General features: G+C 70.4%; 58 protein-coding genes and 1 tRNA gene (2 of these 59 only partly in view). 34 read left to right on the top strand and 25 right to left on the bottom strand.

What is annotated here, in order from left to right; genetic code table 11:
• A protein-coding gene (locus BLS25_RS14980; protein ID WP_074696732.1) for a hypothetical protein crosses the window boundary here: on the bottom strand, positions 1–805 show its 5' portion. 26 nt of this gene lie to the left of the window's left edge; the window shows 805 of its 831 coding nt (coding positions 1–805); it begins with the start codon at positions 803–805; its stop codon lies off the left edge, out of view.
• Positions 806–908: 103 nt separating this feature from the next.
• On the opposite strand from BLS25_RS14980, the gene BLS25_RS14975 reads away from it, so the two are divergent.
• The 4 genes from BLS25_RS14975 to BLS25_RS14965 all read left to right on the top strand — a co-directional run bounded on the left by BLS25_RS14975 (position 909) and on the right by BLS25_RS14965 (position 3701).
• Positions 909–1724: an EI24 domain-containing protein gene (locus BLS25_RS14975; RefSeq protein WP_074696730.1), complete on the top strand. Its 816-nt coding sequence runs from the start codon at positions 909–911 to the stop codon at positions 1722–1724.
• Positions 1725–1748: 24 nt separating this feature from the next.
• Positions 1749–1898 (top strand): hypothetical protein, encoded by a 150-nt coding sequence (locus BLS25_RS17000; protein WP_164481596.1) that lies wholly within the window; start codon positions 1749–1751, stop codon positions 1896–1898.
• 53 nt (positions 1899–1951) lie between these two features.
• Positions 1952–3055, top strand: a complete 1104-nt coding sequence (locus BLS25_RS14970; RefSeq protein WP_074696728.1) for a class I SAM-dependent methyltransferase — start codon at positions 1952–1954, stop codon at positions 3053–3055.
• A 76-nt stretch (positions 3056–3131) separates the two neighbouring features.
• Complete coding sequence (locus BLS25_RS14965; protein WP_056228795.1) at positions 3132–3701, top strand: hypothetical protein; 570 nt, start codon at positions 3132–3134, stop codon at positions 3699–3701.
• A 16-nt stretch (positions 3702–3717) separates the two neighbouring features.
• Here the strand turns inward: BLS25_RS14965 and BLS25_RS14960 are convergent, their stop codons facing one another.
• Complete coding sequence (locus tag BLS25_RS14960) at positions 3718–4182, bottom strand: DUF3817 domain-containing protein (RefSeq protein WP_074696726.1); 465 nt, start codon at positions 4180–4182, stop codon at positions 3718–3720.
• 132 nt (positions 4183–4314) lie between these two features.
• Between BLS25_RS14960 and BLS25_RS14955 the strand changes: the two genes are divergently transcribed.
• From BLS25_RS14955 to BLS25_RS14935, 5 genes are read left to right on the top strand one after another with little or no spacing between them, the layout of a single operon-like run.
• Positions 4315–5340, top strand: coding sequence for an FUSC family protein (locus BLS25_RS14955; RefSeq protein ID WP_074696724.1), 1026 nt, complete (start codon positions 4315–4317; stop codon positions 5338–5340).
• A 7-nt stretch (positions 5341–5347) separates the two neighbouring features.
• Positions 5348–5590, top strand: a complete 243-nt coding sequence (locus tag BLS25_RS14950) for a hypothetical protein (RefSeq protein WP_074696722.1) — start codon at positions 5348–5350, stop codon at positions 5588–5590.
• A 17-nt stretch (positions 5591–5607) separates the two neighbouring features.
• Positions 5608–5832, top strand: coding sequence for a hypothetical protein (locus BLS25_RS14945; RefSeq protein WP_143017971.1), 225 nt, complete (start codon positions 5608–5610; stop codon positions 5830–5832).
• Between the two features lie 15 nt (positions 5833–5847).
• On the top strand, positions 5848–6681 hold the full coding sequence (locus tag BLS25_RS14940) for a ribokinase (RefSeq protein WP_074696718.1): 834 nt from the start codon (positions 5848–5850) through the stop codon (positions 6679–6681).
• A complete protein-coding gene (locus BLS25_RS14935) occupies positions 6678–7601 on the top strand; it encodes a nucleoside hydrolase (RefSeq protein WP_056228815.1) in 924 nt (307 codons plus the stop codon). The genes BLS25_RS14940 and BLS25_RS14935 overlap by 4 nt, the downstream gene beginning before the upstream one ends.
• A gap of 9 nt (positions 7602–7610) precedes the next feature.
• Here BLS25_RS14935 and BLS25_RS16995 read toward each other — a convergent pair whose 3' ends face one another.
• The 5 genes from BLS25_RS16995 to nrdH form a co-directional block, all read right to left on the bottom strand.
• Positions 7611–7775 (bottom strand): hypothetical protein, encoded by a 165-nt coding sequence (locus BLS25_RS16995; RefSeq protein ID WP_176786390.1) that lies wholly within the window; start codon positions 7773–7775, stop codon positions 7611–7613.
• Between the two features lie 109 nt (positions 7776–7884).
• Positions 7885–8859: a class 1b ribonucleoside-diphosphate reductase subunit beta gene (gene nrdF, locus BLS25_RS14930; RefSeq protein ID WP_074696716.1), complete on the bottom strand. Its 975-nt coding sequence runs from the start codon at positions 8857–8859 to the stop codon at positions 7885–7887.
• A gap of 38 nt (positions 8860–8897) precedes the next feature.
• Positions 8898–11054 (bottom strand): class 1b ribonucleoside-diphosphate reductase subunit alpha, encoded by a 2157-nt coding sequence (gene nrdE / locus BLS25_RS14925; RefSeq protein WP_056228978.1) that lies wholly within the window; start codon positions 11052–11054, stop codon positions 8898–8900.
• On the bottom strand, positions 11036–11476 hold the full coding sequence (gene nrdI, locus BLS25_RS14920) for a class Ib ribonucleoside-diphosphate reductase assembly flavoprotein NrdI (protein WP_056228982.1): 441 nt from the start codon (positions 11474–11476) through the stop codon (positions 11036–11038). Before nrdI ends, nrdE begins: the two co-directional genes overlap by 19 nt.
• A 28-nt stretch (positions 11477–11504) precedes the next feature.
• Positions 11505–11738, bottom strand: coding sequence for a glutaredoxin-like protein NrdH (gene nrdH, locus BLS25_RS14915; RefSeq protein ID WP_056228987.1), 234 nt, complete (start codon positions 11736–11738; stop codon positions 11505–11507).
• A 386-nt stretch (positions 11739–12124) separates the two neighbouring features.
• Between nrdH and BLS25_RS14910 the strand changes: the two genes are divergently transcribed.
• Positions 12125–13330 carry an MFS transporter gene (locus BLS25_RS14910; RefSeq protein ID WP_056228990.1) on the top strand — a complete coding sequence of 402 codons (1206 nt, stop codon included), beginning with the start codon at positions 12125–12127 and terminating at the stop codon, positions 13328–13330.
• Positions 13331–13379: 49 nt separating this feature from the next.
• Here the strand turns inward: BLS25_RS14910 and BLS25_RS14905 are convergent, their stop codons facing one another.
• Positions 13380–13784, bottom strand: coding sequence for a pilus assembly protein CpaE (locus BLS25_RS14905; protein ID WP_074696714.1), 405 nt, complete (start codon positions 13782–13784; stop codon positions 13380–13382).
• Positions 13785–13856: 72 nt separating this feature from the next.
• Between BLS25_RS14905 and BLS25_RS14900 the strand changes: the two genes are divergently transcribed.
• The 6 genes from BLS25_RS14900 (at position 13857) to BLS25_RS14870 (ending at position 19010) form a co-directional block, all read left to right on the top strand.
• Entirely contained in the window at positions 13857–14609 is a 753-nt protein-coding gene (locus BLS25_RS14900) for an alpha/beta fold hydrolase (RefSeq protein ID WP_074696845.1), read from the top strand.
• A 73-nt stretch (positions 14610–14682) separates the two neighbouring features.
• Positions 14683–15843 (top strand): acyl-CoA dehydrogenase family protein, encoded by a 1161-nt coding sequence (locus tag BLS25_RS14895; RefSeq protein ID WP_056229001.1) that lies wholly within the window; start codon positions 14683–14685, stop codon positions 15841–15843.
• Entirely contained in the window at positions 15843–17117 is a 1275-nt protein-coding gene (locus BLS25_RS14890; protein WP_056229005.1) for a DUF445 domain-containing protein, read from the top strand. The genes BLS25_RS14895 and BLS25_RS14890 overlap by 1 nt, the downstream gene beginning before the upstream one ends.
• A gap of 77 nt (positions 17118–17194) precedes the next feature.
• A complete protein-coding gene (locus BLS25_RS14885; protein ID WP_056229800.1) occupies positions 17195–17545 on the top strand; it encodes a gamma-glutamylcyclotransferase family protein in 351 nt (116 codons plus the stop codon).
• Complete coding sequence (locus BLS25_RS16505) at positions 17542–18549, top strand: arginase family protein (protein WP_081349878.1); 1008 nt, start codon at positions 17542–17544, stop codon at positions 18547–18549. The genes BLS25_RS14885 and BLS25_RS16505 overlap by 4 nt, the downstream gene beginning before the upstream one ends.
• Positions 18546–19010, top strand: coding sequence for a SixA phosphatase family protein (locus BLS25_RS14870; RefSeq protein ID WP_074696712.1), 465 nt, complete (start codon positions 18546–18548; stop codon positions 19008–19010). The genes BLS25_RS16505 and BLS25_RS14870 overlap by 4 nt, the downstream gene beginning before the upstream one ends.
• A 31-nt stretch (positions 19011–19041) precedes the next feature.
• On the opposite strand, the gene hutI is transcribed toward BLS25_RS14870, so the two are convergent.
• The 3 genes from hutI to hutH all read right to left on the bottom strand — a co-directional run bounded on the left by hutI (position 19042) and on the right by hutH (position 23722).
• A complete protein-coding gene (gene hutI / locus BLS25_RS14865) occupies positions 19042–20217 on the bottom strand; it encodes an imidazolonepropionase (protein ID WP_074696843.1) in 1176 nt (391 codons plus the stop codon).
• A 122-nt stretch (positions 20218–20339) separates the two neighbouring features.
• Entirely contained in the window at positions 20340–22124 is a 1785-nt protein-coding gene (locus tag BLS25_RS14860; protein WP_081349877.1) for a urocanate hydratase, read from the bottom strand.
• Positions 22125–22153: 29 nt separating this feature from the next.
• A complete protein-coding gene (hutH, locus tag BLS25_RS14855) occupies positions 22154–23722 on the bottom strand; it encodes a histidine ammonia-lyase (protein ID WP_074696710.1) in 1569 nt (522 codons plus the stop codon).
• A gap of 61 nt (positions 23723–23783) precedes the next feature.
• Between hutH and BLS25_RS14850 the strand changes: the two genes are divergently transcribed.
• Complete coding sequence (locus tag BLS25_RS14850; protein ID WP_074696708.1) at positions 23784–24557, top strand: IclR family transcriptional regulator; 774 nt, start codon at positions 23784–23786, stop codon at positions 24555–24557.
• A gap of 324 nt (positions 24558–24881) precedes the next feature.
• Here the strand turns inward: BLS25_RS14850 and BLS25_RS14845 are convergent, their stop codons facing one another.
• On the bottom strand, positions 24882–25880 hold the full coding sequence (locus BLS25_RS14845) for a LacI family DNA-binding transcriptional regulator (RefSeq protein ID WP_056229021.1): 999 nt from the start codon (positions 25878–25880) through the stop codon (positions 24882–24884).
• A gap of 250 nt (positions 25881–26130) precedes the next feature.
• On the opposite strand from BLS25_RS14845, the gene BLS25_RS14840 reads away from it, so the two are divergent.
• From BLS25_RS14840 to BLS25_RS14825, 4 genes are read left to right on the top strand one after another with little or no spacing between them, the layout of a single operon-like run.
• The gene (locus tag BLS25_RS14840) at positions 26131–27369 is read left to right on the top strand and encodes a sugar ABC transporter substrate-binding protein (RefSeq protein WP_074696706.1); all 1239 of its coding nucleotides are present in this window, start codon (positions 26131–26133) and stop codon (positions 27367–27369) included.
• A 2-nt stretch (positions 27370–27371) separates the two neighbouring features.
• On the top strand, positions 27372–28481 hold the full coding sequence (locus tag BLS25_RS14835) for a carbohydrate ABC transporter permease (protein WP_074696704.1): 1110 nt from the start codon (positions 27372–27374) through the stop codon (positions 28479–28481).
• Positions 28478–29392: a carbohydrate ABC transporter permease gene (locus BLS25_RS14830; protein WP_074696702.1), complete on the top strand. Its 915-nt coding sequence runs from the start codon at positions 28478–28480 to the stop codon at positions 29390–29392. Before BLS25_RS14835 ends, BLS25_RS14830 begins: the two co-directional genes overlap by 4 nt.
• Positions 29389–31341, top strand: coding sequence for a glycogen debranching N-terminal domain-containing protein (locus BLS25_RS14825; RefSeq protein ID WP_074696700.1), 1953 nt, complete (start codon positions 29389–29391; stop codon positions 31339–31341). Before BLS25_RS14830 ends, BLS25_RS14825 begins: the two co-directional genes overlap by 4 nt.
• A 128-nt stretch (positions 31342–31469) precedes the next feature.
• Here the strand turns inward: BLS25_RS14825 and BLS25_RS14820 are convergent, their stop codons facing one another.
• Positions 31470–31946 carry a YbaK/EbsC family protein gene (locus BLS25_RS14820; RefSeq protein ID WP_074696698.1) on the bottom strand — a complete coding sequence of 159 codons (477 nt, stop codon included), beginning with the start codon at positions 31944–31946 and terminating at the stop codon, positions 31470–31472.
• A 207-nt stretch (positions 31947–32153) separates the two neighbouring features.
• Here BLS25_RS14820 and BLS25_RS14810 point away from each other — a divergent pair, with 207 nt between their 5' ends.
• The gene (locus BLS25_RS14810; RefSeq protein WP_074696696.1) at positions 32154–33227 is read left to right on the top strand and encodes a Glu/Leu/Phe/Val dehydrogenase family protein; all 1074 of its coding nucleotides are present in this window, start codon (positions 32154–32156) and stop codon (positions 33225–33227) included.
• 63 nt (positions 33228–33290) lie between these two features.
• On the opposite strand, the gene BLS25_RS14805 is transcribed toward BLS25_RS14810, so the two are convergent.
• The gene (locus BLS25_RS14805; protein ID WP_074696694.1) at positions 33291–33629 is read right to left on the bottom strand and encodes a histone-like nucleoid-structuring protein Lsr2; all 339 of its coding nucleotides are present in this window, start codon (positions 33627–33629) and stop codon (positions 33291–33293) included.
• 209 nt (positions 33630–33838) lie between these two features.
• Complete coding sequence (locus tag BLS25_RS14800) at positions 33839–34186, bottom strand: histone-like nucleoid-structuring protein Lsr2 (RefSeq protein WP_056229047.1); 348 nt, start codon at positions 34184–34186, stop codon at positions 33839–33841.
• A gap of 170 nt (positions 34187–34356) precedes the next feature.
• Between BLS25_RS14800 and BLS25_RS14795 the strand changes: the two genes are divergently transcribed.
• The 3 genes from BLS25_RS14795 to BLS25_RS14785 all read left to right on the top strand — a co-directional run bounded on the left by BLS25_RS14795 (position 34357) and on the right by BLS25_RS14785 (position 38442).
• Complete coding sequence (locus BLS25_RS14795; RefSeq protein WP_074696840.1) at positions 34357–35856, top strand: amino acid permease; 1500 nt, start codon at positions 34357–34359, stop codon at positions 35854–35856.
• Between the two features lie 274 nt (positions 35857–36130).
• Positions 36131–36874, top strand: coding sequence for an ABC transporter ATP-binding protein (locus BLS25_RS14790; protein ID WP_074696838.1), 744 nt, complete (start codon positions 36131–36133; stop codon positions 36872–36874).
• Positions 36856–38442, top strand: a complete 1587-nt coding sequence (locus BLS25_RS14785) for a hypothetical protein (RefSeq protein WP_074696692.1) — start codon at positions 36856–36858, stop codon at positions 38440–38442. Before BLS25_RS14790 ends, BLS25_RS14785 begins: the two co-directional genes overlap by 19 nt.
• Positions 38443–38476: 34 nt before the next feature.
• Here BLS25_RS14785 and BLS25_RS14780 read toward each other — a convergent pair whose 3' ends face one another.
• The gene (locus BLS25_RS14780; protein WP_176786388.1) at positions 38477–39064 is read right to left on the bottom strand and encodes a LysM peptidoglycan-binding domain-containing protein; all 588 of its coding nucleotides are present in this window, start codon (positions 39062–39064) and stop codon (positions 38477–38479) included.
• A gap of 88 nt (positions 39065–39152) precedes the next feature.
• On the opposite strand from BLS25_RS14780, the gene BLS25_RS14775 reads away from it, so the two are divergent.
• The 3 genes from BLS25_RS14775 (at position 39153) to BLS25_RS14765 (ending at position 40825) form a co-directional block, all read left to right on the top strand.
• Positions 39153–39593 carry a VOC family protein gene (locus tag BLS25_RS14775; RefSeq protein WP_074696688.1) on the top strand — a complete coding sequence of 147 codons (441 nt, stop codon included), beginning with the start codon at positions 39153–39155 and terminating at the stop codon, positions 39591–39593.
• 2 nt (positions 39594–39595) lie between these two features.
• Entirely contained in the window at positions 39596–39979 is a 384-nt protein-coding gene (locus BLS25_RS14770) for a VOC family protein (protein ID WP_371129346.1), read from the top strand.
• A gap of 210 nt (positions 39980–40189) precedes the next feature.
• The gene (locus tag BLS25_RS14765) at positions 40190–40825 is read left to right on the top strand and encodes a DedA family protein (RefSeq protein WP_074696836.1); all 636 of its coding nucleotides are present in this window, start codon (positions 40190–40192) and stop codon (positions 40823–40825) included.
• A gap of 173 nt (positions 40826–40998) precedes the next feature.
• Here the strand turns inward: BLS25_RS14765 and BLS25_RS14760 are convergent.
• The 4 genes from BLS25_RS14760 to galU form a co-directional block, all read right to left on the bottom strand.
• Positions 40999–41074, bottom strand: a tRNA-Ala gene (locus BLS25_RS14760).
• 149 nt (positions 41075–41223) lie between these two features.
• Positions 41224–42285 (bottom strand): hypothetical protein, encoded by a 1062-nt coding sequence (locus tag BLS25_RS14755; RefSeq protein ID WP_074696684.1) that lies wholly within the window; start codon positions 42283–42285, stop codon positions 41224–41226.
• A 100-nt stretch (positions 42286–42385) separates the two neighbouring features.
• Entirely contained in the window at positions 42386–43009 is a 624-nt protein-coding gene (locus BLS25_RS14750) for a GNAT family N-acetyltransferase (protein WP_056229062.1), read from the bottom strand.
• 15 nt (positions 43010–43024) lie between these two features.
• Positions 43025–43918: a UTP--glucose-1-phosphate uridylyltransferase GalU gene (gene galU, locus BLS25_RS14745; RefSeq protein ID WP_056229819.1), complete on the bottom strand. Its 894-nt coding sequence runs from the start codon at positions 43916–43918 to the stop codon at positions 43025–43027.
• Between the two features lie 62 nt (positions 43919–43980).
• On the opposite strand from galU, the gene BLS25_RS14740 reads away from it, so the two are divergent.
• Genes BLS25_RS14740 through mscL form a run of 3 tightly spaced genes read left to right on the top strand, consistent with a single transcriptional unit; the run spans position 43981 to position 45318 of the window.
• Positions 43981–44577, top strand: a complete 597-nt coding sequence (locus BLS25_RS14740; RefSeq protein WP_056229066.1) for a 5-formyltetrahydrofolate cyclo-ligase — start codon at positions 43981–43983, stop codon at positions 44575–44577.
• Positions 44578–44594: 17 nt separating this feature from the next.
• Positions 44595–44864, top strand: coding sequence for an FmdB family zinc ribbon protein (locus BLS25_RS14735; protein ID WP_056229069.1), 270 nt, complete (start codon positions 44595–44597; stop codon positions 44862–44864).
• A 34-nt stretch (positions 44865–44898) separates the two neighbouring features.
• Positions 44899–45318 (top strand): large conductance mechanosensitive channel protein MscL, encoded by a 420-nt coding sequence (gene mscL / locus BLS25_RS14730; protein ID WP_056229073.1) that lies wholly within the window; start codon positions 44899–44901, stop codon positions 45316–45318.
• A 75-nt stretch (positions 45319–45393) separates the two neighbouring features.
• On the opposite strand, the gene BLS25_RS14725 is transcribed toward mscL, so the two are convergent.
• Together BLS25_RS14725 and BLS25_RS14720 are read right to left on the bottom strand one after the other, a co-directional pair.
• The gene (locus BLS25_RS14725) at positions 45394–45630 is read right to left on the bottom strand and encodes a hypothetical protein (RefSeq protein ID WP_056229076.1); all 237 of its coding nucleotides are present in this window, start codon (positions 45628–45630) and stop codon (positions 45394–45396) included.
• Positions 45631–45637: 7 nt separating this feature from the next.
• Positions 45638–49345: an AAA family ATPase gene (locus tag BLS25_RS14720; RefSeq protein ID WP_176786387.1), complete on the bottom strand. Its 3708-nt coding sequence runs from the start codon at positions 49343–49345 to the stop codon at positions 45638–45640.
• Between the two features lie 199 nt (positions 49346–49544).
• Between BLS25_RS14720 and BLS25_RS14715 the strand changes: the two genes are divergently transcribed.
• Positions 49545–50078 carry a methylated-DNA--[protein]-cysteine S-methyltransferase gene (locus tag BLS25_RS14715; protein WP_056229080.1) on the top strand — a complete coding sequence of 178 codons (534 nt, stop codon included), beginning with the start codon at positions 49545–49547 and terminating at the stop codon, positions 50076–50078.
• 62 nt (positions 50079–50140) lie between these two features.
• On the opposite strand, the gene BLS25_RS14710 is transcribed toward BLS25_RS14715, so the two are convergent.
• Both BLS25_RS14710 and BLS25_RS14705 read right to left on the bottom strand, forming a co-directional pair.
• Positions 50141–51757 (bottom strand): solute symporter family protein, encoded by a 1617-nt coding sequence (locus BLS25_RS14710; RefSeq protein WP_056229084.1) that lies wholly within the window; start codon positions 51755–51757, stop codon positions 50141–50143.
• Positions 51754–52107: a DUF485 domain-containing protein gene (locus BLS25_RS14705; RefSeq protein ID WP_056229087.1), complete on the bottom strand. Its 354-nt coding sequence runs from the start codon at positions 52105–52107 to the stop codon at positions 51754–51756. The genes BLS25_RS14710 and BLS25_RS14705 overlap by 4 nt, the downstream gene beginning before the upstream one ends.
• A gap of 140 nt (positions 52108–52247) precedes the next feature.
• On the opposite strand from BLS25_RS14705, the gene BLS25_RS14700 reads away from it, so the two are divergent.
• Both BLS25_RS14700 and BLS25_RS14695 read left to right on the top strand, forming a co-directional pair.
• Complete coding sequence (locus BLS25_RS14700; RefSeq protein WP_056229091.1) at positions 52248–53099, top strand: helix-turn-helix transcriptional regulator; 852 nt, start codon at positions 52248–52250, stop codon at positions 53097–53099.
• Positions 53100–53214: 115 nt separating this feature from the next.
• A complete protein-coding gene (locus BLS25_RS14695; protein ID WP_056229095.1) occupies positions 53215–53502 on the top strand; it encodes a Fe-S cluster assembly protein HesB in 288 nt (95 codons plus the stop codon).
• 93 nt (positions 53503–53595) lie between these two features.
• Here the strand turns inward: BLS25_RS14695 and BLS25_RS14690 are convergent, their stop codons facing one another.
• Positions 53596–53652, bottom strand: partial view of a hypothetical protein gene (locus tag BLS25_RS14690; RefSeq protein ID WP_074696682.1) — the end only. It continues 690 nt past the right edge of the window; 57 of the gene's 747 nt are visible here — the last part of the coding sequence; its start codon lies beyond the right edge, outside the window — the gene reads right to left on this strand; the stop codon is at positions 53596–53598.

Below are 53652 nucleotides of genomic sequence, written 5' to 3'. Positions count from 1 at the left end.
CGTTCCACAGCTCCACCGTCTGCACGAGCCAGAACACCGCGAAGAGCGCCAGGGCCACCGACTCCCCCACGAGCACCACCGGGACACCCGCGCGCTCGAGCCCCGAGATCACGCCGACCAGGAGCAGAACGAGGGTCACCACGATCCCGACGGCCACGGTCGCATACGCGATGCGCACCCCGCGGCGAAGGCGCCCGGTCCGCCGCGGTCGCCAGGCCGCCACCGCCGCCGCCGCTGCGATCAGCACGAAGAAGGCGACCGCCGCGATCTGGTGCGCCCCCGCCAAGAACGCCTCGGGCGCGATCAGCGCCCACGTCGCCCCTCCGGCGACGATCACGACGACCACCCCGATCGTCGCCGCCACCCCGGCACTCGCGGTGCTCTGCACCCGGGCGAGGATCGCCGCCGCGATCACCCCGAGCAGGACCACGGATGCCACCGCCACGGCGTTGTTCGCCACGGTCGGCCGCACCGCGGGCGGCACGCACCGCGCCGCGTCGAGACAGGCACCCGACGAGACGGTCGTCGGCACGTAGGCGATCGCGAGGGCCAGTACCGCGGCGATGTCGAGCAGGCCCTGCTCGAGGCTCCGACCCGACAGGGCGAGCAGCGCGAGGGCGATCGCGGTCAACGAGCCGACGAAGATCGGACCCGCGGGGGTGTAGTAGGCCGCGCTGACGGACGGCAATCCCTCGCCGCTCGGCAGTTCCAGCCCCACCCCGATTGCCAGAAGGGCCGTCGCGCCGATCAGGCCCAATCGCACGTACCGGTAGGTGCGCTGCGTCGAGGTGGTGCGGATGCGCATAGCGGCATCCTGGCATCCCTCTCCGACATCGCGACAGGACGGGGCCGGCGAACCGGACGCAACCGCCTCCGCCGATGTCGGAAGCGTCTGCCAGAATCCCGGCATGCGCGAATTCCTCGCCGGAGCGGCCCTGCTGGCACGCGGCCTCGGTCAATGGCGCCGGACGCCCGGCGCGATGGCGCTCGGGCTCATTCCGGGAACCCTGGTCGGTCTGGTCTTCGGCGCCGCCCTCGTGACGTGGGGTCTCGTCCTCCCGGGCCTCGTCGACGACTGGACGCCGTTCGCCGACGCCTGGATGCCGTTCTGGGCCGGCGCCCTGCGCACCGCGATCGGCGTGGCCTCGTTCGGCGCCGCGGTCCTCGTGGTGATCGTGTCGTTCACGGCCGTCACCCTCGCCGTGGGCGAGCCCTTCTACGACCGCATCTGGCGGGCGACCGAGAGGAGCGCGACCGGCACGGTCCCCGACGCGGAGTACGGGTTCTGGAGGGCCGTCGGCGACAGCGTCCGGCTCATCCTCCGCGGCATCCTGGCGGCCGCCCTCGCGTGGCTCATCGGACTCATCCCCTTCGTCGGGGGCGTCCTGGGTTTCGTCACCGGCGTGGTCCTGACCGGTTGGCTGCTGGCCGACGAGCTCACCTCGCGTGCGCTCTCGGCGCGTGGCCTCGACAGACAGGCGCGCCGCCAACTGCTGCGCACCCATCGCGCGCGTGCCCTCGGGTTCGGGGTGGCGACGCAGTTGTGCTTCCTCGTGCCGCTGGGGGCGGTCGCGGTCATGCCCGCGGCCGTCGCCGGCAGCACGCTGTGGGCGCACGCCGCCCTGGGAGTCACGCCACGGCCGCATCCCGCCGTTCGCGACGCCGTTCCCGCGACGGCGCAACCCACCCCGCCGGCGAACCGGCGCGCGGACTCGGCACGATAGCCTGGAGCGACCGAAGGGATCCTCATGTTCATCGTCTCGCTCATCCTGTTCGTCGGCGGCATGCTGCTGACCGGCATCTCGTTCTCGCTTGCCGCCCCCGCGCTGTTCTTCGCGCTCGGCATCATCCTCGTCTCGGCCTCCCTGGCGTTGCCGTTCCACTTCGGCACCCGCTGAGCCCGCAACTCGGATCGGCACCGCCCCACGTCACCCCCGGGTAGCGTGGACCGGTGCCTTTCTCGTTCGACGCCCTGCGTCGCCGCCCCGATCTCGAGGGCCCCGATCTCCTGGCGGTCGACGCCGCCGACCGCCTGATCCTCGACGAGTCAGCGGACGCCCGAGCCCAGGTCGGCGATGACGAGCTCGTCGTGATCGGCGACTCCTACGGGGCGCTCACGCTGGCGTCAGCGGATGCCGGAGGTCGCGGCATCCGGGTCCATCAAGACGAACTGCTGGGCGAGGAAGCCCTCGCGCTCAACGCCCGCGACACCGGGCTCGAGGAGTCCTTCGTCTCGCACCCGCTCGATACCGCGCTTCTCACCGGGGCGCGGGTCGTCCTCCTGCGGCTCCCCCGGTCGCTCCACGCTCTCTCGGACATCGCCGGGCTGATCGCCGTTCATGCGCACCCCGAGGTCATCGTGTACGCCGGCGGTCGCCTGAAGCACATGACTCCGTCGATGAACGACGTGCTGCGACGGTTCTTCACCCGGCTCGACGTCACGCATGCGCGGCAGAAGTCGCGGGTCCTCGTCGCGCGCGGGCCCCACGACGGCGCCGAGCCCGTCCCCGAGAGCGCCGAGGTCGACGGCATCGCGGTCCGCGCTTTCGGCGGCGCCTTCGCGGGCGCATCGATCGACATCGGCACGCGGCTGCTGCTCGCCCACCTCCCGTCGCCGCGCGGCGGTGAGGCGATCGACCTGGCGTGCGGGACGGGAGTGGTCGCCGCGGCCCTGGCGACGCGGCATCCCTCCCTCCGGGTCATCGCGTGCGATCAATCGGCGATCGCGGTCGCGTCCGCCCGGGCCACCGCCGAGGCCAACGGGGTGTCCGATCGCGTGAGCGTCGTCCGCGACGACGTCTTGAGGGGGCAGCCGGATGCCACGGCGTCGTTCATCGCGCTGAATCCGCCGTTCCACGCGGGATCCGCCATCAACGAGGGTCTCGCTCCCCGGATGTTCGCCGACGCGGCTCGGGTGCTCGCCCCCGGCGGTGAGCTCTGGACCGTGTGGAACTCGTCGCTGCAGTACCGCCCCGCTCTCGAGCGACTCGTGGGCCCGACCCGTCAGGTCGCTCGCGACCGCAAGTTCACGGTCACGGTGTCGACCAAACGCTGACCCGCCCGCCGTCGACCCGTGGCGAGCGCGCTGTTCCCGGCGTAGATTCCGTCTGACGTCGACAAGGAGGTGCGCCGTGCGGATCCGAACCGCTGCTCCGCTGCTCGCCCTCGTCGCTGCCCTCGCGGCGGTGCTCGCGACGGGAGCGTCGGCGGCCGGAGCCCCCGCGTCGCCGACCGTGCGCGCCGATCCCCTGTCCGACGCCCTCACGGCGCCCCTGCTCGCGGACTGCTCGAGCATCACGGACAACGGTCGCGGCTACGCCCGACTGCACGGCATCGGTCTGTGCGGCGCCGACTCGACGCCCGCGTCGCAGCCCCTGCGCACCGAGCTCGTCGGCGGCGAGGAATGCGGCTCGGCGACGCTGACGATGACGAGTCGCGGCGGCGGGCTGGCCGCGATCGACTGGCGGGTGAGTTCCGAGACGGGACCGATCGTCGCCGTCGAACTCGACCTCGCGTTCGCAAGCCACGCGGGCGGAGAGATGCGCCACTTCTCCGACCGCTCGCCCAGCGTGCATGCGCACGACGGGACGGTCGCTTTCCTCGGGGTGGGCCGCGCCACGGCCACCCTCTCCGGGTCGGTCGAGACCTTTACCGCCACGTGCCGCATCGTTCCGGCGAGCGTGCGCATCCTCGTGCGCTGAGGCTCATCGTGCGGTGTCAGCCCTTGCCGCCGGGAGGACCCACGACCAAAAGCACGACGAACACGACCACCACCACCGTGACGAGCACCAGCGCGAGCGCCCAGGGCCGGCGGAGGAAGACCCGCAGCAACCGGTCGAGCGGCCGTCGATCGCGCGGGTCGCCGCTGTCGTCTAGCCGCCACGCCCCGCGGAGGCGTCCGGTGCGGTGCAGCCAGATCTCGGTGGGGATCGTGGCGTAGGGGATGACGGCGCTCACCACCGCGAGCGCGGTCGGCCCGAGGCCCCAGCGCTGGTTCAGCGCCACGAGGACGGCGGTGGCCCCGTAGGCGAGGAACACGAAGCCGTGGATGCCACCCCCGATCGACACCGCGATGGGAAGGTCGGCGACGGCGCGAAGAATCAACCCGCCGATCAGAAGCGTCCACGAGATCGCCTCGGCGATCGCGAGGGTGCGAAACAGGGTCAGGGGCGTGCGGAACACGTCTCTCCTCGTTCGGGTCGGGGGCTTCCCACCCTACGGAAGACGCGGCGACCACCCGGGCTTCTCGGTTCGACGTCGAGACGACACCCGATCGGCAGATCGGCCGCGTCGAGCGACGCTTAGGCTGGAGGGATGGCGGAATCCCGGGGGCGCGTATGGACCGGGGTCATCCGCGTCGGCCCCCGCGCGGGCGATCACCGCGTGGCCCTGCGCGCCGTGCTCAGCGTCGGGGTGCCCCTCGTCGCCCTGCTGCTGGTCGGCCGCCTCGACCTCAGCGTCTACGCCAGCTTCGGAGCCTTCGCGGCGCTCTACGGCCGAATGGACGCGCCGCGTCCCCGCGTCATCATGCAGGCGACCGCGGGCGCGATCCTCGTCTCGGCCATGCTCATCGGCACGATCGTCTCGGCACTCGGCAGCCCCGCCGTCGTGGGCGTCATCGTTGTCGCCGCGATCGCCGCCGCCGTCACCCTCTTCGCCTACCGGGCTCAGTGGCATCCGCCCGGAGCGCTCTTCGCGGTCTTCGCCGGAGGCGCGACCGCGAGCCTTCCCGCGACAAGGTCATCGCTGCCGCTCGTCCTCGTCGTCGGCGGCGCGAGCGTGGCGTGGAGCCTTCTCGTCACCGTCACCTTCGTGATCGTCCGCCGCGGATCGTGGGCGCGCCCGACGCGTTCACGGCCCGCGATCGGCCCCGTCGCGTGGGAGATGACGGCGACGGTCGGCACGGCCGCCCTGCTCGCGGGCATCGCGGGGGCACTCCTGGTCGGTACGCACTGGTACTGGGCGATGGTCGGAGCCGTCGCCGCGGTCGGCGGCGCGCACGTCACGGCCCGCCTCATCCGAGGCGTGCAGCGGCTCGTCGGGACGCTCCTCGGCGTGCTGATCGCGGCGGGTCTGCTCGCCCTGCACCTTCCGCCCTGGCTCGTCCTGATCATCGCCGTGGCGCTGCAGGCGGCCTCGGAGTTGTACGTCGGCCGCAACTACGGCATCGCGATGATCTTCATCACCCCGCTCGCTCTGCTGATGATCTCGCTCGCCTCACCGGCGACGCCCGAGATGCTGCTGCGCGACCGCGTGATCGAGACGGTCATCGGTGTCGCCGTCGGAACGATCGTCGCCATCGTGTCTGCGGGGCTGCGACGCCGATCCGCGAGAAGCTGAGCCCGACATGGACACCGATCGACAGCGCCGTCTCTCCACCGACACCGCCGAACGCATCAGCGCGGGCTGCTACGGCGCCCTCGTCTCGGCATCCACCCTCATTGGTCTCGGCGAAGCCGACCTGAGCGACGTGATCCTCGTGGTCGCACTGACGAACGTCGTGTATTCGCCACCCACGTCTTCGCGTACACGCTCGGCGACACCTCGGCCGACCGGCCGTCGAAGATCTTCCGCCACCACATGCGGGTGAGCGCGCCCATGGTGTCGGTGACTTTCCTGCCCCTGCTGGTGGTGGTTCTGCTCGTCGCCTCCGGAGTGGGCCTCGCCACCGCCCTGCTGTGGGGCGTGGGCGTGGCCATGACCTACCTCGTGGTCGTCGCCACCGCCGGCGCGCGCCTGCGCGGCTACTCTCCCCTCGTCGTCGTGATCATCGCCGTGGGGGCGGCTCTCGTCTCGGCGCTGCTCATCGTCGCGAAGCTCCTGCTTCACTGACCGGAAGGCTTCCTCATCACTGCTCAGCTCACCGTCGTCGGCGCGATCAACGTCGACCTCACCGCTCGCGTCCAGCGCTCCCCCGGCCCCGGCGAAACGGTCGCCGACGGCGTCCTCGACCGCGGCCCGGGCGGCAAAGGCGCGAACCAGGCGGTCGCCGCTGCCCGCCTCGGCGCCGACGTCCGGCTCATCGGCGCCGTCGGCGATGACGCCGAGGGCCTCGGCATCCGGGACCGCTTCGCATCGATCGGAGTCGATGCCTCGGGCGTGCAGACCGCGGATGCCGCGACCGGCACCGCCCTGATCGTCGTCGACGCGACGGGCGAGAACTCGATCGTCGTCTGCGCCGGGGCGAACGCCGCGATCGACGCGGACGCGCTCGGCATCGAACCGGGAGCGGCGGTGCTGCTGCAGCTGGAGGTGTCGGATGCCGTGGTCTCGGCCGCCGCACGCGCAGCCGGGTTCCTCGCGGTCAATGCCGCCCCCGCCCGCGCGCTTCCGGCCGACGTCCTCGAGCGGTGTGATCTCGTGATCGTCAACGAGACCGAGTACGCGCAGCTGCCCGAGGTGCACGACGCGCCCCTGCTGTGCGTCACGCTGGGCGCCGAGGGCGCGCGACTCTCCCGCCGGGGCGAGCTCGTCGCCTCGGCGGCCGGGGTGCCGACCACCGTCCGCAACACCGTCGGCGCAGGAGACGCGTTCTGCGCAGCCCTCGTCGTCGGGCTTCTTCGCGGCGACGACGAAGCCGATGCCCTCGCGCGCGCCTGCGCGGTGGGCTCGGCCGCCGTGGCCGACGACGCCTCGCAACCGGCACTCGCCGCCCTCGACACGTACGGAGTCCCCGCATGAGCCGCCGCCCGATCCTCGTCGACTGCGATACCGGCATCGACGACGCCCTCGCCCTCGCGTACCTGCTGGCCGAGCCCTCGGTCGAGGTCGTGGGCGTGACGACCGTTTCGGGGAACACGGATGCCGCCCGCGCGGCCGCCAACACCCTGTCGCTGTTCGAGCTCGCCGGCGAGGACGACATCCCGGTCGCGATCGGCGCCCATGATTTCCGCGCCCGCGCGTACGCCGGGGGTGCGCCGCACGTGCACGGGGACGACGGCCTCGGCGGCATCGCGCTGAGCGCCGCGGCCCGCGCGCACGATGCCCGCGCGGCGGTCGAGCTCATCGACCACCTGGCGTCGCGGCATCCGGACCTCACCGTCCTCGCCCTGGGGCCCCTGACGAACCTCGCGGCCTACGCCGAGGCACCGGGAGTCGCCCTGTTCGACCGCCTCGTCGTCATGGGCGGCGCCTTCGCCCACTCGGGGAACGTCACGGCGTGGGCAGAGGCGAACATCCACAACGACCCCGAGGCCGCGGCGGTGGTCTTCGCGCAGGACTGGGACACCACCCTCGTCCCCCTCGACGTCACGATGACGCAGACCCTGGATGCCGCCGACCTCGTGCGTCTCGAGGCGATCCCGGGTGCCGTGCCGCAGGCGCTCGCGCGGATGCTGCCGCACTACCTCGACTTCTACGCCGGGGTCTTCCCCGACCGGCGCTGCGCGCTGCACGACCCGCTCGCCGCGATGGTGGCCGCGGGGGCGCTGCGCGGCGTCAGCGTCGCGTCGGGCCACGTCGACGTGCGGCTCGAACGCGGCGAACGCGGGCGGACGGTGTCGAGCAGCGGATCCGAGACGCAGCGCTGGGTCCGCGCCATGGAGGGCTCGGCGGCCGAGGTGCTGCTGGAGCGGCTCGAGTCGCGGGAGTGGCCCGCCTGAGGCTTCGCTCTAGCGGCGGCGGCGTTTCAGCCACGCCGTGAACCGCGACGTGTGGCGGTCGGTGAACTCGTTCGCGAGCCGGAACGCCTCGTCGCCGATGTCGGCGCCCGCGTTGATGGCCTCGATCGAGCGGAGGGCTCGCTGTTCCTGATCGTCGTGCTCGTCGTCGGCCATGGTGTCCAGGGTACGAGCGTCGGCCGGGGTCAGCGCCGGCGACGGCGGAGGGAACGACGAAGCCCGCCCTCGCGCGATGCGGGGCGGGCTTCGTCGTGGGCGTCGGGACTCAGAAGTCCCAGTCGTCGTCCTCGGTCGCCTCAGCCTTGCCGATGACGTATGACGAGCCCGAGCCACTGAAGAAGTCGTGGTTCTCGTCGGCGTTCGGCGACAGGGCCGAGAGGATCGCGGGGTTCACGTTCGTGACCGACGCGGGGAACATCGCCTCGTAGCCGAGGTTCATCAGCGCCTTGTTCGCGTTGTAGTGAAGGAACTTCTTCACGTCTTCGCTGAGTCCGACCGAGTCGTACAGGCTCTGCGTGTAGCCCACCTCGTTGTCGTAGAGCTCGTACATCAGCGAGAACGTGTAGTCCTTGATGTCGTCGCGACGGGCCTGGTCGACCGTCTCGAGACCGCGCTGGAACTTGTAGCCGATGTAATACCCGTGCACGGCCTCGTCGCGGATGATGAGGCGGATCAGGTCGGCCGTGTTGGTGAGCTTGGCGCGGCTCGACCAGTGCATCGGCAGGTAGAAGCCCGAGTAGAACAGGAATGACTCGAGCAGGGTCGAGGCGACCTTGCGCTTGAGCGGGTCGTCGCCACGGTAGTAGTCCATGACGATGCGCGCCTTCTTCTGAAGGAACTCGTTCTCGGTCGACCAGCGGAACGCCTCGTCGATCTCTTTCGTCGAGCACAGCGTCGAGAAGATCGACGAGTAGCTCTTCGCGTGCACCGACTCCATGAACGCGATGTTCGTGTAGACGGCCTCCTCGTGCGGGGTGATCGCATCGGGGATGAGCGAGACGGCGCCGACCGTGCCCTGGATCGTGTCGAGGAGCGTGAGCCCCGTGAACACGCGCATCGTGAGCGTCTGCTCCTCGGGGGTGAGCGTGTTCCACGACTGGATGTCGTTCGACAGCGGCACCTTCTCGGGCAGCCAGAAGTTGTTCACGAGACGGTTCCAGACCTCGAGGTCCTTGTCGTCCTGGATGCGGTTCCAGTTGATGGCCTGCACGTGGTTCAGCAACTGCAGCTTCTCAGCCATGTCGTTCCTGTGTCCTTGATCGATGGGTGGTCAGCGGGTCAGAGCATGCACGAGACGCACTCGGTCATGTCGGTTCCCTCGAGAGCCAGCTGACGCAGACGGATGTAGTAGATGGTCTTGATGCCCTTGCGCCACGCGTAGATCTGAGCCTTGTTGATGTCGCGGGTGGTGACGGTGTCCTTGAAGAACAGCGTCAGCGACAGGCCCTGGTCGACGTGCTGCGTCGCGGCGGCGTACGTGTCGATGACCTTCTCGTAGCCGATCTCGTACGCGTCCTGGTAGTACTCCAGGTTCTCGTTCGTCATGAACGGAGCCGGGTAGTAGACGCGACCGAGCTTGCCTTCCTTGCGGATCTCGATCTTCGAGGCGATCGGGTGGATCGAGCTCGTGGAGTTGTTGATGTACGAGATCGAGCCGGTCGGGGGTACGGCCTGCAGGTTCTGGTTGTAGATACCGTGCGCCTGGATCGAGGCCTTCAGCTCGCGCCAGTCGTCCTGCGTGGGGATCTGGACCCCGGCGAAGAGCTCCTTCGCCTTGGCCGTCTGCGGCTCCCACACCTGGTCGGTGTACTTGTCGAAGAACTCGCCCGATGCGTAGGTGGAGTTCTCGAAGCCGTCGAAGGCCGTGCCGCGCTCGATCGCGAGGCGGTTCGAGGCCCGCAGCGCGTGGAACAGCACCGTGTAGAAGTAGATGTTCGTGAAGTCGATACCCTCTTCGGAGCCGTAGTAGACGTGCTCACGAGCGAGGTAACCGTGCAGGTTCATCTGGCCGAGGCCGATGGCGTGCGAACGGTCGTTGCCGTCTTCGATCGAGCGCACCGAGGCGATGTGGCTCTGCACGCTGACCGCGGTGAGGGCCCGGATCGCGGTCTCGACCGTGAGGCCGAGGTCGCCGCCGTCCATCGCGAGGGCGATGTTCATCGATCCGAGGTTGCAGGAGATGTCCTTGCCGATGGTGTCGTACGAGAGGTCCTCGTTGTACGTGGTCGGCGTGTTGACCTGCAGGATCTCGGAGCACAGGTTCGACATGTTGATGCGACCGGCGATCGGGTTGGCCTTGTTCACCGTGTCCTCGAACATGATGTACGGGTAGCCCGACTCGAACTGGATCTCGGCGAGGGTCTGGAAGAACTCGCGCGCGTTGATCTTCGTCTTCTTGATGCGCGGGTCGTCGACCATCTCGCGGTACTTCTCGGTGACCGAGATGTCGCCGAACGGCTTGCCGTAGACCTTCTCGACGTCGTACGGCGAGAAGAGGTACATGTCCTCGCCGTTCTTCGCGAGCTCGAAGGTGATGTCGGGGATGACGACACCCAGCGACAGCGTCTTGATGCGGATCTTCTCGTCGGCGTTCTCGCGCTTGGTGTCGAGGAAGCGGAGGATGTCGGGGTGGTGGGCGTTGAGGTACACCGCGCCGGCGCCCTGACGCGCTCCGAGCTGGTTGGCGTAGCTGAAGCTGTCTTCGAGGAGCTTCATGACGGGGATGATGCCCGACGACTGGTTCTCGATCTGCTTGATCGGTGCACCCGCTTCGCGGATGTTCGACAGCAGCAGGGCCACGCCGCCGCCGCGCTTGGACAGCTGCAGCGCCGAGTTGATGCCGCGGGCGATCGACTCCATGTTGTCTTCGATGCGGAGCAGGAAGCACGACACGAGCTCGCCGCGCTGCGCCTTGCCCGCGTTGAGGAACGTGGGGGTGGCCGGCTGGAAGCGGCCCGAGATGATCTCGTCGACGAGCTGGACGGCCAGACGGGGGTCGCCGTCGGCGAGGGCGAGGGCGGTCATGACGACGCGGTCCTCGAAGCGCTCGAGGTAGCGCTTTCCGTCGAAGGTCTTGAGCGTGTAGCTCGTGTAGTACTTGAAGGCGCCGAGGAAGGTCTCGAAGCGGAACTTCGCGCCGTAGGCGCGGTCGTTGAGCTCCTGGATGAAGTCCATCGAGTACTTCTCGAGCACGGTGGGCTCGTAGTACTCCTTCTCGACGAGATAGTCGAGGCGCTCCTTGAGCGAGTGGAAGAAGACCGTGTTCTGGTTGACGTGCTGCAGGAAGTACTCCCGCGCCGCCCGCTTGTCGGCGTCGAACTGGATCTTGCCGTCGGCGTCGTACAGGTTCAGCATCGCGTTGAGGGCGTGGTAATCCATTCCCTCGAATCGCGCCTCGGTCTTGAAGTCCACGTCGGTCAGCTCAACTTCCACCATCGTTCCAATCCCTCGGTGACCCGCTCGACGTCGTCGGGCGTGCCGAATACTTCCAGCCGGTACAGGTGCGGCACGGCGCACTTGCGGCTGATGATGTCGCCGGCGAGGCAGAAGGCATCGCCGAAATTCGTGTTCCCCGCGGAGATGACCCCGCGGATGTTGCGTCGGTTCCGCTCCTCGTTGAGGAACCGGATGACCTGCTTGGGGACCGCGCCCTTCTCGACGCCCCGGCCGGCACCCCCACCGTATGTGGGGGTGACCAGCACGAAGGGTTCGTCGACGTGGAGGGGCGGATCGGTCGGCCGCAGCGGAATGCGCACGGCCCGCTTGCCGAGCTTCTCGATGAAACGCGCGGTGTTGCCCGACACGCTCGAGAAGTAGACCAGCAGCGGAGCCTCGGTCGCCGACAGGACAGTGCTCATGACGGTGGTCTGAGAGCCTGTCGCCGGATCAGGCGAGGCGCGAAGCGAGCTCGTCGATCTTGTCGGGGCGGAAGCCCGACCAGTGGTCCTCGTCGGTGACGACGACGGGTGCCTGAAGGTACCCGAGCGACTTGACCTGCTCGAGCGCCGTCGGGTCTTCGGACAGGTCGAGCACGTTGTACTCGATGCCCTTCGAGTCGAGTGCGCGGTAGGTCGCGGTGCACTGGACGCAGGACGGCTTGGTGTAGACCGTGATCGCCATGTCGTTCTCTCTCTCCCCTGGAAAAACTGTGTCCGGGCGGGCAGGGCCAGCCGGGACCTCAATACTACATATGGGGACGGACATCGGAAGGCACCACAAGGGGTAGTAGTTACATCAGTGTGATTTTCCACCGTCTCTCCCCATGTACAACACAGGTTGTCCACGATTTCATCCACAGATCGACCCCCTTCCCGGGTGTTGTTAACAGGCGCGATTCCGCGGTTCTCGCGGCTCCGCTCGATGTCTGTCCACAGGTCGGACGCTAGACGGGGGTTCCGACATTGCACAGGCGAGCGAAAACGTCCGTGGGCGTGTCGCGGCGTGTCGCGACGCGGCGGACGGACGGGGCCTCGGCGCATGTCGGAGGTCGGCTGTAGCGTTATCCGGTGGCCGGCTACCGCGAACTCCTTCGAACCCCAGGCGTGGGGCGCATCATCGCCGCGCAGTTGACGGCGCGTTTCCCCAACGGCATGACCAGCCTCGCCGTGCTCCTGCACATCGAGCACGTCACCGGTTCGTACGGCGCCGCCGGCCTCGTCCTGGCCGCCACGAGCATCGGCCAGGCCGTCGCCGGCCCCGTCACCAGCCGCTGGATGGGCATCTGGGGCATGCGCCGCGTGCTCACCGTCACGCTCCTCGTGTGCGCGGCGGCGATCGCGACCCTCGCCCTCATCGAGATGCCGCTCCCCCTCTACATGGTGCTCGGCCTCATCGCCGGCCTTTCCACCCCGCCCGTGCAGTCGGCGGTCCGCACCATCTACCCCAAGATGGTCAACTCCCAGCGGCTCACCCCGCTGTACTCGCTCGACGCCTCGCTGCAAGAGATCATCTGGGTCCTCGCACCGGTGCTCATCACCCTCGTGGCGACGCAGATCGGCACCGTCCCGGGTCTGCTCCTCGTCGTGGTCATCCTCCTCGGCGGGGGCGCGTGGTTCATCCTCAGCCCCGAGGTCGGCCGCGTGCGCATCCCGCGCAGCCGCCGCGGGCTCGGTCGCGTCCTGGCGAAACCGCCGGTCATCCTCGCCACCGCCACCGGGTTCCTCCTGATCGGCGCGTGCTCGGCGGTCGAGGCGGGCGTCGTCGCGACCTTCGACCACGGCGGGCTCGAGGCGGGTCTCATCCTCGCCGTCTTCGCCGTCGGCAGTCTCGCCGGTGGCCTGTCGTTCGGCCACATCCCCATCGGCCCCTGGGCGATGGCCCGACGTTTCGCGATCGTCGCCCTCGGGCTCTCTCTCACCGTCTTCTCGCTCAACGCGTGGTGGATCGGTGCGACCCTGCTCGTCGCCGGTGCCGGCATCGCGCCGGCGCTGGCCGTGATGTTCGCCATGACCTCGGCGAGCGTCCGCTTCAGCGAGACGGCCGAGGCCTACGGCTGGATCGGCACGGGTCAGCTCATCGGCGCGGCCGCGGGCTCGGCCGTGGCGGGCTTCCTCGTCGACGGGGTCGGCCCGACCGGCGCGTACGTCGCCGCGGCCGGATTCGCGGTGCTCGGCTTCGTCGTCGCCGCGGTTTTCGTCCGTGGATTCCCCGATCTCCGCCACCGCGACGCGAGCCCCATCCCCGACACCGAACCGGTGCCCACCATCACCTGAGCGGATGCCGGGGCGCGGCATCCCGTGTCGGAACGCCCCGACGGGCGGGTCAGTGCGTGCGTCGCAGCAACTCGAGCACGGCGAGTGCGTACGCATCCGCCGGGGCCGGGTGGTCGAACACCAGCGTCGACCCGCCGATCGAGATCTCGACTTCGTAGGTGTCGGACAGTCGACGCAGGGAGCGGAAGGTCGAGCGCAGCATCTCGCGCAGCTGCGACTCCGACGGCAGCCACAGCGCGTCCTCGGTCGCGACCGAGTCGAGCGCCCATTCCGTCGTGCCGTTGAACGCGAGGATCCGACCCGTGGGGTAGTCGCGCGGCTCCACCGTCATGTCGCTGACGGTGAAGACGTCGGCCTCGAACTCCGGTTCGTCGAGCTGGAAGCGGTCACCGGATCGCGGATGCCACACCAATCCGGCCTCGCGCAGGGCCTGGGCCATCTCGGTCGAGATCATGGCATCCATTCTGGGGGCGTTCTGTGACGACGGGTCGGCGGCGCTGCGCGCGGACGGAGCAAGATGGATGCCATGCCCTCTCCCGTGACCCTTCCGCAGCTCGCCTGGGGCGACCCGCGCGGACCGCAGGCGCTGCTCGCGCACGGACTCGGCTCCGACGGAGCCCTCATGTGGCGGTACGGCGTCGCGCTGGCCGAGGCGGGGTGGCGCGCCGTCGCCGTCGACCTCCGCGGGCACGGAGACGCACCGCGCGCCCTCGACTACCGCCTGTCGGCGTACGCGGCTGATCTGCGCGGGACGACGCCCCCGCGCGGCGGGGCGTGGGACGCGGTCGTCGGGCACTCCCTCGGCGGCGCCGCATCGACTCTCGCCGCGTCCGAGAGCCCGGGGTGGACCCGTCGCCTCGTGCTCATCGACCCCGCCATCCTCTTGTCGGAGGAGGACCGCGCGATCGTCCGCGCGAGCCAGGAGCAGTCGTTCGACGACCCGAGCATCGCCGCCGTCCGGGCCGCGCATCCCGACTGGCACCCGATCGATGTCGAGTTGAAGGCACGAGCGACGACGCGCGCGAGCCGGTGGGCCGTCGAGCAGACGAGCCTGCAGAACGCCGTGTGGGACGTGCGCGCGGCGGCGGCCGCGCTGTCGGTGCCGACGCACGTGGTCGGAGCCGATCCGGCGGTGCACTCGATCTTCACGGGCGAGCTCGCGGCCGAGGTCCTCCGCAATCCCGTCGTGACGATGAGCGTCGTCGACGGCGCCGGCCACTCTCCGCATCGCGACCGGCCGGAGGCCGCGGTGGCCGCCGTCCTCGACGCCCTGCGCTGACCCGCGCATACGCGTTTCGCGCCGCGATGCCACCCCGCCCGCGATGTCGGTGGGGCCGAGCAGAATGGATGCCATGACCTCGTTCGATCCGGCTCGGTACCTGCCCGACGACCTGCTCGCGCGCATCCGTGAGCGCGCCGTGGTGCACGACCGCGAGAACACGTTCCCTCATGACGACCTCGACGAGCTGCGGGAGGCCGGGTATCTCGGCATCCTGGTGCCCACCGAACTCGGCGGAGCGGGGCTGAGTCTCGCCGAGGCATCGCTCCTGCAGCAGCGCCTCGCGGGCGCGGCCCCGGCAACGGCCCTGGCGGTGAACATGCACCTCGTGTGGACCGGCGTCGCGAAGGTGCTGAGCGATCGCGGGCTCGACGATCTCGCCTTCGTCCAGCGCGGCGCGGCCGCTGGTGAGGTGTTCGCCTTCGGCATCAGCGAGGCGGGCAACGACCTGGTCCTGTTCGGCAGCGACACCGAGGCTCGCCCCGACGGGCGGGGCGGCTACACGTTCACGGGGACGAAGATCTTCACCTCGCTGTCCCCCGTCTGGGACCACCTCGGTGTGCACGGGCTCGACGAGACCTCACCCGAGGGCCCCCGCATGGTGTTCGCGTTCCTCGACCGCAGCGACGACGTCGTCGCCCGCGACGACTGGGACACCCTCGGCATGCGCGGCACGCAGAGCCGCACGACCGAGCTTCGTGGTGCGCACGCTCCCGCCGACCGCGTCATCCGCCGTGTCGTCCCGGGGCCCCAGCCCGATCCCCTCGTGTTCGGCATCTTCGCCGTCTTCGAGATCCTGCTGGCCTCCGTCTACACGGGCATCGCGCGGCGGGCCATCGACCTCGCGGTCGAGGCGGCGACCTCGCGCCGGTCCAAGAAGACCGGGACCACTTACGCGAACGACCCCGACATCCGGTGGCGCGTCGCCGATATGGCGCTCGCCTACGACGCGCTCCCGCCGCAGTTGGCCTCGCTCGCCTCCGACGTCGACACCCTCGTCGACCACGGCGCGCGCTGGTTCACCCTGCTGTCGGGCGTGAAGTACCGCGCCGTCGCCATGGCGAAAGAGGTCGTCGACGACGCCGTCCTCGTCGGCGGCGGTTCGGCGTACTTCTCGCGCCACGAGCTGAGCCGGTTGTACCGCGACGTCCTCGCCGGCATGTTCCACCCCTCCGACTCCGAGTCGGCGCACTCCACCGCGGCCACGGCCTGGCTCGGGCCGGTGACCGACTGATGGCGCGCACGCCGACCCGGGCGCTGAGCCCGGCCGATCAGGAGCGCCGCCGCGCTCTCCGGGTGATGAAGGGGGTCGCTCTCGGCGCCCTGATCGCGATGGCCCTCGTCTTCGCGGTGTCGTTCTCGCTGCAGCGCGAGGTCGAGTGGCTGCAGTACGTCCGCGCGGCGGCCGAGGGCGGCATGGTGGGCGCCCTGGCCGACTGGTTCGCGGTCACCGCGCTGTTCCGGCACCCGCTGGGCCTGCCCATCCCGCACACGGCGATCATCCCGCGCCGAAAAGACGAGATCGGGCGCCAGCTGGGCGAGTTCGTCGAGACGAACTTCCTCGAGGGCGACGTCGTGCGCACGAAGCTCGAATCCACGCCGCTCTCGGCGCGGGCCGGAGCCTGGCTCGCCGATCCCGCACACGCCGACCGCGTGGCCGCCGAGGGCGCGACCCTCGCATCGAGCGTCCTCACCGCGCTGAGCGACGACGACGTGCAGGGTCTCATCGAAGACCTCGCCCGCGAACACCTCCTCTCCCCCGACTGGGGCCCCTCGATCGGTGGATGGCTCGAACGCGTCGTCGGCTCGGGTGCTCACCACGGCGCCGTGGATCTCGCCCTCGACAACATCGCGGTCTGGCTCGGCAACAACCGCGACACGTTCCAGGGGCTGGTCTCGCGTCGACTCCCGGCCTGGGTGCCCAGCATGGCCGCACGGCTCGTCGACGACACCGTGTACCGCGAGGCCGTGCAGTTCGTCGACGCGGTGCGCGCCGATCCTCGGCACCAGGCGCGCGGTGCGATCGACGGTTATCTCGGGCGACTGGCCGACAGCCTTCAGCACGACCCGGCGACGATGGTGCGTCTCGAAGAGGCGAAGGCCGCGGTCTTCGACAGCCCGCGGGTGCGGCAGTTGGCGGCCGATGCCTGGAACACCGCCAAGGCCGGTCTCCTGCGTTCGCTCGCCGACCCCGAGAGCGCCCTGCGTCTTCGCGCCTCCGCCGCCCTCGCCGAGGTCGGCGTCCGCCTGCAGCGCGACGAGGCCCTGCAGAAGCGGGTCGACGGCTGGGTCACCGATGCGGCGGTGTTCGTCGTGGGGCGGTACCGGCACGACATCGCGTCGGTCATCACCGACACGGTCGAACGCTGGGACGCCGAAGAGACCACCGAGAAGATCGAGCTCATGGTCGGGCGCGACCTGCAGTACATCCGTCTGAACGGCACGATCGTCGGTGCTCTCGCGGGCCTGTTGATCTTCACGGTCGCCCATCTGGTGTGGGGATCATGACGGTTCGCGCACTCGCTGGCCGAAACCTCTCGCGTCGCGCCGCCCCTCGCCGCCGCCGCGTGAGTAGCCTGGTGCGCGTGAGCGACGGTTCGGGCACGGAGTCCCTCTTCACCTACGGGACGCTGCAGCTGCCCGAGGTGCAACTCGACACCTTCGGTCACCGCGTCGAGGGCGCAGAAGACGCCCTGGCCGGCTACCGCCTCGAGTGGACCGACATCGCCGACGAGGGGGTTGCGCGCCTTTCCGGCCTCGACCGACACCCGATCCTGCGCCGCACCGACGACCCGCGCGACCGCGTGTTCGGACGCGTGCTGCGCGTGACGCCCGAAGAACTCGACGCCGCCGACGAGTACGAGGTCTCGCTCTACCGCCGCGCCTCCGTCGTCCTGGCCAGCGGCATCCGCGCCTGGGTCTACGTGGCTGCATGAGCGCCCTGTCCGTCGACCCGCTCTGGCCGCGCGCAGGGGACTGGCCCGCCCCCGATGAGAAGACGGCGCCGGATGCCGTCCTGCTCGGGATCCCCGCGTGGCGCACGTCCCTCTCCCCGACCGGCGCGGGCGAAACACCGGCGGCCGTGCGCGAGGCTCTCCGGCGCTTCTCGCCGACGGTGCTCGGCCCCCCGCCTCTCGATCTCACCGCCGCACTGACCATCGCGGACGCCGGTGACGTCGACGACCCCGACGGGCGTGACGGCGAGGCGCGCGTGCGCGCAGCCGTGGCGGCGCTCTCGGCGGCCCGTCTGGTGATCGCCCTCGGCGGGGACAACTCCGCCACCTACGGTGTCGCTCAGGGACGCGGAGTCGGGGGTCTGATCACCCTCGACGCGCACTTCGATCTCCGCGACGGAGAGTCGAACGGCTCCCCCGTGCGGCGACTCATCGCCGACGGTCTCGACCCGCGCCGCATCGTTCAGATCGGCATCGCCGACTTCGCGAATTCGGCGGCGTACGCGCAGCGCGCTCTCGACGCGGGCATCACCGTCATCACGCTCGACGAGGTGCGTCGCCGCGGCATCGACGAGGTCGTCGCCGAGGCGCTGCGCATCGCCCGCGGCACGGGCGTATCGCCGGCGAACGGACCCGTGGAGTGGGCGGACGGCCACGCGGTCGCGTCCCCGACCGATGACCCGACGACCCGGACCTCCGCCCCCGCGCCGGGCCATGCCGCGGCAGCGGCCTCCGGCATCCACCTCGACATCGATGTGGACGTGTGCGACCGCTCGGTCGCCCCGGGCTGCCCCGCGAGCGTCCCGGGCGGACTCGCCGCCTGGGAGTTGCGCGCCCTCGCGCGCGGGTTGGCCCGAGACCCCGGCGTGACGAGCGCCGACATCGTCGAGGTGGATGCCACGGCAGACACTCCCGACGCCCGCACCGTGCGACTGGCCGCGCTGTGCGTTCTGGAGCTCCTGGCAGGAATGGCGGAAAGACGATGATCCAATTGGTTCTGGCGCGGCATGCGAAGTCGGACTGGGCCGACGAGGGGCTCGACGACCACGACCGTCCGCTCAACGACCGCGGCCGACGCGATGCACCGGCGATGGCCCGGACCGTCGTGCGCAAGGGCGTCCGCCCCGAGGTCGTGCTCTCGAGCACGGCGCTGCGCGCCCGACAGACCGCCGAGGCGTTCGCTCGCGCGTTCGATGCCGAGGTCGTCGAGCACGCCGAGCTCTATCTCGCCGAGCCCGCGCAGCTGCTCGCCTCCGCGCGCGCCGCGGGAGTCGACGAGGTGATGGTGGTCGCTCACGACCCCGGGATGAGCGCCCTCGTGTCGCGCCTGGCCGATCGCGACGAACGCATGGTCACGTGCGCGGTGGCGATCTTCACGTGGCACGAGGGAACGTGGGACGACGTCGACGCCACCCCTCCCGACGAGTTCGAGCTGCTGACGCCCTGAGGCCGGCCGCCCGCCGTCCGCCCGCCCTGTCTCAGACCTCGGCCCCGTCCTTCCAGACGGTCCGCACGAGGGGCACACCCGGCCGATAGGCCAGGTGCACGCGGGTCGGGGCCTCGAGCAGCACGAGGTCGGCGCGCGCGCCGGGATGGATCACGCCCACATCCGTGCGCCGCAGTGCCCGTGCGCCGCCCGCGGTGGCGGCCCACACCGCCTCGGCGGGCGTCATCCCCATCTCGCGTACGGCGAGGGCGATCATGAGCGGCATCGAGCTGGTGAAACTCGATCCCGGGTTGCAGTCGCTCGCGAGCGCGACCGTCACTCCCGCGTCGAGAAGGCGCCGCGCGTCGGGGTACGGCTGGCGCGTCGAGAACTCCACCCCCGGCAGCAGGGTCGCGACGGTGTCGGATGCGGCGAGCGCGGCCACATCCGCATCCGAGACGAACGTGCAGTGATCGACGGAGGCGGCATCCAGGGACACAGCGAGTGCCACCCCGTCTCCCGCGCCGAGTTGGTTTCCGTGCACCCGGATGCCGAGCCCCTTCGCCCGACCCGCCTCGAGCACGCGCCGACTCTGGGCGGCCGTGAACGCGCCGGTCTCGCAGAAGACGTCGACCCAGCGGACGAGCGGTGACACGGCGTCGAGCATCTCGCCCACCACGAGGTCGATGTACTCATCCGCGCGCCCGGCAAACTCGGGCGCGACGACGTGAGCGCCGAGGAAGGTGACCTCGTCGGTGACCTCCGCGGCGAGTCGCGCGAGCCGCAGCTCGGTCTCGACGTCGAGGCCGTAGCCCGTCTTGATCTCGAGCGTCGTCGTCCCCTGTGCGCGACACTCGGCGACGAGGGAGCGCAGGCGCTCGCGGAGTTCGTCGTCGGAGGCGGACCGTGTCGCGGCGACGGTGGTGCGGATCCCTCCCGCCGCGTACCGCTTCCCCTCCATGCGCGCTGCGAACTCCTCGGCCCGATCGCCGCCGAAGACGAGGTGCGCGTGGCTGTCGACGAACCCCGGGATCATGGCGCGACCGCCGACATCGATGACCTCGATCCTCGCGTCGACGGTGAGGCCCGGGGCATCCGGAACTTCGGTCGTCAGCCCCGTCCACTCCACGCGCCCCGCGCGCACGAGGACCGCCGCGTCGCGCAGCGTTCCGCACGGGTCGCCCGAGGCGGAGACGTTGGTGGTGAGCTCGCCGATGTTCGTCAGCAGGAACGCGCGTCCGGCTCCGTCGGCCCCCGCGTCCCCACTGGTCCGCTCCGAAGCACTCACCGCGTCGGCACCGGTCAGCGCGGAAGCGCTCACCACATCGGCACCGGTCAGCGCGGAAGCGCTCACCACATCGGCACCGTCAGGCCGCGCTCGGCCGCCACTTCGCGAGCGCGGTCGTAACCGGCGTCGACGTGGCGCATGACTCCGGTGCCGGGGTCGTTGACGAGCACGCGGGCGAGCTTCTCGGCGGCGAGCTCGGTGCCGTCGGCGACGCACACCTGTCCCGCGTGGATGCTGCGGCCGATCCCCACCCCGCCGCCGTGGTGGATCGACACCCACGACGCTCCGCTCGCGGTGTTCAGCAGCGCGTTGAGCAGGGGCCAGTCGGCGATGGCGTCCGAGCCGTCGGCCATGGCTTCGGTCTCGCGGTAGGGCGAGGCGACGGATCCCGCGTCGAGGTGGTCGCGGCCGATCACGATGGGTCCCGCCAGCTCGCCCGAGGCCACCATCTCGTTGAACTTCAGGCCCGCCAGGTGGCGTTCCTGGTAGCCGAGCCAGCAGATGCGCGCGGGCAGGCCCTCGACCTGCACCTGCTTTCCCGCCTTGTCGAGCCAGCGGTGCAGGGCTGCGTCCTCCGGGAAGAGTTCGGCGACGGCCCGGTCGGTCTTGGCGATGTCTCCGGGGTCTCCCGAGAGCGCGACCCAGCGGAACGGTCCCTTGCCCTCGGCGAACAGCGGGCGGATATACGCGGGCACGAAGCCCGGGAACGCGAACGCCCGGTCGTACCCGCCGAGCTCCGCCTCGCGGCGGATCGAGTTGCCGTAGTCGAACACCGCCGCCCCGGCATCCTGGAATCCCACCATCGCCTTCACGTGGGACGCCATGCTCTCGCGCGCCCGGCGGGTGAAGTCCTCGGGGTCACGGGCGGCTTCGGCCTGCCACTGATCGAGCGAGACGCCGACCGGCAGGTACGACAGCGGGTCGTGCGCGCTGGTCTGATCGGTGACGATGTCGATCCGGATGCCGCGGGCCAGAAGCTCCGGGAACACCTCGGCCGCGTTGCCCTCGACGCCGACCGACAGCGCCTCACCCGCCTCGCGTGCCGCGCTCACCCGTTCGACGGCCGCGTCGAGATCGGGAGCGACCTCGTCGAGGTAGCCGTGGGCGACGCGGCGGTCGAGGCGCGTGCGGTCGACGTCGACGATGAGCACCGCTCCGCCGTTCATCGTGACGGCGAGCGGCTGCGCCCCGCCCATGCCGCCGCACCCGGCGGTGAGGGTGAGGGTGCCGGCGAGCGACTCGCAGCCGAGCGAGGTGGCGACGGCCGCGAACGTCTCGTACGTACCCTGCAGAATGCCCTGCGTGCCGATGTAGATCCACGACCCGGCCGTCATCTGCCCGTACATCGTGAGCCCCAGCTCTTCGAGTCTGCGGAACTCGGGCCACGTCGCCCAGTCGCCCACGAGGTTCGAGTTCGCGATGAGCACGCGCGGCGCCCACTCGTGCGTGCGGAATACGCCCACCGGCTTGCCCGACTGCACGAGCAGGGTCTCGTCGGGCTCGAGCTCGTCGAGCGTGCGGACGATCGCGTCGTACGCCTCCCACGACCGCGCCGCCCTGCCCGTGCCGCCGTAGACGACCAGGTCGTCGGGACGCTCGGCGACCTCGGGGTCGAGGTTGTTCATGAGCATCCGCTTGGCGGCCTCGGCGCCCCAGCTCTTCGCGGTGCGCTCGGAGCCGCGCGCCGCGCGGATCGGAGAGCGGGGAGCGGATGCCGGGACCCCGGCGGTCGTTGCGGCTGCGGCCTGCGTGACCAGTCCTGCGGCCGTGGCGACTTCCGGTGCCGGGGCGGCGGCTTCGGGCGTCGTGTCGACCGGTGCCGTGCCGGTCGTGGTGGTGTCGGTCATGGCGGATCTCCTTCGATCGGGGCGCGAGGTCAGGCGGTGTGTACGGGAGTGGAGGGCGTGTGGGCGGCGTCCGTCTGCGCGAGCGCGGCCCGCGCCACCGCGCCCGAGGCGACGAGGTCGGTGACCGCCTCGATCTCGGGCGAGACGAAGCGGTCGGGGCCGGGGCCCTCGACACGCGTACGGACGAGGTCGCGCACGGCGCCGGTGGCCGCCGCGGGCTGGAGGGGAGCGTGCAGGTCGAGGGCACGGCATCCGGTCAGCACTTCGATCGCGAGCACGCGGGCGAGTCCGTCGATCGCGCGACGGAGCTTGCGGGCACCCGCCCACCCCATCGAGACGTGGTCCTCCTGCATGGCGCTCGAGGGGATCGAGTCGACCGAGGCGGGGGCGGCGAGGCGCTTGAGCTCCGACACGATTCCCGCGGCGGCGTACTGCGCGATCATCAGGCCCGAGTCGACCCCCACCTCGTCGGCGAGGAAGGGCGGCAGCCCGTTGCTCCGCGCGACGTCGAGCGCGCGGTCGGTGCGGCGCTCCGACATCGAGGCGACGTCGGCGACCGCGATCGCGAGGAAGTCGAGCACGTACGCGACGGGGGCGCCGTGGAAATTGCCGTTCGACTCGACGCGCCCGTCGACGGTGACGACGGGGTTGTCGACGGCGGATGCCAGCTCGCGCTCGGCGACCTGCGCCGCGTGGGCCATCGTGTCGCGCGCGGCGCCGTGCACCTGGGGCGCGCAGCGCAGGGAGTAGGCATCCTGCACGCGCGTGCACTCGGGCCCGCGGTGGCTCGCGACGATGGGCGAACCGGCGAGGAACGAGCGAAGGTTCGCCGCGGATGCCGCCTGGCCGACCTGCGGGCGGAGCGCCATCAGGTCGGCCGCGAACACGGCATCCGTCCCCAACTGCGACTCGATCGAGATCGCCGCCGAGACGTCGGCCGTGGTGAGCAGCATCTCGAGGTCGTGCAGGGCCAGCAGCAGCATGCCGAGCATGCCGTCGGTGCCGTTGATGAGGGCGAGGCCCTCCTTCTCGCGCAGGGCGACCGGGGCGATCCCCGCGGCGACGAGTGCGTCGGCGGCGGATCGCAGATCACCGGCGGCATCGCGCACCTCCCCCTCGCCCATCACCGCGAGGGCCACGTGCGACAGCGGAGCGAGGTCGCCCGAGCAGCCGAGCGAGCCGTACTCGCGCACGACCGGGGTGATCCCGGCGTTCAGCAGGGCGGCGTAGGTCTCGACGACGACCGGTCGCACGCCGATTCGGCCGGTCGCGAGGGTCTGCAGGCGCAGCAGCATGAGGGCGCGCACGACCTCGCGCTCCACCTCGGAGCCGGTGCCCGCGGCGTGCGAGCGGATGAGGCTCGCCTGCAGCTGGGCGCGCCGGTCCTCGGCGATGAAGGTCGTCGCCAGCGCACCGAAGCCGGTCGAGATGCCGTAATGCGGCTGCGGGTCGTCGGCGAGCGCCTCGATGAGAGCGCGCGTGTCGGCCACGCGCTGCAGAGCGTCGTCGTCCACCGTCACCCGCGCGTCGTGTCGCGCGACGGCGACGACGTCCTGAGGGGTGAGGGGCTGGGATCCGACGGTGACGCTCGCGTTCATACGCCGATTCCATCGTGCGCACTGTCGCGCGACGACCGGGTTCTGGCATCCTGTGTCTGTCATGCCAGACAATCCCCGCCCGCAGGTCCCCGCCGCCGATCAGACGCTGCGGATCCTCTCGCTGCTCGCGCGCCAGCCCGGCCCGATGGCTGCGCAGTCGATCGCGACGACCCTCCACATCCCGCGTTCGAGCGTCTATCACCTGCTCGCGACCCTCGAGCAGCACGGCTACGTCGTGCACCTGCCCGGCGACCGCCGCTGGGGCCTCGGCACCGCGGCGTTCGAGCTCGGCGGCGGCTACGCCCGGCAGCAACCCCTCGCCCGCCTCGGCCGGCCGCTGCTCGCGGGGCTCTCCGACCGGGTCGGCGAATCCGCACACCTCGCCGTGCTGGCCGGACGCGACGTGCTGTACATCGTCGAAGAGCGCGCTCCGCGCCGCCCCGCGCTCGTGACCGACGTGGGCGTGCGCCTGCCCGCGCACCTCACCGCGACGGGTCGGGCGATGCTCGCGGCGCTTCCTCGCGAACAGGTGCGGGCGTTGTTCCCGGATGCCACGGCCCTCACCCAGCGCCACGGCGCGGGCCCCGCGACTCCGCGCGAGCTGCGCGAGATGCTCCGACTGGTGCGGGCAGACGGCCACGCGAGCGAGAACGGCGAGGTCACGCCCGGATTCCGCTCCGTCGCCGCTGCGGTGCTGGATCACGCCGGGTGGCCCGCCGCGGCCGTGGCGATCACGTGGCCGGCCGACGGCCCGCCGCGCGATGCCGCGGCACTGGCGTCAGCGGCATCCGGAACCGCCGCCGAGCTCGCCCGCCGCATCGGCCGGCCGGCCTGACGCGGGTGCCGGGTTGCGGGGCCGGGGCCTCTTGTTCTCACGGTTTGGGGCGCGTTCCGTCGTTCGGGGCGTGAGATTCCCGCCCCAGACGCAAAGTATCGCCCCAAACCGTGGACATGCCCGCGACGCGACCGTCGCGCCGAGGACCGCGGCGACCGCTGAGCACCGGGCCGAGTGGGCGCCGGGCCGAGTGGGCGCTGCGCCCACGCGTTCTCCCGGTTCGGGGCACATTCCGTCGTTTGGGGCGTGAGATTCCCGCCCCAAACGCAAAAGATCGCCCCAAACCGCCCGATTCAGCCGCCTCGGCGCGCCCACCGCAGCGCGTCAGCGCACGACCAGCCGCGGCTCCACCAGCACGTGCGCCGCCCCGGCCGTCGGGGCGCGGGGGGCGATGACCGTGCCGTTCTCGCCCATGAGCAGGTCGAGGGCTCCGGATGCCACCTTTTCGGGCAACTGCTCGACGCTCGAGAGGCCGAGCGCCTCCACCGCGGGGGTGTTGTCGAAGCCGATGACCGTGATGTCGGGGCGGCCGGCGAGAGTGACGGCGAGGTGCGCGCCGATCGCGAGCGAATCGCTCGCGCACACGATGCCCGTCACTCCCGGGTCGGCGGCGAGCCCTGCGGCGACGACGTCGCGCGCGGCCGAGACGTTCTCTTCGACGACCCACCGCGGTCCCGAGGCCGCGCTCTCGCGCCAGCCGCGTTCGCGTTCGTCGCCGGTGCCGGATCCGCCCGGCCAGCCGAGGAACGCGATCCGCGAAGAACCCTGCCCGAGCAGGTGCGCGGTGGCTGCGCTCGTGCCGGCCGCTCCGTCGACGTCGACCCAGAGGTGCGCGGGCGCTTCGACATCATCCTCGCCCCACGGGCGGCCGAACGACACGAACGGCAGGGCGCGCTCGAGCAGCCACCCCGTGCGCGGGTCGCCGTGGAAGGTGCCGGTGATGACGACGGCATCGACCTCTCCCCCCTCGAGCAGGTCGCCGAGGCGCGCGATCTCCTCTTCGGGGGTGCGCGCGGCGTACAGCAGCACGCGCATGTCGCGCTCGCCCGCGCGTTCGGTGAGGGCGTGCACGAAGCGGTCGAGCACGACGCCCGAGATCCCCCCGGCATACGGATCGAGATGGATGCCGATGGTGGAGCTGCGACGCGTGCGCAGGCGGCGCGCGGCGGCGTGCGGGCGGTATCCGAGCTCGGCGATCGCGGCTTCGACGCGCAGGCGGGTGGCCTCGCGCACGATGTCGGGGGTGTTCACGACGTTCGAGACGGTCTGCCGCGAGACGCCGGCGGCGCGTGCGACGTCGTCGACGGTGGGCGCCTTCGCCATGCCTCGTCTCCCCCGTGCCGTGGCCGGTGCCCCGCGGCATCCGGTTCTTCCGATCCTTCGACGCCTGCGCGTTCCGCGATGACGCGCACGCAGGCCTGACGGTCAGACCGACAGCCTAAGCGGGCGAGCAACCGCTTGACAGGAAACACCGCCGTTCCTTACCGTAGTCGAACCGTCATTTGAACGATCAAAAGAGACGGCCCTCCGAGCACCCGGAGGGGTCGCATGCCTCATCGAAGGAGAGAGACACATGACACGGCACACCGCCCGGAACTGGCTCGCCGCCGGCGCACTACTCGCCACCGGAGCGCTCACGCTCACCGCGTGCGGCTCGGGCTTCAACGACACCCCCGGCGAGTCCCAAGCCTCGGGCTCGGGCACGCTGAGCATCCTCATCGGCTCCTCGGGGGACGCCGAGACCAAGGCCGTCACCGACGCCGTCGCCGCCTGGAGCCAGCAGTCGGGCGTGCAGGCCGAGGTCCAGACCGCCAACGACCTCCCCCAGCAGCTCTCGCAGGGCTTCGCCGCCGGCTCGCCGCCGGACCTCTTCTACCTCGCCCCCGAGGCCCTCGCCGGCTACGCCGCGAACGGCTCGATCGCCGCCTACGGCGACGACCTGGCGAACAAGGACGACTTCTACCCCTCGCTCGTCGACAACTTCACCGTCGACGGGAAGTTCTACTGCGCGCCCAAGGACTTCTCGACCCTGGCCCTCATCATCAACACCGACCTCTGGTCGGCGGCAGGGCTCACGGATGCCGATGTCCCCACGACCTGGGACCAGTTGGCATCCGTCGCTCAGAAGCTCACCACCGACGGCCGCGTCGGTCTCGCGTTCGGCGCCGAGTACCAGCGCGTGGGCGCCTTCATGGCCGAGGCCGGCGGCGGACTCGTCACCGACGGCAAGGCCACAGCCGACAGCTCCGCCAACGTCGAGGCGCTGAACTACGTCAAGACGCACCTGAACGACGGCACCTTCGCCTTCGCGTCCGATGTGGGCGCGGGTTGGGGCGGCGAGGCGTTCGGCACCCAGAAGGCCGCGATGGTCATCGAGGGCAACTGGATCACCGGCGCACTGTCGGCCGACTACCCCGGCGTGAAGTACAAGGTCGCCGAGCTGCCCGCGGGCCCCGGCGGCAAGGGCACGCTGCAGTTCACCAACTGCTGGGGCATGGCCGCCGACAGCGGCAACCAGGAGCAGGCACGCTCGCTCGTCGAGTTCCTGACCTCGACCGACCAGCAGCTGGCGTTCTCGAAGGCCTTCGGCCCGATGCCCTCGATCCAGTCGGCCGCCGACGCGTGGAGCTCCGCGAACCCCGACCTCACGGCGTTCCTCTCCGGTGCCGAGTACGCGCAGTTCCCGCCGAACATGGCCGGCGCCGCCGACGTCATCACCGACTTCAACGCTCAGCTGGAGTCCCTGAAGACCGGTGACCCGCAGGCGCTGCTCAAGACGGCGCAATCCAACCTCGAGGCCATCACCAAGTAACCATGAGTGCTCTCACCTCAGCGCCGCGTCGCGCCGGATCCTCCTCCCCGGGGATCCGGCGCGGCGAGGCCGCCGCCGGCTGGCTGTTCACCGCCCCCGTTCTGATCATCCTGGGCGTGTTCCTGCTCGTCCCCGTGCTCATGGCGCTGTGGGTGAGCTTCTCCGACTGGACCGGGCGCGGCAGCCCCTTCTCGTCCAACGTCGGCTTCGTCGGCCTCGACAACTACGCCGCGGTCACCACCGGCGGCGGGCTGGCCGAGCGCGACTTCGGCACGGCGCTGCGCAACAACGCCTGGTACGTGCTGTTGGTCGTGCCGCTGCAGACCGCGCTGTCGCTCTTCCTCGCGGTGCTCGTCAACCGCGCGATCCTGCGCGGACGCGGTCTGTTCCGCACCGCCTTCTACTTCCCCTCGGTCACGAGCTCGGTGGCCATCACCGTGCTGTGGCTCTTCCTCTTCTCGGCATCCGGTGCCGTCAACGAGGTGCTGTCGTGGCTCGGCATCAACGGACCGAACTGGTTCAGCGATCCCTCGGGCGTCGTGCACAACCTCCTTGGCGCGGTCGGCGTCACGAGCGGCCCGGCCTTCCTCACCGGCAACACGATGCTCGGCGTCTCGTGGTGGGACTGGCTCGCCGGACCCTCGGTCGCGATGTCGGCCTTCATCCTCATGGCCGTGTTCACCACCTCGGGCACCTTCATGCTGCTGTTCATCGCGGGCCTCCAGAACATCGGCGCCGACGTGCAGGAGGCCGCGATGATGGACGGCGCGAACGGCTGGCAGCGCTTCTGGCGCGTGACCCTGCCGCAGCTCAAGCCCGTGCTGTTCACGGTGCTGACCCTCGGCCTCATCGGCACGTGGCAGGTGTTCGACCAGATTTACACGGGCACCCAGGGTGGGCCCGGAAAGACGACGCTGACGCCCGCCTACCTCAGCTACTCCTCGGCGTTCCTCTCGCAGCAGTGGGGGCAGGGTGCGGCGATCGCCTTCGTGCTCTTCGTCATCATCGTGGCCCTCACCATCCTGCAGCGCTTCGTGCTGCGCGATCGCCCGGTCTCACGCCGACGCCTGCGCCAGTACGAGGTGCCTGCGCAGAAGGGAATGCAGCGATGACCGCCACGGCCTCTCCCCCGACCACCGTCCTCGCCGAACAGCGCATCGACGGACCCGTCAAGCCCGCGAAGCACCGCCTGTCGGGCAAGGCCCTGCGCTGGCAGATCGGTCTGTACGTCCTGCTGATCGTGCTCGCGGTCATCTACATCTATCCGTTCCTCGTGCAGGTGGCGACGTCGTTCAAGACGGATGCCGCGGCGGCGGCCAACCCGATCTCGCTCGCGCCGCAGCCCTTCACATGGGCGGCCTACGAGCGACTGTTCCTGAACTCCGACTTCCCCGTGTGGTTCGGCAACTCGGTCGTGGTGACCGTGTTCGTCACCGCGGGCCGGGTGTTCTTCAACTCCCTCGCCGGCTACGCGCTCGCCCGTCTGCAGTTCCGCGGGCGCGGGGTCGTGTTCGCGGCCCTCATCGCGGTCATGGCGGTGCCGACCGTGGTGCTGCTGATCCCGAAGTTCCTCGTCATCAATCAGCTGGGCATCTACGACTCGTACGCGGGCATGATCCTGCCGCTGCTGGTGGATGCCGCGGGCGTGTTCATCATGAAGAACTTCTTCGAGTCGATCCCGCCCTCGGTCGAGGAGCAGGCCCGCATCGATGGAGCCGGCACGTTCCGCATCTTCTGGTCGGTCGTGCTGCCGATGGCGCGGCCCGCGCTCATCACGATCGTGATCCTGTCATTCCAGGGATCGTGGAACGAGCTGAGCCACTTCGTCATCTCCACTCAGTCCCCCGAGCTGACCACGCTGACCAAGGGCGTGGCGTCGCTGGCCAGCGGTCAGCTCAGCCAGGGCAGCCAATTCCCCCTCAAACTCGCGGCCGCGGCCATCATGACGATTCCGGTCGCCGTGGTGTTCTTCATCTTCCAGCGCCGCATCATGAACGCCAGCGAAGGAGCCGTCAAAGAATGACCACCGCCCCCACCACCTCGCCTGCCGGGACGACGGTCGACTCCCCTCCCCTGCAACCGCTGCTCAGCGATGCGCTCATCGTTCTGCGGGCCCCCACCCAGGTGTGGTCCAACGGCACGGGAGACATGGGCGCGGCCGCGGTGCACGGTGTCTACCACGGCGACGTGCGGCACGTGCGCTCGCTCACCGCGAGCTGCGACGGCTCGCCGATCGAGTGGATCTCGACCGCCCCCGACGGCGCCTCGCGCGTGGTCTTCGGCGGGCTGCTGCGCGGGCTCGACGACACCACCCCCGACCCGAAGGTGCGCCTGCTGCGCGACCGTCGCGTCGACGACGGCGTGGTGAGCGAGTCGTGGACCCTGCACTCACGCGTCGATCAGCCGATCCGCACCACGCTGCGCCTGGCGCTCACTCCTGAGTTCGCGCAGCTGCACGAGGTGAAGTCGGGCCACGCCTCCGCTCGCGACGCCGAGACCGTGGTCGACGGAGAGAAGATCCGGGTGGATGCCGGTGCCCAAGGCCTCGAGCTCGTCGCTCCGGGCGCTCGCGTGGCGTCGACCGATCACGACGTCGAGGCCGAGTGGGACGTCGAGATCGCCCCCTTCGGCTCCGCGGAGATCGGGTGGACGCTGACGCTGCGCGACGACACGCTCGTCGTGGGCTCGGCGACCGCTCCCGCGCGATGGGATGCCGCGGCGGTCGCCGCCGGCGCCCCCGACCCGCGCCTGTCGCGGTGGCTGCGCGCGGCGCTCGACGACCTCGACGCCCTGCGGCTCGTGCTCCCCGATCACCCCGACGACGAGTTCTTCGCCGCGGGGGCGCCGTGGTTCTTCACGCTCTTCGGCCGCGACTCGATCTGGGGCGCGCGGCTCGCGCTCCCGCTCGACCGCGAGATCGCGGCATCCACTCTGCGTGTCCTCGCCCGCCTGCAGGGCGCCGACGACGACGCGCAGACCGCGCAGGAGCCGGGCAAGATCCTGCACGAGCTGCGGGCCTCGGCGCTCGAGATCCCCGGCGAGGGCATCGTGCTGCCGCCGAAGTACTACGGCAGCGTCGATTCGACCCCGCTGTGGATCTGTCTTCTCGCCGACGCCCGGCGCGCCGGCATGCCCGGCGCCGAGGTGCGGGCGCTCCTCCCGACGCTCCGCGGCGCCCTCGGCTGGATCCGCGACAGCGGCGACAGCGACGGCGACGGCTTCCTCGACTACATCGACCGCATGGGCACGGGCCTGTCGAACCAGGGGTGGAAGGACTCCGGCGACTCCATCCAGTGGCGCGACGGCAGTCTCGCCGAGGGTCCGATCGCCCTGTGCGAGGTGCAGGCCTACGCGTACGAGGCCGCCCTGGCCGGAGCCGACCTCCTCGAGGAGTTCGGCGAGGGGGCGGATGCCGATGACGCCGCGTTCTGGCGCTCCTGGGCCGCCGACCTCAAGGAGCGCTTCGCCGCCACGTACTGGGTCGAGACGCCCGAGGGCCGCTACCCCGCCGTCGCGCTCGACCGCGACAAGCGTCCGGTCGACACGCTGACGAGCAACATCGGGCACCTGCTCGGCACCGGCATCCTGTCGGCCGAAGAAGAGGCGCACGTCGCCCAGCTGTTGCTCGGCGAGAGCATGTCGAGTGGATACGGCATCCGCACCATGTCGACCGGCGCCGCCGGGTACTGGCCATTGTCGTACCACGGGGGCAGCGTCTGGGTGCACGACACCGCGATCGCCGCGCACGGCATGCTGCGCGCGGGCCTGCACGACGAGGCGCGGTCCGTGGTCGACGGTCTGCTGGACGCCGCCGAGGGCTTCGCGTACCGCGTGCCCGAGCTGCACGCGGGCGACCCGCGCACCCACTCGTCGGTGCCGACGCCGTACCCCGCCGCCTGCCGTCCGCAGGCGTGGTCAGCCACCGCCGCGGTGGTCTGCCTCACAGCCCTCACACCCGCCCCCGGGGTGTGAGCCCGCCGGGCGGCGCCGCCCCGAACCGCCGCCGCCCGGCCCCTCCCTTTTCATGGGGCACGCGACGTGGCCCCGGGGCGCCGAAGATGGCCCCGGGGCCACGGCGAGACGCCGCGCCGCGCCCGCACTCAGACCACCCGCGTCACCGTCCCGCCGGTCAACCGCACCAGCTCGTCGAACGTCAGCGGGAACACCGTGTGCGGCGTGCCGCCCGCGGCCCAGATCTCGAGGAACGCCGCGAGGTCCTCGTCGACCACCGTCGTCAGGGGCGCGGGGTGTCCGGTCGGCGCCACTCCCCCGATGGGCTGGCCGGTCGCCGCGAGCACCTGCTCGGGGGTCGCCCGGCGGATGCCGCCGCGCCCGAGCCGCTCGGCGAGAGCCGCCGTGTCGACCCGGTGCGCGCCACTGGTCATGACGAGCAATGGCTCGTCGTCGCTCCAGAACACGAGGCTGTTGGCGATCGCGCCGACCTCGACACCGAGGGCGGCGGCGGCGAGCGCAGCCGTCGACGCGGCACCCGACAGCACGACGATGCGGCCGGCGATGCCCGCCTCCTCGAGGGCGGCGGCGACCAGGCGACTACGGGCGGAAAGGGCGTCGGTCATGCCCGACAGCCTAGAGCGAGCCCCGCCGCGGGCCGGACGCGAGCGCGGGCCGGCCATGTGCGCTCGCGCGGATCGTGTGGTCTCGTCCGAGGCGCCGCGGGGCCGCTCGCGTGACGCCCGCCGACGGGTCAGAATAGATCCCGGATGCCGCAACGCCGCGGCATCCGCACAGTGCCGCCCACAAGGCGACCGACGACAAGGAACGCGATGACAACCGCTCTGCCCCTGCCCGATTTCACCCACGAACGCGTGGAGGTGATCACGGGGCGACGCAGCGGTCTGTTCGTCGCCGTGGCCCTGCACTCGTCCGTCCTCGGCCCCGCTCTCGGCGGCGCGCGCCTGTGGACCTACCCGTCGTGGACCGACGCGCTCGGCGACGCGCTCCGCCTCTCGGCCGCGATGACGCTCAAGAACGCCGCCGCCGGCCTCGACGCGGGCGGCGGCAAGTCGGTCATCGGACTGCCGGAGGGCGCCGTGCTCGACGCCGACCGGCGCCGCGCCGCGTTCCTCGACCTCGGTGACGCGGTCGAGAGCCTGGGCGGGCTGTACCGCACCGCCGAGGACGTGGGTTCGACCACCGAGGACATGCTCGTCGTCAGCGAGCGCACCGCGCACGTGGTCGGGCTCCCCGACACGGTCGGCGGCTCGGGTGAACCGGCCGGTCCCACGAGCCTCGGCGTGTACGCCTCGCTCGTCGCGACCCTTGAGCGTGCCGTCGGAACCGGCGCCGTGGCCGGGCGCCGCGTCACCATCGCCGGTCTCGGCCAGGTGGGCAGCCGCCTTGCCGAGCGTCTCGCCGGCGAGGGCGCCGTTCTCACCGTCACCGACGTGAATCCCGCCAAGCGCGCTCTCGCGACCGAACTGGGCGCGGCGTGGGTCGAGCCGAGCGAGGCGCACCTCATTCCCGCCGACGTCTTCGTTCCCGCGGGCATCGGCGGGGTGCTCACCGACGACGTGATCGACGCCCTCGACGCCCGCTCCGTCTGCGGTCCCGCGAACAATCCTCTGGCCGACCGCTCCGGCGCCGACCGTCTCGCCGCCCGGGGCATCCTCTACGCGCCCGACTTCGTCGTCAACGCGGGCGGGGTCATCTACCTCGACCTGGTGGCGAAGAAGCGCGGCAGCCTCGACGACATCATGGGACGCGTCGCCGGCATCGGCGACACCGTCCGCCGCGTCTTCGACGAGGCGGCGAACCGGGGCCTGACCCCGCTCGCGGCAGCAGAGGGACTCGCCGCGGAGCGACTCGCCGCGGGCGCAGGACGCACCGCGCTCGTCTGACCGGAAGAAAAGAAGAACCGGATGCCGCCTCGACGGGGCATCCGGTTCTTCGCGTTCGGGGGTTTAATGCGCGGCGTCGGATGCCGCGAGGACAGTGGCGGAAATGCGTCCGCGATCAGTGATCGAGAAACCGTTCTTCTGTGTCCAGGAACGCACGTCGATCACATCGCGGGTCGGAATGGCCCGCCCGCGCGGGGTGCGTCGCGGAGGAGACGGAGAAGAACCGACCGGGCGCGCGGCCGTCATGTACGGCCGAAAGGCGTCGCGCAGTTTGTGTGCATTGTCAGAAGACTGATCGATTTCATAGGAACGCCCTTCCAGAGAGAAGGTCACAGTCGTTCTGTCTTCGATGACCGAACCGTCGAGGTCGTCGATCGTCTGCATGATGTGCTTTTTCGCCATGTCGCGACCATAAGCCGCCGACGAGGCGCATTCCGGGCTGCGGTTTGGGAATTCACCCGCCGACTCGTCCGCTTTCACCGACCCCCGCCCTGCGCGGCGCGTCCGCGATTCCACGCGGGTGACGCAGCACGCGACAAGCTGCGGGGGCGAACATCGTCATGCTCTCGGCCGTCGCATTCACGCCCGGCCGAGAGGAGAACAAGCGAGGTTCAGGAATTCGCCTCGGCGTACGCGTCGAGAATCGTCGCGGGAACGCGACCGCGATCGCTCACGGTGTGTCCGTTCGCGCGCGCCCATTCCCGAACGGCACCGAGATCGACGTCGTTCGAGCGGCGAGCAGCACGGGGGCGGCGCGCGGACGAATTGCCACGGGACACCGAACGAGCGGCATCCACGAACGGGGCGATCGCCGAATAGAACTTGTCCGCATTGCGGTCGGAGAGGTCGATCTCGTAAGCGCGACCTTCGACGGAGAAGGTGATCTGCTTTCCCTGGCCGTCTTCGAGAACAGAGCCGTCGAGGTCGTCGACGAGGTGCGTGATGTGCTTCATAGCCATAATACGAAAAAGCTTACACCCGCATTCAATGAATTTCCCGCATTAGTCATCTCTGATAAAGGCGCGACTGTCGAGCCCTCCCCGAAGATAGGCACCGCGCCCGTCGGGGGACTATCCTCCCTGGGTGGTGTTCGCTCCCTGGACATCGCTCGAGACAGAGGATGCGTCGCGTGAGTCTTTTCCGAACCAAGTCGGTGGAGCAATCCATCGCCGACACCGATGAGCCGGAGTTCCGGCTCAAGAAGTCCCTCAGCGCCGTCGACCTGACCGTCTTCGGTGTCGGCGTCGTGATCGGCGCGGGCATCTTCACCCTGACCGGTCGCGCCGCCAACGAGGTCGCCGGCCCGGCTGTCGTGATCAGCTTCATCATCGCCGCGATCGCGTGCGGTCTCGCGGCCATGTGCTACGCCGAATTCGCCTCCACCGTCCCCGTTTCGGGATCGGCGTACACCTTCTCGTACGCCTCGCTCGGCGAACTCTTCGCGTGGATCATCGGGTGGGATCTCATCCTCGAGATGTTCCTCGGCGCGAGCGTCGTGGCCCAGGGGTGGAGCGCCTACCTCAGCACCTTCCTTCAGCAACTCGGCATCGTCCTGCCCGAGGCGGTGAGTTCCGGCGGTGTCGTCGACGTGCCCGCGATCCTTCTCGTCCTGGTCCTCGGCGGCCTCATGACGGTCGGCATCAAGGAGTCCCTCCGGGTCAACCTCGTGCTGGTGGCCGTGAAGCTCTTCATCGTGCTGTTCGTCATCGTGGCCGGCATCCTCTTCATCAATCCGGCCAACTACACCCCCTTCGTCCCGCCGTCGGTCCCCACCGAGTCGGCCTCCGGCCTCACCCAGCCGCTGTTGCAGTTCCTCTCGGGCCTCGAGCCGGCGACGTTCGGCGTCGGGGGCATCCTCGCCGGTGCGGCCCTGGTGTTCTTCGCCTACATCGGTTTCGATGTCGTGGCGACGACGGCCGAAGAGACCAAGAACCCGCAGCGCGACCTGCCGATCGGCATCATCGCCTCGCTCGTCATCTGCACGATCCTCTACTGCGCCGTCGCCGTGGTCGTGACCGGCATGGTGCCCTTCGACGAGCTGAACCCGAAGGCCGCCCTCGCCGAGGCGTTCGCGTCGCGTGGCCAGACGTGGATGGCGACGGTCATCGCCGCCGGCGCCGTGGCGGGTCTGACCACCGTGGTGCTGACGCTGCTCATCGGCGCGACGCGCATCATCTTCGCGATGTCGCGCGACCGGCTGCTCCCCGGCGCTCTCGCCAAGGTGCACCCGCGTTTCCGCACCCCGTGGGTCATCTCGATCGTGGTGACCGTGATCGTCGCCCTCGTCGCGGGCCTGACGCCCGTCGGCATCCTCGAAGAGATGGTCAACATCGGCACCCTGTCGGCGTTCGTGCTCGTCTCGATCGGCGTGATCGTGCTGCGCCGCAAGCGCCCCGACCTCAAGCGCGGATTCCGCGTGCCGTGGAGCCCGGTCCTGCCGATCCTCTCGGCCGCCATCTGCACCTACCTCATGCTCAACCTGTCGGTCGAGACGTGGTTGCGGTTCCTCATCTGGTTGGCCCTGGGCTTCGCGATCTACTTCGCGTACTCCCGCAGCCACGCCCGTGTCGGGACCGGAGCGCCCCTCGACCCGACCAAGCCGAACGTCGTCTCGCCTCCGAAGGAGTGACCCGATAGGACACCGGATGCCACGCCCCCGTCGTTCTCAGGACGCTCGGGGGCGTGGCGCTCCGGGGCGGATGAACATCGCTCTCGTCGCCGTTCGGGTCGAGGTCATCGACGCCATCCGGTACTGAGAACGCAGAGTTGCGCAGCGGGGCTGGGAATGCCCCGCTGCCCGCCGATAGGTTCGAGGAGTGACCGACATCCCTCGTGACGTCCCCCCGCCGTCCGCCCTGCCCGAGGCGGTCGCGCCCCGCGCCTCGACCGACTCCCGCCCGGCGATGCAGGTGACCGGTCTCGCCAAACGCTTCGGTCAGAAGGTCGCGGTCGAAGGCCTCGACCTCGTCGTTCCGACCGGGTCGTTCTACGGCCTGGTCGGCCCCAACGGCGCGGGCAAAACCACCACGCTGTCGATGGCGACGGGACTCCTGAGGCCGGATGCCGGCACGGTCGGCATCCACGGAGTCGACGTCTGGACCCACCCGGTCGAGGCGAAGAAGCTCATCGGCAATCTCGCCGACGGCGTGCGTCTGTTCGACCGGCTGACCGGCGAGCAACTCGTCACCTACACCGGCATGATGTTCGGCCTCACGCGCGAGGAGGTCGGTGCCCGCACGGCCGACCTGCTGCAGATCATGGACCTCACCGAGGCCGCGGGCACGCCCGTCGTCGACTATTCCGCGGGCATGACCAAGAAGGTCGCCCTCGCCTGTGCTCTCGTGCACGCCCCCCGCCTGCTCGTCCTCGACGAACCCTTCGAGTCCGTCGACCCCGTGTCGGCGGCCAACATCGAAGACATCCTGCGCGGCTACACCGCCTCGGGCGGCACGGTCATCGTCTCGAGCCACTCGATGGACCTCGTGCAACGCATGTGCGACCACGTCGCCATCATCGCGCAGGGCCGATTGCTGGCATCCGGGACCGTCGACGAGGTCCGCGGTGGACACACCCTTCAGGACCGCTTCGTCGAGCTGGTCGGCGGGCGCCACCACGCGGAGGGGCCGCAGTGGTTGCGACAGTCCTGAAGATCCGGTTCCGCGTGCTGGGCAACACCCTGTCGCGGAGCCCCATGCAGTTGGTCGGCTTCATCTTCGGCGTCATCGGTGCGGTCTGGATGCTGTTCCTCGCGGGCGTCGGCCTCTTCTTCGTCGGAACGCTCGACCTCGACATCGCGCGTGCCGTCATCACCTTGGCGGGCGCGGTGCTGACCCTCGGGTGGGTGGTGGGACCGATCTTCGCCGCGGGGCTCGACACCACCCTCGATCCCGCGAAGCTCGCACCGTTCCCGATGACGACCCGGCAGATGATGGTCGCGATCACCGCGGGTGGGCTCACGGGCGTGCCCGGGATCACCACCGCGATCGGATCCCTCGCCGTGTTCCTCGTCTGGGCCCGCTACCCGGCCGCGGCCGTGGCCGCCGTCGTGTGCGTCCCCCTCGGCGTGGTGATCTGCGTCGTCGCGTCGCGCGCGGTGGCCGCTCTCGCCGCGGGCATCGGCGGGGGCCGCCGCACGCGCGAGGTCGTGGGTCTGGTCGGGTTTGCCCTCGTCATCTTCGCGAGTCCGCTCTTCATCGGGGTCACGAACCTGCTGTTCTCGGCGAGCGAGCAGGGGGCGCAGCTGCAAACCGTCGTCTCGGCGCTGTCGTGGACCCCGGTCGCCGCGGCGTGGGCCGTTCCGGGCGACCTCGCCGCGGGGGCGTGGATCACGGGGCTCCTCAAGCTCGTCATCGCGGCCGCCACCCTCGCGCTGCTGTGGGTGCTCTGGCGGCGGAGCCTGGCGGCATCCCTCGTCGGTCCTCCGGCACGCGTGGCCACGCGTCGCCGGTCCGGATCGCTGGGGTGGTTCGGCATCATGCCCTCGAGTCCCGTCGGGGCGACCTGGGCGCGCTCACTCACGTCGTGGACGCGGGACTTTCGGTATCTGCGGCAGTTGCTGCTGATCCCGTTCGCCCCCGTCCTCGTTCTCGTCTACTCACGCGGCGATCTCGACGGGCCGTTCTTCGCGGCCTCGGGCCTGCTGGTCGGATTCTTCGCCGGCATCCTGGCGTACACCGACGTGTCGTACGACGGCACCGCCTTCGCCACGGTGATGCAGACCGGTATCCGCGGGCGCGCCGACCGTCTCGGGCGCATGCTCGGATCGGCGACCGTGAGCATCCCGCTCGTGCTACTCGCCGATGTCGTGACGCTGGGGATCGTCGGCAAGTGGGAGCTGCTCCCCGCGGTCATCGGCGGCTCGATGGGCCTCACGCTGGTCGGCCTCGGTGTCAGTGCCGTGAGCTCGGCCCTGCTCGTCGTTCCCACGCCCGCCCCCGGCGACTCGCCCTTCAAGCGCGTGCCCGGGTCGACGTTCACGATGTTCCTGGCGTTCTTCCTGTGCTGGGCTCTCGTCGCCGTGCTGGCGCTGCCCGCCGTGATCCCCGCCGTGATGGCCGTCTTCTTCGGAGTGACGGGCGCCGGATGGGTCTCGCTCGCGATCGGACTGCTCTGGGGCGCGATCGTCTTCGCGGGCGGCGTGTTCATCGGCGGCAAGCGTTTCGATGCGGGAGCCCCGACGTTGCTCGCTCAGCTGCGGGCGTTCCAGGGCGCCTGACGACCGGATGCCACGTGCCGGTCCCGGCGGGCGATCACCGGGCGTAGGGGTAATCGAAGACGAACCCCGGGACCGCCGCGGGATCCAGCACCAGCACCTGACCGGGTTGGATGGCGGTGCTGCCCGGGATGCCGTTGAGCGTGGTGAGGGACATGCCGTTCCAGATGCAGAACCGGTCGCCGATCGCCGTGGGGACATCGCCCGGCGCGACCGTGTAGGTGGCGATCCGCCCGTCATCGGCGAACGCGGGGGTCCCCGCCGCGAACTCCCTCACGCCCGTGTCGACGAGCTTGCCGAACAGGCTTGCGGTGGGCGCCTGACCGTCCTGACTGCCCATGTGGATGTAGGCGGATTCCGCGCAGTCGCCGAAGCCGCCACCGGGAATGTACGTACCGTTCCCGACGTGGACGTACCCCTCGGGAGGCCCGTAGGGATCGACCGGCGCTGCGGATGCCGACGGCGTCGACGGATCGCTCGGAGTCGACTCCAGCGACGCGGTGAGGCCCGCGGCCACTGAGGCGACGGTCCCCAGCGGCGCGAAGGCCGGCACCGTCAACGCCGCCAGTCCCACGACCACCACCGCGCACACAGCGCCGGCGACGACGGTGGCAGACGGCTTCATGGTCTCGAGCATGGCAGGCGGCGGCCGGCGCCATCGCCACGCACGGGTCTAGGGTGAGGGCCACCACCCGCCGCCGGAAGGATGCCTCATGGCCACCTCGCTCGTCGTCTACATCTCGTTCGCCGGAGCCGCCCGCGAGGCGATGACCTTCTACGAGTCGGTCTTCGGCGGAGAGCTCAAGATCAGCACGTTCGGCGACTTCGGCATGGCCGATGCCCCCGCCGACGGCGTGATGCACTCCGAGCTGCGCGCCGACGGCTTCACCGTGATGGGCGCCGACGCCTTCGGCGAGCCCGAAGGCGGCTGGGGCGCGAACCGCGTGCACGCGGCCTTCATGAGCGACGAGCTCGATCGCGTGCGCGGCTTCTACGACCGCTTCGTCGAGCGCGGCGCCGAGGTCGTGCAGCCGCTCGAGAAGCAGATGTGGGGCGACCTCTACGGCGAGGTGACCGACCCGTGGGGCGTGGCCTGGATGTTCAACATCGCCGCCCCCAGCGGCTGGGCCGAGAGCGGGAGTGTGAGCTCGTGAGCATGCGCCTCGAGCTGGTCCCCCTGCCCGTGTCCGACGTCGACCGGAGCATCTCGTTCTACCGCGACGTCATGGGCTTCGTCCTCGACCACGATGTCTCCCCCGGAAACGGCATGCGTGTCGTTCAGCTCACCCCGCCCGGCTCCGCCTGTTCGATCGCTTTCGGCGTCGGAATGGGGGCTGGGACGCCGGTGTCGAACATGCACCTGGTGGTCGAAGACCTGGACACCGTTCGCGCGGACCTCGCGGGGAAGGGCCTCGAGGTGACGCCGGTGCAGGACACGGGCGGCGGGGTGCGCTACGCGTTCTTCGCAGATCCCGACGGCAACTCCTGGGCCCTGCAGGAGATCCGTGCGGGCGCGCGGCTTCCCGAGCCCGCGTCGTAGGCACCGGCCGCGCCATCAGGCGCGGTTTCGAGGAAGCTTCGGATGCCGCGCCGCCCGCCATTCACCCGCGCTTCGTCCGCTCATCCTTGGATTCTTGGCGACTCCTTAGAGCGCGGGCGTTAGCGTCGCCCCGGGCCCCGGCGCCCGCGAACCCACGCGCGCCGGATCGAATCGGGGAGCGAACCTGCCGTGACCATCCACTCCGTCGCCATGGCGACCGGGATCCTGCCCGACGCGGCGTCGATCCTCCACGCTTTCGGGCCCTGGGTGCTCGGGGGCATCGCGCTGCTCATTTTCATCGAGTCGGGCGTGCTGTTCCCGTTCCTGCCCGGCGACTCCCTGCTGGTCACCGCGGCGGTGCTGGCCGGCCCTCTCGGCATCCAGCCCTGGCAGGTGCTGCTGGTCGGCATCCCCGCCGCGATCCTGGGCGATCAAGTCGGATACTGGCTCGGTCGACGCTTCGGACGCCGCCTCTTCCGCGAAGACGCGCGCGTGCTGCGCCCCGAACGTCTGCACGATGCCGAGCGTTTCTTCACCCGGTACGGCGGCGGCTCCCTCGTGCTCGGACGCTTCGTGCCGATCGTGCGGACGTACGTGCCGGTGGCAGCCGGGACCGCGCATATGCACTATCGCCGGTTCCTCGTGTGGAACACCCTGGGCGCCACGCTCTGGGTCGTGGCCATGACCCTCATCGGTCTGCTTCTGGGCGGCATCCCGTTCATCGTCGACAACATCGACGTCCTCATGATCGTGATCGTGCTCATCTCGGTACTACCCGTGATCATCGCGATCGTCCGCAAGACGGTCGCCTCTCGCCGGGCACGCGCCGCGGCGGAGGCCGACTGAATCGGAGACGTCCATCGGACGAGGGGCCGAGGGCATCCGAGCCCGTGCTCCTCACCGCCGTGCGGAAGAAGCCCGAGGGCGCAGGCCTACAGCGCGAAGGTGCGCACATCCCCGAAGAGTCCGGCGACAAACGAAGAAGGCCCCCGCTGAGCGGAGGCCTTCTTGTGGTGTTCTGGTGGACCTGAGGGGATTCGAACCCCTGACCTCCTCGATGCGAACGAGGCGCGCTACCAACTGCGCCACAGGCCCGGAAACCTCGTAAACACTATCACGTCATCCGCGCCCACCTCGACGCGCGCTGCCCCCGGCGAGCACGCGACGAGCAACGTATGCCGCTGACAGCATCGGTCGAGAGGGAGATCGACGGAGCGAGCCCGGCACCCGCGAACGGGCCGGCGTCACTCCCCCGACGCGCGACGCGCCAGGAGCCGCTGAACGTGATCCTGGATCTCCGATTCGTCGACGTACCCCATCGCGGCATACGGCGACGGAGCGGGGGCGACAGCGGCCGGACGAGCCGTCTCGATCGGGGTGGGAGCCTGCTCGGCGGCGAACTCGCGCGCGGCCTCCTCGCGGGCGGCGGCGCGCAGCGCCTCGCGGGCGATCTGCTCGTCGACCACGGCGGCGGCACGCGACCCGGCCGACGCGACGAGCGGGCGCGGAAGCTCGCGAGGCGTCCACGTGGGGCGCGGCTCGGGCACGAGGGCGACGTCCTGAACTTCTGTCGCGACCGTGCGCGTCGCCACCGACGTCGTAACGGACACAGGCGCCGTGCGGGCGGCCACGACCGAGATGCGGCGGAGGACGACGAGGGATGCCACGACGACGACCGACCCGAGAGAAAGTAGCACCGGCGCTCCCCCGGTGACGACCTGCGCGAGGCCGACCAGCGCGGCAACAAGGCCCGCAAGGCCCACCGTGGTCACGCTCAGACGGAAGCGGCGGCGAGCACGGACTCGACGAGCCTCGGGGCGCGCAACGGCCGCGGCGCGCTCGGCGTGCGCCCGCTCGACGGCGGCGGCACGCTCGGCGCGGGTCTTCTCGAGCGCGGCAGCGCGTTCGGCGCGAGCGACCTCGACGGCCGCGGCACGCTCGGCACGAGCCAGGTCCACGGCCGCGGCGCGCTGCTCCTTGACGACATCGCGATCGCGGGCACTCTCGAGACGAGCCACCTCGAGTCGTGCCTTGGCCGCGGCGAGCTCGGTCTGGGCCTTCTCGGCCTGGATCTGGCGCGCGAGCTTCTGCTGTTGGTGGGCGGTGCGGGCCGTCAGCTCCAGGCGGACCTCGCGGGGCGTCTCGGCTGTCTCGGCGAGCACGCGCAGCGCCTGGTTGAGACGCACGGCATTGCGTTCGGCAGAGGTGAACCGGTGACGGCTCTGCCACGACGGAAGCAGATAGACGAGCCAGAGCGCGACCGCGACGAAGACGATCACGCCGCCGCTGAGAACCTGCCCACCCATGCCATAAAGGTAGGTCACCGAGAGATCACACCTCGGCATCCCCCGGCGTGTCGCGACGAGACTTTCGCCACGTACCGGAGGCGGATCGCAACGGAACCGTTCAGACCCGATCCGAAGGAGGAACGCGAGCGGCATCCGGCGGGACCTGCCCCCGCACGTATCGGTCCAGCACCCCGTACGGAACCTCTTCGCGCACGAGGGCGAAGGCGTAGTGGTCGCGCCAATCGCCGTCGATGTGGATGTACTTGCGGCGCAACCCCTCGTAGCGGAAGCCGAGCTTCTCGACCACGCGCAGGCTGGCGTGGTTCTCGGGCCGGATGCAGATCTCGACGCGGTGCAGGTTGAGCTCGGTGAAGCACACATCGGTCGCCATCGCCACGCTGATCGTGGTGATGTTGCGACCCGCGAACTCCTCGGCGACCCAGTACCCGATCGTCGCCGACGCCAGCGACCCGCGCGACACGCCCCACACGTTCAGCTGCCCGGCGACGTCGTCGTCCCACGCCATCACGAAGGGGACGCCGACGCCGTCACGGTACTGCTGCAGGAGACGACGGATGCCGAGGCGCATGTCGAACGACACGGGACCGTCGGGGCTGGTCGCCTCCCACCGCTTCAACCACGAGCGGTTGTCGATCAGCTGCTGCTGGAGGACGCGCGCATCGCGATTGCGGATGAGACGGATCGACACGTCGCCGTGCCGCCGGGGGACGGACAGATCCATGGCGTCTTGCCCGGGTCAGAGACCCTGCGCGAACTCCTTGAACCAGGGGCGGAGGGCGGGGCCGAGGTCGTCGCGGTCGGCAGCCAGCTGCACGATCGCCTTGATGTAGTCGACACGGTCGCCGGTGTCGTAACGACGCCCGCGGAAGACGACGCCGTACACGCCGCCGCCGTCGCCACCACCGGTCGCGAGCTCTTCGAGGGCATCGGTCAGCTGGATCTCGCCGCCCTTGCCGGGCTCGGTGCGCTCGAGGATGTCGAAGACATCGGGACCGAGAACGTACCGACCGATGATCGCCAGGTTCGAGGGCGCGTCTTCGGCCTTGGGCTTCTCGACGAGCTGCGTGACCTTGACGACGTCTTCTTCGTCGGTGGCCTCGACGGCGGCCACGCCGTAGAGGTGGATGTGGGCGGGATCGACCTCCATCAGCGCGATGACGGTGGCACCGCCGCGCTTGTCGTACTCGTCCATCATCTTGGTGAGCAGCGGGTCGCGCTCGTCGATGAGGTCGTCGCCCAGCAGGACGGCGAAGGGGTGGTCGCCGACGTGGCTGCGCGCACGCAGCACCGCGTGACCCAGACCCTTCGGCTCGCCCTGACGCACCATGTGGATGTCGGCGAGCTCGGACGAGTGCTCGACCTTGGCGAGCTTGTCGTCATCGCCCTTCTCGCGCAGCTTCGCCTCGAGCTCGGGCATCGAGTCGAAGTGGTTGGCGATGTTGTTCTTGTTGCGACCGATGATGATCAGGACGTCTTCGATGCCGGCGCCGGTGGCCTCTTCGACGACGTACTGGATGGCCGGCTTGTCGACGACGGGCAGCATCTCTTTGGGCATCGCCTTCGTGGCGGGCAGGAAGCGCGTACCGAGTCCGGCGGCCGGGATGACGGCCTTGAAGGGCTTATGAGGCATGGGCATACCTTAGCGGGGTCCTACGACACCGCCGGTAACGCGCCCACCCGTAGACTTAACGCATGCCGGATCGTATCGAGCAGGCCAAGCGCGCACTGCGCGCCGATCTGCGCGAACGCCGCCAGACCATCTCCGCCCATGCGCGCGAGGTGGCCGCGGCCGGCGTCACAGAGCAGCTCGACGCCCTCGTCGCCCGCCTCGGCGCGCGCAGCATCTCGTGTTTCCTGTCAACCCCCACCGAGCCCGGCACGCACGCCTTCGTCCGCGCGGCGGTGGGGCGCGGCATCCGGGTCCTGCTCCCGATCACCCGCGAAGACGGTCTGCTCGACTGGAGCGTGGCCACTCCCGACACCGAGATCACCGAGGGACTGTTCGGGCTTCCCGAACCGATCGGTGACGTTCTGGGGCCGATCGCCGTCAACGACGTCGACCTCCTGATCATCCCGGCTGCCGCCGTCGATCACCAGGGCATGCGTCTCGGCTGGGGCCGCGGCTACTTCGACAAGACCCTCGGCTCGATGGAGAAGTGCCCGCCGGTGTACGCGGTCATCTTCGACTCCGAGCTCATCGACGACGTGCCGCGCGACGTGCACGACCAGCCCGTCACGGGCGTGGTCACCCCCACGCGCACGCTTCCGCTCGCCGCCCACACCTCCTGAACACCCGAAGGACGCTCATGCCCACCTACTCCTACGCCTGCAAGCAGTGCGGTCACCGTTTCGACGCGGTCCAGTCGTTCGCGGACGCCGCCCTCACCGAGTGCCCCGAGTGCGGCGGCGAGGTGCGCAAGCAGTACGGATCGATCGGCGTGACGTTCAACGGCTCGGGGTTCTACCGCACCGACTCCCGCAGCTCCACCTCCGGCGGGTCCGGTAGCGGCTCGACCGGTTCTTCGACATCATCGAAGTCGGAATCGAAGTCGTCCGCCCCGTCCTCGGCCTCCTGAGCCCGAGTCGGCGCGGCCTGAGAGGAGCCAGCGCATGATCAAGGGATTCAAGGAGTTCATCCTCCGCGGGAACGTCATCGACCTCGCCGTCGCGGTGGTCATCGGCGCGGCGTTCACGGCGGTCGTCAACGCCATCGTCGCGGCGGTCATCACCCCGCTGATCGAGGTGTTCTACAAGCCCGCCGAGAACGGCGAGGTCGGGCCGACGATCACGGGCATCTACGGGCAGGAAGTGGTCTTCCCCCTCCCCACCCTGCTCTCGGCGATCATCAGCTTCTTCGCCGTGGCGATCGTCGTCTACCTCGTGTTCGTCTACCCGATGAACCGGTGGAAGGCCATCGCCGCCGCGCGCGCCGGGGTGAACGAGCCCGCCTCGGACGAGCCGAAGCTGCCGACGGAGCAGGAGCTGCTCGTGCAGATCCGCGACCTGCTGGAGCGCCAGAACAAACTCTGAACCGATATCGCCCCACCCTGACGGCGTCCGCGCCGGGATCGCATCCCGGTCCGGGCGCCGTTTCGTCTGCGCGGGTCAGTAGTGCGGCGGGACGTCGCGCATCATGCGCTCGTCGTTGGGGCCGGATGCCGCGGGCCGCGCACCCGTCCCGCGCGCGGGATCATCGGCCGGCGCCGGTTCGGCGGTCGTGCCCGGGGCGGCGAGAAGGCGCGCCCGACGAGCACCGCGGACGCGGACGACCGGCTGACGCTCGGTGCCGCGACCGCTCGTCACGTCCGCCTCGGGGACGGCATCGTGCGGGGTGTCGCTCATCACGCGCTCAGTCGGGGAGATCGAGCGACTCGGTGGTCGCATCGGGGGCGACCGCGTCGTCGGGAGCGATCCCCAGGAGCTCCCCGATACGGGATGCCACGCCCGCGGGGTCGCTGTACAGATCGAACGCGTGCACGCGCACGTAGTGCCAGCCGAGGCGGCGGAGGATCTGCGGCCGCAGACGGAGGGTCTCGCGGAGGGATTCGCCGATGGTCTCGGGATCGCTCTCGGCCACCACCGCCTTGCCCTGGTAGCGAGCGACGAGGGGAAGCAACCCGCGGTAATCGACGTCGACCTCGATGCCGAGTCTGCGCAGCTCGCGCGCCAGGGCGCGGGTCAGCGGATCGGCGAGGTCTTCGAGGCGCGTCTCGCGGCTGCGCGACGCGACATTGCCCAGAATGCCCATGAGGGTCGCGGCACCGTGCTCGAGGCGGCCGTCGTCGAACGCCGAGGGACGGATCGACGACACGATCACCATCGAACGGCGAGCACGCGTCATCCCGACGGTGAGCAGTCGCTCCCCATCGGGCGTCGACAGGTCGCCGAAGTCGCTCAGTACGCGACCGTGGCGCGTGAGACCGAAGCCGAGCGAGAACACCACGCGGTCGCGACTCTCGGCCACGGACTCCTCGAGCGTCAGCACGGCGAAGGGCTCGGCGGCATCCCTCGAGATGAACTCGGCGACGTCGGAGCGTCCGGCCAACGCCGCCACGACCGAGGCACGCACGCGCTCGGCGTGCTTGCGGCTGGCGGTGACGACCATGAGCGATTCGGACGCCCGGTTCACGGCGTGCTCGACGACGAGCGTGACGACGCGGGCGACCTCGGCATCGGGGCTCTCGACCGCGCCGCTGACGGGGTCGGGGGCACCGACACCGCCCTCGACGTAATCGACGCTCAGGCTGCCGCGGCCGAGGTACGAACCGGCCCAGGGAAGCGAGACGATCTCTCCGCCGTAGAAGGCGTCGTTCACCAGCTGCGAGAGATCCTCGCCGCCGGCGCGGTAGCTGCGGGTGAGCGTCTCGACGGGCAGCAGCTCGGCGATGCGCTCGAAGACCGAGGTCTCGTCGAAGGGGACCTCGTCGGCCTCGTCGGGGCCGGCGGCGATCGACGCGCTCACGCGGAAGGGGGTGGGCTTCTGCACCACCGGGTCGCCGAACAGCACGACCTGGCGAGCCCGGCGCAGGGCCGGGGCCGCCTCGGCGAGGCACAGGGCCGCGGCATCCGCGATGATGACGACGTCGAACGCGAGATCGGTCGGAACGTCGGGAACCTCGTACGGCGACGCGAGCCACACCGGCGCGAGCGTGCGCAGCAGGGTGGGCGCGGCATCCGACATCTCCTGCGCCGTGTGCAGGCCGTCCTTCAGGACGCGCTTGAGGGCGGCCGCCTCGTCGGCGTGATCGACGATGCCGATACGCCACTGCGTCGCGAGCTGAGCGGCGAGCAACGGGCCGGCCGCAGCGGCGTGGGCCTCGTCGACGAGTCGGAAGTCGCGCTCGAGACGGTCGACGACGCTCGTGTTCGCACCGAGAAGAGCACGGTCGGTGCGCAGCAGGTGCTCGAGGGCCGACTGCCACCACGCGAACTCGAGTTCGGCCCCCACGCGCTCCTCGGGAACGTGGCGCACCGAGAGCTCGACGAGGAGCTGCTCGAGACCCAGGCGCGCGAGCTCGGAACGCAGTTGCGCGCGCTCGACGAGGTTGTCGAAGAAGGTCGACTCCGCGGCGAGACCGGCGAGGGTGCGCACGAGACGCTGCACGGGCAGGGTCGCGAGGCGCTCGGAGCCCTGACGGCCGAGGATCTGATCGAGTTCGCCGAGCAGGGCGTCGGTGCGCTGCCACGCGACGTGGACGTCCGCGAGACCCAGCGGCACCTCGGGGGTGACGCCGGCGTCGACGACGCGCTGCCACTCCGTACGCTGCTGCTGGATGCGCACGAGCGCCTCGTACATGTCGGGCACGTGGACGCCCGGGCGCACGTACTCCTTCGACAGCCGCTTGAGGCGACGACGGTTGGGACCGCTCATCGCGGAGGCGTCGCGGCGCGGCGAGTGCGCGTCGATGAGCTCGCCGAGCGGACGCTCGAAGACACTCGGGCTGAAGCGATCGAGCGACTCGCGGATGCCCTGCAGGAGCTTCAGGTACGACCCGAGCTCGGACACCGTCTGGAACGGGCGCATGCGCGTCTGCGCGATGAGCTCGTACCCGCGCTCGAGCAGACGAGGAACGTCGCTGCTGTGGAGCTTGCCCGCGAGATCGTGCGCCGCACGCGCGTCCTCGGTCCGCGAGAAGCTGACACCGTACCAGGGCGAATCGTCGGGCCCGAAGCGGAACTCGCCGAGGCGCGCGGCCATCGCGAGCGCCCGGGCCGCGGCATCCCGTCGTCCGGCGAGTCTCTCGAGGGTCGCGAGATCGAAGCGGGCCTCGGTCGACGGAGCGGGAGAAGTGGATGCCAACGACGTCAGCGCGCGCAGGATGTCGAGCGCCGAGACGCCCAGCGCCAGGTGCGGCTCGGTCACGGCGGAGCGGTAGTCGCGCAGGACCGTGCGCAGACGCACGAGGGCGTCGTCGATCTCGGCGACCTTCGGCTGGTCGGCCTTCTCGTTGCGACCGATCGCGCGGATGAGGTCGCGACGCACGTGGTTCGGAGAGACGGCGAGACCCGTGAGGCCGACTCCGGCCAGACGGTGACGGATGCCGTCGAGCGTCGAGCGACGGGCACTGACCACGAGCACGCGCTTGTTGTCGTGGACGAGCTGCCCGATCGCGTTGATGACCGTCTGCGTGCCGCCCGTGCCGGGCAGGGTGTGCACGGCGAGCGACTGCCCCGCGGCGATGCGGGCGAGGACGCGCTCCTGCTCGGCATCCGCGTCGAGGAGCAGGGTGTCGGCAGCGGGAGTGCGCTCGTCGGGGCTCACGACCTGCGGGTCGTCGCGACGCACCGTGATGCGCGCGCGGTCGTCGGGGTGACCGGCGAGCGCGTTCAAGAGGGTGTGGTCGAGGTCGTGCGTGTCGCGAGCCATACCCGATCCGACGTCGGCGAACGACGAGATCACCAGACGCGGGTGCACGACGAAGGTCGGCACGTGCGAAGTGAGGCGGCGGATGTGGTCGATGACCGGCTGCGGCTTGAACACGCCCTGGTCGTAGGCGAGGCCCGCGAGAGCCGCGGGATCGATCTGGATGCCGAGGTGCGTGCGGAACGCGCGAGCGAGCTCGGGGTTCATGACGAACGCGCCGTGCAGCTTCAGTTCGAAGTCACCGTGGTGGCGGCGGATGGCGAGCGGGCGCAGGAGGACCGGAGCGGACCACTCCACTCCCCCGATCTTCCACGCCGACAGGCCCACCGCGAGGTGCACGGGCTCGAGGCCGCGCGCGGTGCGCAGCTCGACGTTCTTCGCCGTGATGCGCTCGGCGGCCATGCGGGCCGTGCGCAGGGCCACCTCGTCGCGGAAGAGGTTCGACAGCATCGTCGCGCGACCCGTGATGAACTGCGGGAGCGAACCCGGGTGCGCCTTCGTGATGTCGATGCCGGCATCGCGGGCGTCGTCGAAGCGCAGGAGGGTCGAACGTCCGCCGAGAGCCGCAGCCTCGGACCGGATCCGGTCGCGTTCGGGGTCGGCCACGTGGCGAACCACGATGCCGGGTTCCGACAATCGCAGGTCGCCGGGATCGACGGACGACACCGTCTCGTCTCCGTCAGTGCCGATCACGGCACCGTCCTCAGCTCGCCACACACCTGTCAGACTAAGCCGGGCAGTGCGGGATCGTGCGCAGCGGGCCCGAGTTTCGCGGTAATCGGCGACACGCCGCGCCACCGGCTCTTCCTCCCCAGGTAGGGAGTCGGCGAGATCCTCCCCATTCGCGCGCGATCGCGGCGCACGCCCCGGGCACGGTCATGAGGATGAGCGTATGAACAGAGTCACCAGCACCGAATACGACAGCCCCGTCGGGCCGATCCTGCTGACCTTCGTCGACGACGCCCTCGTGCGTCTGAATGTGGCCCTCGACGGTCTCGAGCTCGCGCGCGCCGAGATCGCGCACCGTCTCGGGGTCGTCCCCGAGCACCATCAGCCCACGGACCACCCCCTGGTCTCGCAGCTCGAGGAGTACTTCGACGGGACGCGACGGGCCTTCGATGTCGCCCTCGACTGGCGCTTCGCCCGCGGATTCACCCGCGCTGCGCTCGAGGCCACCCTCGAGATCCCCTACGGCGAAGTCGCCTCGTACGGCGAGGTGTCGATGATGGCCGGGGCCCCGCGAGCAGCCCGCGCGGTGGGAACGGCGTGCGCGTCGTCGCCGTTCTCGATCGTCGTCCCGGTGCACCGGGTCGTCCGCGCCGACGGCTCGATCGGCGAATACGGCGGCCACCCCGAGGTGAAGGAATACCTGCTCTCGCTCGAGAGCGACGTGATCCTCGGCGAGACCCTGCGCGCCTCGGCCTGAACGCCCCGGGCGCCGCGCGCGACGATGCCCGGCCTCGCGATGCGGGACCGGGCATCTATCAGTCAGTGATTCGAGGCCTTCTCGGCGCCGTAACCGGTGAGGGAGCGGACGTCCATCTCAGCGGCCTTGCGCGGATCCTCCGGCGTCCGCGACGTGACGGACCCGAGCCACCCGAGGAAGAACCCGAGCGGAATCGACACGATGCCGGGGTTGTTCAGCGGCCAGATCGCCACACCCGTGTTGGCGAACACGCTCGTCGCGGTCCCCCAGAACACCGGCGAGAGGAAGATCAGCACCAGGGCCGATCCCAGACCGCCGTACATGCTCCAGACGGCACCGCGAGTGGTGAAGCGGCGCCAGAAAAGCGAGAAGAGGATCGTCGGCAGGTTCGCCGACGCCGCGACCGCGAAGGCCAGCGCCACGAGGAACGCGACGTTCTGCCCCTGCACGCCGATGCCGCCGAGGATCGCGAGCACGCCGATCACGATGACCGTGCGCCGCGCGACCTTGACCTCGCCGTCAGGCGGGACGTCGCCCTTCTTCACGACGTTCGCGTAGATGTCGTGCGCGAACGACGCGGCCGCCGTGATCGTGAGGCCGGCCACCACCGCCAGGATCGTCGCGAACGCCACCGCCGAGATGAACCCAAGCAGGAGCGGCCCGCCGAGAGCCAGGGCGAGCAGCGGCGCCGCCGCGTTCACTCCCCCGGGCGCGGCGAGGATCGTCTCGGATCCGACCATCGCACCGGCGCCGTAGCCCAGGACGAGGGTGAGGATGTAGAACAGACCGATCAGCCAGATGGCCCACACCACCGAGCGACGCGCCTCTTTCGCGGTGGGCACGGTGTAGAAGCGCATCAGCACGTGCGGCAGACCCGCGGTGCCGAGCACCAGGGCCAGCGCGAGCGAGATGAAGTCCCAGGGGTTCTTGCCGTACTGCAGGCCCGGCGCAAGGACGGCATCACCCTTGGGAGAGGCCGCCACCGCGCTCTCGAGGAGCGTGTTGAGGTTGAAGCCGTTGATCGCCAGCACCCAGACCGTCATGACGATCGCGCCGCCGATCAGCAGGAACGCCTTGACGATCTGCACCCAGGTGGTGCCCTTCATGCCGCCGATGAGGACGTACACGATCATCAGGATGCCGACCACCGCGACGACGATCGACTGCCCGACGCGCTCGGTGATGCCCAGCAGCAGCGACACAAGGCCACCGGCTCCGGCCATCTGCGCGAGGAGGTAGAAGAAGCAGACGGCCAGCGTGGTGATGGCCGCGGCCATGCGCACCGGCCGTTCCTTCAGACGGAACGACAGCACGTCGGCCATCGTGAACTTGCCGGTGTTGCGCATCAGCTCGGCGACGAGGAGCAGCGCGACGAGCCACGCGACGAGGAAGCCGATCGAATAGAGGAAGCCGTCGTAGCCGTTGATGGCGATGGCGCCGACGATGCCGAGGAACGACGCGGCCGACAGGTAGTCGCCGGCGATCGCGAACCCGTTCTGCGGCCCGGTGAACGAGCGACCCGCGGCGTAGTAGTCGGCCGCGGTCTTGCTGTTGCGGCTGGCCCGGATGACGATGAACAGGGTCACGGCGACGAACGCCCCGAAGATCGAGATGTTGAGCACCGGGTTGTTCTCGACCGTCTGCACGGCCGCCTCGATGCTGGCGAAGACGTCGTTCATGCGCGGCCCCCGTCAGCTCGCTCGAGTTCGACCCGCAACGCCTCGGCCCCCGGGTCGAGGCGGCGGTTGGCATACGCGACGTAGCCCATGGTGATGGCGAACGTGGTGACGAACTGGCCGAGCCCCAGCACGAGCCCCACCGTGATGGCTCCCGAGACCGGCTGCGCCATGAACTCCGGCGCGAACGACGACAGCAGAACGTAGACGAAGTACCAGACGAGGAACGCCACCGCGAGGGGGAAGACGAAGCTGCGTTGCCGCTTCTTCAACTCCCGGAACGGGGCGGACTCCTCGACCGCGATGTAGTCGACGCCGCCCTTGTGGGCTTCGTCGATGCGACGGTCCGTCATGTGGCCTCCTTGCCTCATGAGTGCGACGCAACGCTGCGTCGAACGGCGGAAAAGTCCGGGTCGGCCGCTGCTTCCCCGGTGATAGGGTCGACGCTACGAAACGCGGCGACGAAGCCGTCACCCCCGGAAGTAGGTAGTGCGTGAGTGCACCCTCCACACTTCGAGACGATGCGACCCTCGTGTCGCACGCGGTCGCCGAGCTCGCGCGCCGTACGCACTTCCCCGTCGCCTTCGGCGGGTTGGAGCACGACGGCGCCGTCCACGTCAGCACGATCGTCGGCGCCCGCACGCGCAGCATCGAGGGCCTCGTCGTCCACGCGTCGCGGGGCCTCGGCGGCCGCGCCCTCGTGGAGCGGCGCCCGCGCATGACGCTGGACTACCGCACGTCTCGCTCGATCACCCACGACTACGACCGCGCCATCCTCGGCGAGGGGATCGCCACGCTGTTCGCCGTCCCCGTCCTCGTCAGCGGAGCGGCTCGCGGAATCCTGTACTGCGGATCGTGGGCGCAGGCCCCGGTCGGAGACATCGAGGCGCGCCCCGCCTTCGACGTCGCCGGCGAGCTCGGCACCGAGCTCCGCGTGCGCGCCGAAGTCGAGCGGCGACTGGCCTCGGCCCCCGGCCCCGAGAACGGACTCGGCGCCGGAGCGCGCGAGGAGATCCGAGAGAGCTACGCCCAGCTGCGCAGCATCGCGGCGAGGGTGTCCGACGACGCGGTGCGCCGTCGCCTCGAAGACGTCGAAGCGCGTCTCGCCGCCCTCACCGGAGACGCCGGCGACACGGCATCCGATTCCGAGGTGCACCTGTCCCGTCGCGAGATCGACGTGCTCGCCTGCGCCGCGGTGGGGTCGACGAACGGCGAGATCGCGGCATCGCTGCACCTGCGCGAGACCACGGTCAAGTCGTATCTCGCCTCGGCGATGTCGAAGCTCGACGCCTCCACGCGTCACGCGGCGGTGACGCGGGCGCGGCGCGCCGGCCTGCTGCCCTGAGTCCGGTCGAGAGGCCGGTGGGAAAACCCTGGCAATGACGGCCTGAGCTTGAGCGCGGCTCGGATTCTCGGCATCGTGGCTGACTCCTGTCGTCGATCAGAGAAGGAGAGTCACCATGCTGACGCTCACCGAAGAGGCCACGACCGCCGTGAAGACCATCACCGCCCAGTTCCCGGACGCCGCCCAGGGCGGCGTCCGCATCGAAGGCGCGGGATCCCCCGAGTCGCAGTTCGCGCTCTCGGTCGTGGATGGCCCACAGCCCGACGACGCCGTCGTGGAGAACGCCGGAGCGCGTGTCTTCCTCGACAGCGACGCCGCCGCCGTCCTCGACGACCGCGTGCTCGACGCGCAGATCGACCCCGAACAGGGCTCGGTGCAGTTCGCGGTGACCAGCGCCGCGTGACGCGCTGACGCTGTCGAACGATGCCCCGGCCGCGTGCCGGGGCATCGTCGCGTGCGGCGGGGGTGGCGCATGGGCGGGGCGGATGCCGAGACCTCAGCCCTCGAAGACCACGACCTCGTCGTTCGCGGCGTCGTAGACGAACTGCAGGGC

This window comes from Microbacterium testaceum StLB037 (genome assembly GCF_900104345.1).
Classification (GTDB): Bacteria; Actinomycetota; Actinomycetes; order Actinomycetales; family Microbacteriaceae; genus Microbacterium; species Microbacterium testaceum_A.
This window is presented reverse-complemented; position numbering and strand designations above follow the sequence as displayed.

What these genes read in the sequence shown, in the direction of transcription:
- BLS25_RS16995 (WP_176786390.1), bottom strand. Translation starts at nt 7,775, where the DNA reads ATGGCCGACGACGAGCACGACGATCAGGAACAGCGAGCCCTCCGCTCG.
- BLS25_RS14890 (WP_056229005.1), top strand. Translation starts at nt 15,843, where the DNA reads ATGGCGCGCACGCCGACCCGGGCGCTGAGCCCGGCCGATCAGGAGCGC.
- BLS25_RS14810 (WP_074696696.1), top strand. Translation starts at nt 32,154, where the DNA reads ATGACAACCGCTCTGCCCCTGCCCGATTTCACCCACGAACGCGTGGAG.
- BLS25_RS14805 (WP_074696694.1), bottom strand. Translation starts at nt 33,629, where the DNA reads ATGGCGAAAAAGCACATCATGCAGACGATCGACGACCTCGACGGTTCG.
- BLS25_RS14735 (WP_056229069.1), top strand. Translation starts at nt 44,595, where the DNA reads ATGCCCACCTACTCCTACGCCTGCAAGCAGTGCGGTCACCGTTTCGAC.
- BLS25_RS14905 (WP_074696714.1), bottom strand. Translation starts at nt 13,784, where the DNA reads ATGATCTCGACCGAGATGGCCCAGGCCCTGCGCGAGGCCGGATTGGTG.
- BLS25_RS14705 (WP_056229087.1), bottom strand. Translation starts at nt 52,107, where the DNA reads ATGACGGACCGTCGCATCGACGAAGCCCACAAGGGCGGCGTCGACTAC.
- BLS25_RS16505 (WP_081349878.1), top strand. Translation starts at nt 17,542, where the DNA reads ATGAGCGCCCTGTCCGTCGACCCGCTCTGGCCGCGCGCAGGGGACTGG.
- BLS25_RS14895 (WP_056229001.1), top strand. Translation starts at nt 14,683, where the DNA reads ATGACCTCGTTCGATCCGGCTCGGTACCTGCCCGACGACCTGCTCGCG.
- galU (WP_056229819.1), bottom strand. Translation starts at nt 43,918, where the DNA reads ATGCCTCATAAGCCCTTCAAGGCCGTCATCCCGGCCGCCGGACTCGGT.
- BLS25_RS14755 (WP_074696684.1), bottom strand. Translation starts at nt 42,285, where the DNA reads ATGGGTGGGCAGGTTCTCAGCGGCGGCGTGATCGTCTTCGTCGCGGTC.
- hutH (WP_074696710.1), bottom strand. Translation starts at nt 23,722, where the DNA reads ATGAACGCGAGCGTCACCGTCGGATCCCAGCCCCTCACCCCTCAGGAC.
- BLS25_RS14820 (WP_074696698.1), bottom strand. Translation starts at nt 31,946, where the DNA reads ATGACCGACGCCCTTTCCGCCCGTAGTCGCCTGGTCGCCGCCGCCCTC.
- BLS25_RS14900 (WP_074696845.1), top strand. Translation starts at nt 13,857, where the DNA reads ATGCCCTCTCCCGTGACCCTTCCGCAGCTCGCCTGGGGCGACCCGCGC.
- BLS25_RS14860 (WP_081349877.1), bottom strand. Translation starts at nt 22,124, where the DNA reads ATGACCGACACCACCACGACCGGCACGGCACCGGTCGACACGACGCCC.
- BLS25_RS17000 (WP_164481596.1), top strand. Translation starts at nt 1,749, where the DNA reads ATGTTCATCGTCTCGCTCATCCTGTTCGTCGGCGGCATGCTGCTGACC.
- BLS25_RS14835 (WP_074696704.1), top strand. Translation starts at nt 27,372, where the DNA reads ATGAGTGCTCTCACCTCAGCGCCGCGTCGCGCCGGATCCTCCTCCCCG.
- BLS25_RS14770 (WP_371129346.1), top strand. Translation starts at nt 39,596, where the DNA reads ATGCGCCTCGAGCTGGTCCCCCTGCCCGTGTCCGACGTCGACCGGAGC.
- BLS25_RS14780 (WP_176786388.1), bottom strand. Translation starts at nt 39,064, where the DNA reads ATGAAGCCGTCTGCCACCGTCGTCGCCGGCGCTGTGTGCGCGGTGGTG.
- BLS25_RS14765 (WP_074696836.1), top strand. Translation starts at nt 40,190, where the DNA reads ATGGCGACCGGGATCCTGCCCGACGCGGCGTCGATCCTCCACGCTTTC.
- BLS25_RS14710 (WP_056229084.1), bottom strand. Translation starts at nt 51,757, where the DNA reads ATGAACGACGTCTTCGCCAGCATCGAGGCGGCCGTGCAGACGGTCGAG.
- BLS25_RS14800 (WP_056229047.1), bottom strand. Translation starts at nt 34,186, where the DNA reads ATGGCTATGAAGCACATCACGCACCTCGTCGACGACCTCGACGGCTCT.
- BLS25_RS14870 (WP_074696712.1), top strand. Translation starts at nt 18,546, where the DNA reads ATGATCCAATTGGTTCTGGCGCGGCATGCGAAGTCGGACTGGGCCGAC.
- BLS25_RS14935 (WP_056228815.1), top strand. Translation starts at nt 6,678, where the DNA reads ATGAGCCGCCGCCCGATCCTCGTCGACTGCGATACCGGCATCGACGAC.
- BLS25_RS14975 (WP_074696730.1), top strand. Translation starts at nt 909, where the DNA reads ATGCGCGAATTCCTCGCCGGAGCGGCCCTGCTGGCACGCGGCCTCGGT.
- nrdI (WP_056228982.1), bottom strand. Translation starts at nt 11,476, where the DNA reads ATGAGCACTGTCCTGTCGGCGACCGAGGCTCCGCTGCTGGTCTACTTC.
- BLS25_RS14955 (WP_074696724.1), top strand. Translation starts at nt 4,315, where the DNA reads ATGGCGGAATCCCGGGGGCGCGTATGGACCGGGGTCATCCGCGTCGGC.
- BLS25_RS14830 (WP_074696702.1), top strand. Translation starts at nt 28,478, where the DNA reads ATGACCGCCACGGCCTCTCCCCCGACCACCGTCCTCGCCGAACAGCGC.
- BLS25_RS14750 (WP_056229062.1), bottom strand. Translation starts at nt 43,009, where the DNA reads ATGGATCTGTCCGTCCCCCGGCGGCACGGCGACGTGTCGATCCGTCTC.
- mscL (WP_056229073.1), top strand. Translation starts at nt 44,899, where the DNA reads ATGATCAAGGGATTCAAGGAGTTCATCCTCCGCGGGAACGTCATCGAC.
- BLS25_RS14725 (WP_056229076.1), bottom strand. Translation starts at nt 45,630, where the DNA reads ATGAGCGACACCCCGCACGATGCCGTCCCCGAGGCGGACGTGACGAGC.
- BLS25_RS14840 (WP_074696706.1), top strand. Translation starts at nt 26,131, where the DNA reads ATGACACGGCACACCGCCCGGAACTGGCTCGCCGCCGGCGCACTACTC.
- BLS25_RS14850 (WP_074696708.1), top strand. Translation starts at nt 23,784, where the DNA reads ATGCCAGACAATCCCCGCCCGCAGGTCCCCGCCGCCGATCAGACGCTG.
- BLS25_RS14825 (WP_074696700.1), top strand. Translation starts at nt 29,389, where the DNA reads ATGACCACCGCCCCCACCACCTCGCCTGCCGGGACGACGGTCGACTCC.
- nrdH (WP_056228987.1), bottom strand. Translation starts at nt 11,738, where the DNA reads ATGGCGATCACGGTCTACACCAAGCCGTCCTGCGTCCAGTGCACCGCG.
- BLS25_RS14695 (WP_056229095.1), top strand. Translation starts at nt 53,215, where the DNA reads ATGCTGACGCTCACCGAAGAGGCCACGACCGCCGTGAAGACCATCACC.
- BLS25_RS14775 (WP_074696688.1), top strand. Translation starts at nt 39,153, where the DNA reads ATGGCCACCTCGCTCGTCGTCTACATCTCGTTCGCCGGAGCCGCCCGC.
- BLS25_RS14950 (WP_074696722.1), top strand. Translation starts at nt 5,348, where the DNA reads ATGGACACCGATCGACAGCGCCGTCTCTCCACCGACACCGCCGAACGC.
- BLS25_RS14740 (WP_056229066.1), top strand. Translation starts at nt 43,981, where the DNA reads ATGCCGGATCGTATCGAGCAGGCCAAGCGCGCACTGCGCGCCGATCTG.
- BLS25_RS14790 (WP_074696838.1), top strand. Translation starts at nt 36,131, where the DNA reads ATGCAGGTGACCGGTCTCGCCAAACGCTTCGGTCAGAAGGTCGCGGTC.
- nrdE (WP_056228978.1), bottom strand. Translation starts at nt 11,054, where the DNA reads ATGGTGGAAGTTGAGCTGACCGACGTGGACTTCAAGACCGAGGCGCGA.
- BLS25_RS14845 (WP_056229021.1), bottom strand. Translation starts at nt 25,880, where the DNA reads ATGGCGAAGGCGCCCACCGTCGACGACGTCGCACGCGCCGCCGGCGTC.
- nrdF (WP_074696716.1), bottom strand. Translation starts at nt 8,859, where the DNA reads ATGGCTGAGAAGCTGCAGTTGCTGAACCACGTGCAGGCCATCAACTGG.
- BLS25_RS14715 (WP_056229080.1), top strand. Translation starts at nt 49,545, where the DNA reads ATGAACAGAGTCACCAGCACCGAATACGACAGCCCCGTCGGGCCGATC.